Source organism: Sphingomonas larreae, from assembly GCF_051400595.1.
Lineage (GTDB): Bacteria > Pseudomonadota > Alphaproteobacteria > Sphingomonadales > Sphingomonadaceae > Sphingomonas.
This window is the reverse complement of sequence record NZ_JBLFFI010000004.1, coordinates 169381-226623: the sequence shown is the minus strand read 5'-3', so window position 1 is coordinate 226623 and position 57243 is coordinate 169381. Positions and strand designations below refer to the sequence as shown.

Here is a 57243-nt window from a genome sequence, read left to right as displayed (position 1 = left end):
CGAAAACGCTGAAGCTGCGGTGAGGAAACGGTGTCCTCACGGCGCGGCAGACCAACAGGATCGGGCGAGCCCAAGGCGTCAGCGCGGCGTTCAACGGGTTCGTGCCCGAGCTCAGGCGTGCCGGCCGGTATGAGGGGGGTACCCTGCCGCCAGAGTGAAACGGCTTGGCGCGTCCGGGGGGAACGCTATCGACCGTTACGGAGTAGGGGGTGCGAAAGGAGACGGCCGATGGACATGGTCGGTCCGCAACGGGCCAAGAGCCTACGGGTTCTCGACTTCCTCGACGACCATAGGCTGGCGCACAACCCGCTTAATTATAGCTTCGCGTACCACCTCCTTGTCGAAGCCGACCTTGACCTGTCTCGTGAGGTTGAGCGGATCACTGACGGCAGTCTCCGCATAGCGCCCGAGGAGATTGAAGGCCTCATGGCCAGGCTTCGCGATCGCCCCGCGCCAAAGGTCGACGTAGCGCCCGAGCTGGATCGCCTCACTGTCCAGGTACTCGACATCATCGGCGATGCGGCCAGCGCTACCGGCGATCTCAACCGCGATCTCGTGGGTGCCGCTAGTTCGCTGCTTTCGCCAGATGGGCAGGATATTCGCCGCATCATCGGCGCCATGATCGAGCGCACGTCGCGGGCAGAGGCCAATCTCGCGGCTGCTACGGGGCAGGCAGAGGCACTGCGAGACGAGCTCGCCACCGTTCGGGACGTAGCGAGCCGCGATCGACTGACCGGCCTACTGAACCGACAGGCGATGGAGGAGCGCTTGTCAGCCGCGATCGCAGGGCCGAACGGCTGCGCCCTGGCCTATGTGGATGTCGACCATTTCAAGACCATCAACGACACTCACGGGCATGCTGTCGGCGACCGGGTGCTGAAGGTGGTGGCGCACACACTGTCCGAGACGTGTGCTCCCCACGAGGTCGCACGCTGGGGCGGTGAGGAGTTCCTCGTGCTGATGGCTGGTGTCAGTGCCGAAGACGGCGCTGACATCATCGACACGGCACGGCGCCGGCTCGTGGACCGCCGGCTGAAGCTGCGGGAAACGGACACGCCACTAGGGATGATCAGCTTCTCTGCGGGTGTAGCGTCTTCCGAGGAACAAACGGCGCTCACCCTCGTCGAAATCGCCGATGCGCTTCTCTACGAAGCGAAGCGGGGCGGCCGTAACAAGGTCCTGGCGAGGAGAGGCAACGCGCCCTGATCAGCTTCGCCATGACGGAGTGGCGGCCTGGCTCAGCCGTGGCTCAGCGCGTCGACGTGCCGGTGAACTTGGCTCGCGAGAGCAAGCGTTTGATCACCAAAAGGGACGGCCGATGAGGGGAGGGCTCCTTCGCGATACGCGACGAGCGCTGCGGTCACCGCCAATGTACCGATCATAGCAGCTCGATAAGCGTTCACGCCGGCGAGCCAGCGGAATGCCACTGCCACCACGGACATCGTTGTGGCAATGGCGAGGGTTGCCCAGCCCCACACCAGCAGCCAGGCTGGTAAGCCGGCGAGGTGTGCAAAGCCCAGAGCAGCTACCGACATGGCGAGTGTTGATGATCCGTCGCGGCGCCAAACCGCATTCCACAACGACAAAGCGCAGCCGCCAGTCAGGAGCAGGAAAAAAGCAGGCGATCCGAAATCGAGGTCCATGAGTTACGCGATAACCTCGAAGCGGCATGAACGCCTGCCTAAGCTATGGTTAGCGCAATCTTAAAACGAGACAGCGAGCTGGATCACGTCATCTGCTATCGCTTCGTCCGCCACGGCTGCCTGCTTCACCGCACCGAAGATCCGGCGCGGCGATGCCGTCGAATACGTCACCTACAGAACAGGACAAGGATTGCAGCCCCAGGTTGCTCTACCAAAGCGCAGAGGAACAAGCATCTACAAGCAAGTCTAGGAGCTACTCACCAGTCGCTCCACGGACCGTGCCAGATGGCTTAGGTCATAGATGTCGAACATGCCGAGACGCGGCTTGGTATCAGCGACGCATAGCGCCCCCAGCGCGAACCCAGCCCGGTCAACCAGCGGAATGCCGGCATAGAACCGGATGCGCGGATCTCCCAGCACAGCTGGGTTGCGGGCGAACCGAGGGTCCTGGAGCGCGTCAGAAACGATCAGCGGCTCGCCGGGCCTTAGAATGGTGTGGGCGCAGAATGCGTCGCTGCGGGGGGCCTCATCCGCTTCCACGCCGATCCGGGCCGCGAACCATTGCCGAGCCTTATCGATGATGGTGACTGCTGCGATGGGCGCTTTCGTCAGCCGAGCCGCCTCTTCGACGATCGACTGCAACGCTAAGCTCCTCGGACGCGTCAGGATGCCAGATTGAACGACCGCGGCCTGCCGCCGCGCCTCGTTGAACGGAATAGGTGCGCACGCTGCCACAACCCTCTCCCTCCTCGCTAACTCACAAAAGCTAGTGGGATCATGGGGTTGCGTGAAGGGGCAATGTTTCTGACCTAGATGAAGACGCTGCCACTCGGGCGCGACTGAAACAGCAGCTTGTCCTCGACCCGCTGCGCGTAGCGCCGGATCTCCCGTGCCGCACTGATGTCGGTGACCGTCGACGCAACGCGGGTCGCTACGGCCAGTTCACTCTTAAGCTGACGAACATCGTCCATGGCGCTCTCCCAGCCGCTCGGACGGTTGATGATCTCTCGAAGTGGTTCGTTTGAGCGTCTCCGGCCGATTAGGCGGCGCGCCGGGTCCAGGAGCTTAGCAGGTCGCGAGCGACACGTTGTGCGGTCGCAATCTCGCGCGCTGTCATGTCCTCTGCGATTTCGGCGCGAGCCGCAGCGGCGTCCTCATGACCGCCGACTGCTGCGAGGTTGAACCACTTATGCGCCGTCGTCAGGTCAAGCGCAGCGCCGCAGGTCCCAGTCGAGTAGGCCACGCCCAGGTCATACGCAGCATTTGCGTCTCCGCGTGTCGCTTCCGCGGTGCGGTGCGCAAGTAGCGCGGTCTCGAAGTCGGTCAGCATCTCTCGTCTCGGTGCAAGTTGCTCGATCTGTGCAACTTTCTCCGATTCGCCTTCCGATATGGTTAATGGCGCTGGGGCGAGTGTGCCGGGGTGGAGAGGACGAAACGTCGGCGGGATCGAGATGCGGCTTGCGACCGATACGAGGAGATCACGCCGCCATGAGGGGTGCTGGTTGGACCACGGCAGCCGGCATGGAGACACGAACGACATAAGCCACGGCCTCGCGCCCAGCCCGCTCGACGCGGCGGATGAGGTAACGACCCTTCTGCAGATCGACGAAGCCGCCTGCGGCCGGCAGGCTGGCCTCGTCCTGGTCGCAGATGAAGCGCTTCGGCGCGTCCTGGCAGTACGTAATCTTCATGGGATACCTACCTGTCCGATCCGTGAGGATGGTAGCCCCCTTCTGCTTCAGCCCTGTGACAGCGTCCTCAGCCTGTGCCGCTGGTGGAGGGATGGCGCAGCACTTCGATGCGGCTGTGCCGGTGAGGCGAAGATGGGTTCGGATTGGTGCAAAGCTATCGCAGTTCGTGGCGCCCGCAATCCTTGCTGCGGCACCTGCGGAGGTGGTGCGATGGCTTCGTTCAGGGCGATTGAGGAAACGCAGGCGCGCGCTCGATCAACCCTATACCGAGCTTGTGGCAAGGCGTCAGAGCCACGACGTTGGTGAACTTGGCGAGGTGCACGGCCGCGCCGAGGAGGCGCTCGCCGGCGTACGCGGCCTGGTCCAGATGCTCGAGGATTGGTCGGTGATAAGAAGTCGTAGGTCCGAGCCGTCACAAAAAAGGGGTGGCGCCTTCGCGCCACCCCAGAAAAGAACCTCCCTCATGGAAGCCCTTCGGGTCGCCCTCGCGCTCTAGCAGGCGCGCCACTTTGCGCATTGGACGAATGCACCGGGTTGAACGGTCTTCTTTACAGCCGCCAGGCTCGCAAACTCAGCGCTTCGGAGTTGCCGCTCGGCTCAGCCCCACGATCGCGCCGACGCCAAGCGCCACCAACCCACCGGCGGCCCAAGGCAGCTTCTGCGCCTCCAGCATGAGGCTCGTCGACCTCGCATGCACCTTCTGCGAGCCGTGCGTGGTGCCATCGCTCCGTGCCTCGTAGAGGTTGTCACGACGAGCAGGGTCGCCCGGATCACTAGGCTTCTGCTGGATCCTGGTGCCGATCACTTCCATGGCGAGATCAGTCAGGCGCGGCGCGATCTGACCCACCAGCGAGGACAGGACGCCACCACCTCCCACGTACAGCTCGCGGCGCTGATTGGCACAGGCGAACAGGATCGCATCGGCGACCAGCGATGGATCGTAGAGCGGCGGGGGCAGCCGTGGTGCCTTGTCCATGAAGTTGCGCGCGTGCTCGGGATAGGGCGTGTCGACCGCGCCGGGCTTGATGAGGGTGACGGAAATGCCGGTGCGGTCACGCTCCAGTTCCATCCGCAGGGCGTCGGTCAGCGCCTGAACGGCATGCTTGGTGGCAGAGTATGGGCCCTGCTGGATGATGGCGCGATCGCCGAGGATGGAGCCGACGTTGATAATCGCGCCGCCTCCGCGGGTGCGTAGATGGCGCGCGGCGACGAGGCTGCCCTGAAGGGTGCCGAAGTAGTTCACGTCGAACGCCCTGCGATGATCGGCTACCGGCACCTGCTCCACGGTGCCGTAGGTCGCGGCCGCTGCGTTGTTTACCCAGCTGTCGAACCCGCCGAACGTCTCGATCGCGGTGTCCGCGATACGCTCGACATCGGCCTCGTTGGCCACGTCGCCGGCGACGACAGCCACCCGACCACCAGCGGTCCTCAGGTCGGCCGCGACGCGCTCGAGCGCCTCTTCGTTGCGCGCGGCAATCACGACAGCAGCGCCGCGGCGAACGGCCTCACGCGCGGTAGCAAGCCCGTTCCCGCTACTCGCACCGGTGATGACGATGATCTGGTCGGCAATAGGCTTCAGGCTCACGGCCATGGCACTCTCCGGTTTGATGCGCGGCCTAATCCCTTCGAGGAAAGGCCGCTCTCCGGTGTAACTCCTAGCTTTCGATGATGGGCTCAGCTCTCGAGCCCGATCGATCGACCTTACGCTCCCTCATGCCGCGAGCACTGGCCCGCTACGAAGAAGTCGACGTTCTCAGGCGGCGCAGCCGGTGCAATCCAAAGCTTAAAAACGTAGACGATTAGACCCACCACGACACCGCCGAGCGTGCTAAACAGCCGCAACCCGTCACGTAATCCGGGGCGTGCCGGCTCTTTACTGGATCGCGCCTTGAGGTAGGTCGCGTCGATCATCACCGTCTTCGGCTCAGCATCCTCCGCTGCCAAGCTGCCATCATTCGCGTGAACACGCCTGCCTCTCCCCAGCGCTTCCACCGGTCATAGAGCATCCTGGGTGGGCCGTAGGCAGCTGGCGCATCGCGCCTGCGCAGCCCGTTGCGATTGACTAACACGATGCCGCTCAACACCCAGCGGTCATCGACACGCGGCTTGCCGTGGCTCTTGGGAAAGAACGGACGCAGCCGCTCCATCTGCGCGTCCGTCTGCCAGAACAGGTCACTCATCACCAGGCTTCTTACGGACCTGAATCCGATCGCCGCCCTCCATCGATGGCTCCTGACCCTTGAGTGTCATTTCGCCCTCAGCCGGAACCGACCCCGGTATGTGCTGCGCCATCGGTTGACAAGGGCTTGGGACACAATCCGCTGATCAAGGAAGCGCATCCACTTGCCGCTTGATTTCATCCATCTCTGCATCTTCGAGCGGGAACCGTGTCTCTACCGCAATCTGTTGATAAAGCCGTAGAACAGCAGACTTTACAATGCTATCGTCAGCGTGCATTGCATTCTTACGCAACTGTTCCTTGTAATGCTTTATTCCTTTTGCCGGGATTTTATCTGCTTGGGAATGCAATATGTCCAGCTTGCCGGCGTAAGAATTTGAATTTGCCAGCGTTTCGGCGCGGCCATCCGCGCAAAGCTGTACGTAGCAATTTCTTAGCTGCTGGTAAGCGTTAAACATCCGGGCCTTATAGTTTAGTTCGACGTCTTTTCTTTGATATGAAAAAGATATAATACCCCGAGAAATATCCTTCACCTTATCTCGCAGCCCGTTTACCTCGAGAAAGCTGTCTGCCTCGTTGTAAATCTTTGGCAGGTAAGTGGTCTGAGACAACAGCTTTACCAGCAGCCGGTTGAGTTCCGTGCCCAGACCGCTCCCATGCGCAGCGAGGATAGTCTCTAGGTCTGAACCGCCGATCGCCGGTGAGGAGATGATCCAGTGGGCCGCCTGCTGTCCCGGACCAGCCTTCCCCGATTGGTAGACCGTCGTGGCGTCGGTGACAGCCTTTGCGTCGAGGATAGACCTAACCCTCAGTAGATACAGGAGACAGAACATGCGCGTCTGTTGAGCCAGCCTGTTCCGCGCGTGATTGCGAACGGTCATGGCATCAAGCATCGGTATGTCTATACCAATCTCCGAAGGATCGATTCGCTTAGTCTGAGGCACCCGGTGCTCCGCTTCTGGCGCGGCGCTGGCTTGCGCCGATGGGCGAATGTCGCGGAGCGCAGTGGCGAATACCTTTCAGCAGGGCGCGATAACGCTACAACGGTAGCGGGTACGAGCATATCGTTCGTTGAGAGAAGCTGGTCGAAATGAAGCACGTGACGCAGGTGATCGGTCGCGCGATCCACAGTTAGGTTGAACATCAAGGGATTGGCAGCAGCCTTCTCGACCATGTTCAAGCTACCGTCGCGATCGAAAACTTCCGCTTTCCATCACTTATTGCCGTTCGTTTTTCTCGGAATGCCCGCCGAAATCACGTTTCGAGGATCCGTTGGCGTTCTCGCAATGCGATCCTAATCGGGATGGTCGCTAAGCTTAGCGTACGATTGCGACCATCCTCTCACCGGCCCCTATTCGGCGGTGAGCAGGATATGCGCCGGGCCGAGCGGCGAGACATGGGCGAGCAGATTGCCGGGTGTGCCCATCCTTCGTCACGCCGGGCCTTGCACTGGATCGCGCGCGACCTTGGCCTTAACAAGAATTCCGCCACCGCGATCGTCGGTCGGGCGGGGGTGGAAACGGAACCCGTCATCGACGTGGTGGCCTGAGATGACGGAAAGCCAACGCTTTATCGATGTCATTTCGCCCCGAGCCGGAACCGACCCCCTTCTGCCTTGGCGGTCCCGCCGAGCGCATGAAGATGGGCTCGGAGAACATCGTCCCGCTAGTGCCTCCGACCGAGACTCTGCTGGCCTATATTGGCGACCTGAACCCGTTCGCTCGGGACGGCAATGAACGACTTGGCGAGTAGGTCGGCGCGGGGCAGCAGTGCCCGCGCAGCTTCTTTCGCGGCGCGGCCGCCCGGGTTGCAGCCGTCGCGTCAGCACCCTCCATCAGTCGCGACGTCCCGCCACCGGCTCCCGCGCTGTTCCTGGATGTGCCCGCCCGCGCGGCGAAAGAGCCGCTTCTTGAACATGACGCTGGAAACGCTGCAGCGACCTATCATAGCCCGGGCGATGCACGTGTGGCGGCTCGAAGCGCTAACGTTCTGCCAGCGTCCGCTGAAGGCTTGGCACATGGCATCATCGTTGTCGTTGCCGCTCCCGCGGAGGGCTTCGATGCGGGCGAGTTCGCGTCGGTTGGCCTGGGCAGAGTCGGCTGCCGCTCGCGCGCGCTCGGCGGCGAGCGCTGGAAGATCCTCGCTACCCGGCTTCAATCCGGCGAATGGCACAGTCAGTTTCGTCGGGCGCGCGGGACGAAGCGAGCCGTCGGCGGCTATGGGTCGGACGGGTACGGCGGGAACGGCTTTCCCACTCGCCGGCGGCCGGGCAATCCGCACCCATTCGGCATATACGCGCATCTGCTGACTGCCGCCCTGATCGGCAACCCGCGTTGCGAAGTCGCCGGGAGGCAGGGCAGGAACGCCGGTCTGGAGCCCAAGGTCGATCGCACCGCGGCTCCTGAGCAGGAAGACCGCCGCGGCGCCCTGCTGCGTAAAGCACAGCGCTGCGTGGCGGGCACCGTCGGCACCGACGTTGAACGCCTCGGGTGTCTGACGCGCGCGCTTGTCGAACTCCACACGCGAGCCTGCGATCTGGAGCAGGCGCCCGTCTGGCTGGAGCACGACGATAGCGAACTCGCTGCCGGGGTCCAAGTCCGGCACGGCGATATCGGCGGTCGCGCCGCCGACGCAGTTGCGACCGCCCGTTCCGAGCGGCAGGTCTAGCGCGGACAGCTCGAGCAACCCCGTGGCCTTTTCCAAGCCTGCGGTGCGGAAGGGGCGTAGCGCGTCCACGGTTCCGCATTGGGTGACGTTGACCCAGCGGAGTTCGGTCATGTCGACCCTGCCCGTAATGGTTGCACCCGCGTCGAGGCGGCGATGCACGGCGTCGAGACTGCCCGCGCCGCCCGACAGCGCGACCGGACCATCCTCCCGGGTAGGGCGGGCGCTGGCCCAGGTACAGGGCATGTCCTCCAGCATCGCCGCAACGCGGGAGGCGCGATCAGCGGCCGACAGGCTCGACGCTGCACCCCCGGTCGTCGCGACGGGCGGCCGGGCCGGCGCGGCGTGTGGCACGGGCGGAAGGGAAGGGGCGCGATGAAGCGCGTAGCCGATAACACCCAAGCCGCCAAGCATCGGCATGGCGATGTAGAGCCACTTACGCCGGCCGGGACGGGGACGAGCGATTTTCGTGGCAACGCAGGCGGGCTTGGTCGTGGCGGCGCGCTGCCGGGGCGGCGGGTCGGTGCGGTCACCGCGCCGCGACGGGGGGGGAGTGCTGTCGATGGTCGCGAGCTGCGTCGTCTCGGCGAGGACGGGCCGCGCCGACGGTGTCGTTACGAGCGGGGGTACGCTCGGGACGGCTGGGCCGGGCTTGTCCGGTGCCTTGCTTGCAGCGCGCAATGTCACGGGCGCATCATCGTCGAGGCGGATGGCGTCGAGCGCGACGATCACCTCGCGCATCGAGCGGATCCGCTGTGAGGGGTCGGGGGCGAGCATCCGCCGCAACAGCGGCTCGAGGCTCGGCGGTATGTCTGTGAGGTCGGCGCCGTCGCGGCGCCGTTCGACGGCCTCGGATAGGGTCGTGCCCATCGCCGGCGCTCGGCCGCGCGCATAGGCGAGCAGCACCAGCGCGGTGCTGTAGATATCGGTCCATGGTCCGATCTCGCGGCCGAAGGCGCCGAACTGCTCGGGCGCGACATAGCCGAGCTTGCCCGCGAACCCCTCGCCGACGACGGTTTCAGCGGCGAAATCGAGGCTCTTGGCGATGCCGAAGTCGATGATCTTGGCGCGCTCGATGCGGCCGTCGGGCAGGAGGACGTTGTCGGGCGACATGTCGCGGTGGATCGCGCCGTGATCGTGCGCCGCCTCGATCCCCGCGGCGAGCCGGTGCGCCAGTGTCACCACCGCTCGCACCGTCGGGCGCTCGCCGTCGAGGTGAAAAGTGATCGGCTCGCCGTTGATGAAGTCGGTAACGATGTAATGCAGGTCGAGCACGGGATCGCGCGCGAACACGCGATAGTGCACGATCGCGGGATGCGCGATCTGCGTCAGTACGCGGGCCTCCTTGCGGAACAGCGCGACAATCTTGGGGTCACTTGCGAGATGGCTGCGTATCGCCTTGATGGCGACACGCTCGTCGGACTCGACGTTCACGCCTTCGAACACTTCGCCCATGCCGCCGCGGGCGATGAAGCGCTCGACCTTGTAGATGCCGTTGAGCAGGTCGCCGGGTACCAGCGCGCCGTCGCGGCGCGGCGGCACGGTGCGCGCCTCCGGACCGGTGGCGACATCCGTGCGGTCGCTCATCTCGCGTTCTCCGGTGCAGCGCCCATCATGCCGCGGCGGCCGGAAGCGGGTCCGACGGCGGTGTCGTCGCCGCTGGCTCGGCCTCGGTGAAGGCGTAGGTGAAGCCCGTCTCGCCCGCGCCGACATGGATCGCGACGAGGCGGACGCCCGCGAGTTGGCGCTCGATCAGCGCGGCCGAGAGCTGGGGCAACATCGTGTTGGTCAGGACGGCGTCAATCATGCGACCGCCCGACGCTACGTCCTGGCAGCGCGACACGATCAGGTCGACCGCGGCGTCGTCATACTCGAGCGTCGCGCCATGGTTCTCCGCGACCCGGCGGACGATGCGGCCGAGCTGGAGCTCGATGATGCTGCGCAGCATGGCCGGTGACAGCGGCAGGTATGGCAGCACGACCAGGCGGCCGAGCAGCGCGGGCGGGAACACCTCCAGCAGCGGCGGGCGCAGCGCCGCGGCGAGCCCCTCGGCAGTAGGCTTCAGATCCTCGTCCTCGCACAGTGAGGTAATGAGGTCGGTGCCGACGTTGGAGGTGAGCAGGATCAGCGTGTTGCGGAAGTCGATGAAGCGACCCTCGGCATCCTCCATGTAGCCCTTGTCGAAGACCTGGAAGAACATCTCGTGGACGTCGGAGTGCGCCTTCTCGATCTCGTCGAGCAGCACCACCGAATAGGGCCGCCGCCGCACCGCCTCCGTCAGGACGCCGCCCTGGCCGAAGCCTACGTAGCCCGCGGGCGCGCCCTTCAGCGTCGAAACGGTATGCGCCTCCTGGAACTCGCTCATATTGATCGTGACGAGGCTGTCCTCGCCCGAGTAGAGCAGCTCCGCGAGCGCGTGCGCGGTCTCGGTCTTGCCGACACCCGACGGGCCGCACAGCAGGAACACGCCGACGGGCTTGGATGGATTGTCGAGCCGCGCGCGCGTCGTACGGATGCGCCTGGCGATCGCGTCCATCGCATGGTCCTGCCCCACCACGCGGCGCTTGAGCCGATCCTCGATGACGAGCGCGGCGGCGAGCTCGTCCTTGACCATCCGGCCGACCGGGATCCCGGTCCAATCCCCCACCACCGCCGCGACGATGTCGGCATCGACCTCGCCGAACACCATCGGCGTGTCGCCGCGTACGCGCGTCGCGCTGGCGACCGCATCATCAAGGGCGGCCGGATTGCCGCCCTCCTCTGCGCGCAGCATGGCCACGCGGCCGACCTCCTCGCGCTCAACGGCCCATTTTGCCTCCAGCCCGGCAAGCGCGGCGCCCGCCGCCCCCAGTGCCTCGTCGAGCGGCGCGAGCCGCTCCGCGCCGGTGTAGCGCGCCGCGTACTCGCGGAGGGCGATCTCGCGCTCCAGCCTCAGGAGCTCGATGCGGCGGCGCGCATCCTCGACCGGGGCAGGGGTGGCGTGCTGCGACACGGAGACGCGCGCAGCGGCGGTGTCGAGCAGGCTCACGGCCTTGTCGGGAAGCTGGCGCGCTGGGATGTAGCGCTGCGACAGCCGCACCGCCGCCTGAACCGCTTCGTCGAGCACCACGACATCGTGGTGGCGCTCGATCGCGTGTTTTAGCGAACGAAGCATGGCGGTGGCGCGATCCAGATCAGGCTCCTCCACCGCAATCGGCTGGAAGCGACGGGTGAGCGCGGGATCCTTCTCGAAATATTGACGGTATTCGGCCCAGGTGGTTGCCGCGATGGTGCGGAGCCGGCCGCGCGCCAGCGCCGGCTTCAGCAGGTTGGCGGCGTCGCCTGTGCCCGCCTGGCCGCCCGCGCCGATCAGCGTATGCGCCTCGTCGATGAACAGGACGATCGGACGAGTCGAGCGCTCGACCTGGTCGATAATCTGGCGCAGCCGTTTCTCGAACTCGCCCTTCACCCCCGCGCCCGCTTGCAGCAGTCCGATGTCGAGCGCGTAGAGCGTGACGTCGGCGATCGCGGGCGGCACGTCGCCGTCGGCGATGCGGCGCGCCAGCCCTTCGACGATCGCGGTCTTGCCCACCCCGGCCTCGCCGGTGAGGATCGGGTTGTTCTGGCGGCGGCGCAGCAGGATGTCGATCGCCTGGCGGATCTCGGCGTCGCGGCCAACGATCGGATCGATCTCGCCTGCCCGCGCGCGCGCTGTCAGGTCAATGGCGTAGCGCGCGAGCGCATCGGCGCCTTCGGTCGTCGCAGAGGCGACGCCCTCCGGCAACCCCGCCGGCGTGGCGGCGTCATCGCCGCGTTCGCCCGAGGCGGCGGTGATCGCCGCAAACTCGGCGCCGAGCCGGCCAACGGCGACCTTGCGCCACTCGGCGGAGGTCTGAAGCAGGATACCGCGCAGCGTCGGCGTCTTCAGCATCGCGAAGAGCAGGTGCCCCGAGCGGACCCGCGGTGCGCCGAACAGAAGCGAGGCGAACATCCAGCCTCTGTCGATCGCTTCCTCGATCTGCGGCGCGAAGTCGTTCACGGCGCTGGCGCCGCGCGGCAGCCGGTCAAGCGTGGCGACCAGATCGCCCGCGAGCCGCGCCTCGTCGATCGCGAAGGCGCCACGGATCGCGGCCACGTCGTTGTGCGCGTCCCGGACCAGCACGTGCAGCCAGTGGACGAGCTCGACATAGGGGTTGCCACGCATACGGCAGAGGCCGGTGGCAGTCTCGATCGCCTTCATGGCGGTGGGGCTGAGACGGCCGAACAGGGCCGACCGGCTGATATCGGTCACGCTGCGATCTCCTGTTTGATGCGGCGTGCCAGCCGCCGTGCGTTGACACCGAGGCGGGCGTCGGCGCGAACCCGGCCGGGCGCGACGGGCGCGCTCCAGCTCGACCAGCCGAGCTGGGCGGACCCGCCCAGGCGCGCGGGACGGATCGCCTCGGAGGCCACCGCCAACTCGAGCGCCCAATCGAGGTGCGGCGGCGCGAATGCGTCCGCCGCCTCAAGCAACAGGGCAAAGCGTGCGCCGCCGGGCAAGAGATCGCGATGTTCGCGCGCTGTGCGGACGTGGACGACGATTCTAAAGGCATCCTCCAGCGTAAAGACGCGCGTGCCGGCCAGGGCGTCCCGGCCCAGCGTAGCGAAGCCGCCGCCGAGCACTGTGCGATCGCCTGGCTCGACATCGCGCCACTGCGCGACATGCTCGACCACGCGCACAGGCAAGCGAAGTAGGTCCGACAGCGCGTCGGCGATCGCGGCGGGGCTGCGCGGCCCGGCGAAGAGCGCCGCGTAGCGCAGGCGTGCGGGCGCGGGAAACACGCTGTCGGCGCACGCGCCGTCCTGCGCGCCGCTGAGCGCGGCGATCATGCCGCCAAAGCGATCGTCATCCGAGCGATCGAGGCTGGCGGCGGGAACGGCCGACGCCCAGGCGCGATAGAAGAGCTGGAGCATGCGCCCCGCGAGCACATCGAGGAAGCGCCCATACGGGCGCTGGCGCGCGTGGCGCCGCTCGTCCGCCGCATATTCGGTGAGATGGAGTGGCAGTGGCCCCATCGGCCCGGTCAGACCGAGCCACTGACCTGCTACCGTAGCGCGCCCGGCGTCAACGGTGATGGCGTCGAGCGTTGCGGCGGGAAAGGTGAGGGTTGGGGTGTGGATCATCGCCACGACATCGTTGGCGGGTAGCTTCGACGTGCCGATCAGCGGCAGCGCGGGCGCGCGCGCCTCTGCGCCGCGCAGCAGCGCGAGCGGCGAGAGGCCGGCGACGCGCGCCGCGGCCCGCTCCAGATAGCTCAGATGGTCGGACGCTGGCCGAGGCGCGCGGGCCATTGCGCGAACATCCCTTGCTGGGAACCGTGGAAACTCGACTCGACGAAGCTGTTGATCGCGGCGAATTCGGCGAGGAAGCGCTCGACCACCGCGCCGAACAGGAACATTCGCCCGTTCTCGTAATTCGCCTCGTCGAGCTCAATCCGCAGATGCTGGCCGCGCACGAAGGCGGGGCGCGTGCAATCCGGCATGCGCCGCGACACCGGGGTGGCGCGGACCGAGCGCACACCGTCCACCTCGCGCCGCAGCGCCGGATCGTCGACCCGCCCATAGAGCGCGAGATGGCTGCGCAGGACCTCTGGACTGCCATCGGGATCGCGCGCGAAGCCGGTGTAGTTGGGCGTGAGATGGCCGATGACGCGCCATGCGGCATCGCCGATGCCGAGCGGCGGGCGCGGCTTCGTCGGCGCGCGCAGCAGCGTGATCGCGCGCACCGGCACGCCCTCCGCTACCAGCGGAGCGCCGCTGGTGCGGATCATGCCGGCGAGCTCGCGATTGGTGACGAGCGCGCGCAGCGACAGCTCGACGATCTCGTCCATTCGCTCGGGCCGGCCCGGGGCGGTGAGGCTGATCCAGGTCTCGGTGCCGACATAATCGTCGCGGCGGCGCACGCGCTGCTCGCGGGTCGAAAGACGGCGCGGGCGCATACGCGTGGCGAAGAACAGCGCCTCGCCCCATTCATAGAGCTGCCCGGCATAGTCGTAAAGCGGCGCCACCTGGCGCAGATCGGCCGCCTCGCGGCCATGCGCCTTCACGTCGAGCAGCCGGTAGATCTCGAAATCAAGCGGGCGCGCGCGATCGGCGATCACCTGCCGTTCGTGATCGAACGCGCCGATCTGGACGCGGTCCAGCTGCTTCTCGAAAAGGTTGATCGCCGGCGTCGCGAACAGGCGCACGTTGGCGGAGGAAAGCGCCCCCGCGAGCTCGGTCGCGGCACGGCGGCAGAGGATGACGAGATCGCACGCCTCGTCGTCCGTGTGCGCGGCAAAGGCGGCGGCGAGCCCGTCCAGCCGCACGAATTGGAATCGCTCCGGGCAGGCGAAATATTCGGCGAGGATGCGATAGCCGCGATGCGAGCGCCGCTCCGCCGTGAGCAGCGCCGCGGCATCCTCGAAGCCGTGTTGCGCGGGCAGCGGAAGGCGCACGCCCCTGCCTGCGCCTGCGCCCGCGGCGGACGGTGCCACCGCGACCACCGCCGCGGCGTCGCCGATCATCTGGCGGTACAGCTCGCCAGCGATCACGCCATCACCGTCGAGGTAGAGCGGCAGGCTGTCGGCGGCGATCGCGCCGAGCTTCGCGCCGCCGGTGGTGCGGAGGCGGATGCGGATCCCCGCCTCCACCGTATTGCCGGCCGGGGCGCCAGCGAGATAGGGCGCGACCGCGGCGCGCGTGGCGAGATACTCCACCTCCTCGACCTGCAGCGGCCACAGCATGACATCGTGGCCGGTGCGGAAGATCACCGGAGTGGAGTCCCGATCGTTGGCGGTCGCCTGCATTCGGGTATGGCGCGGTACCGCGATCCCGGCCGCCAGCGTGCCATCACCCATGCGCGGCTCGAACCCGACGACGCACATCGACGGGGTGGGCGCGAGATAGTGCGGCTGGATGACGTTCAGCAGGTGCTGGGTGAAATCGGGAAACTGATCCTGCAGCTTGAGCTGGACGCGCGCGCCGAGGAAGGCCACCCCCTCGAGCAGCCGCTCGACATGCGGATCGACATCGGCCGCCGCGCCCAGCCCGAGGCGGCCGGCGACGGTCGGAAACTCCTCGCCGAAGCGCCGCGCGCTCTCGCGCAGGTGCACCAGCTCGTCGTTATAGGCATGGAGCAGGCGCGGATCCATCACGCGTCCCGCACGCTCGCGACGCCGGTCTCCAGCTCGACATCGGTGCGAATCTCCACCGGCAGCGCGCGCACTGCCGTGGTGATATCGCCGCGGATCACGAAACTGACGCTGTTGAGCTTCGCGTCCTCGAGCATTGGCACCACCTCGAGGCTGCCGCGCTCGACGCGCGGCTCGTAGCGCAGGATCGCCTCGCGCATGTCGCCCGCGCGGGCGTTCACTCCGTCCTGCGTCAGCAGCGTGCCGCTGAGATCGCCGAGACCGTAGTTGAGCGTCGAGGTCGCGACCTCGGGCGTCGCGGAGAGATCCTGCACCGCGGCGAGATTGGTTGTATTGAGCAGCCAGCCGAGCTCTCGCAGCAGCGTCGAGCGCAGCCCCGCCTCGTTGAAGCGCTCGACTCGCGGCACCGACAGGTAGCCCAACCCATCCACCGCGATGCTGGCGCGCCCGCTATCGTCGCGCGCGGACTCCGGCCCGCTGTCGCCGATGAGCTTGTCGAAGAGAGTGGGATCGATACGCGGCGTCATGACGGCGGCGAGAAGCGGATCTGTCGAAACGAGAGAATGCCGACGTCGTCGCCGTTGCTAAGGGTCCACACGCGCTGGCCGGCGCCGCGCACGACGGTGTCGCCCTCGCGCCATTCGGTGCGCTGCGCGAGGCGCAGCTGAGCGTCCTCCTCGGCCGCGGCGCCGGGATAGCGCGCGGGCAGCAGCGCGGCGACTGAGCCGCCGTCGCGCAGCCGCACCTCGGCGGGCAGCCAGACGAGATCGCGCAGGTCAATCGGACCGTCGGTCTTGATCTCCTCGACTGCGCAGAACGGCAGCAGCCCCCAGCGGCCGCCGACGATCGCCTCGAACGCGGGGCCGAAGCGGCCGTCGCCATCGAAGATATAGTCGAACGGCTGACCGTCGACCTCCCCCGGAGTGTCGGGCGAGGCGTCGAAGGCGCGCGCGCGCATCTCGGCGGCCTCGTCGGCACCGGCCGCGAAGGCGTTCGCCAGGTCCACCGCCCAGATCGGCGACGCATGGAGCAGCTCGGCCGGGTCGACTCCGCCGCAGGCGAGGTCTCGCACAATCTCGCCATCGATCGTCTTGTTATACGCGACCGCGAGCATCTGCGCCTCGGGCGAGAGCTGCGCCAGCGCGCGCAGCTGCGCGCGCGCCTTGTCCCAAACGCCATTTATGCAATGGAGCTGGAACAGGAACATGCGGGCGCGCTGGTCGTCCGGCCGATCGCGGAGCCCTTCGCGCAACCGCTCGATGGCACCCGCGATATCGCCTGACCGCACCTGCAATCCGATCGTCGCCTCCAGATCCTTGGCGTTGCCAATCATGCCGGTTCCTCGTTGCGGAAGCCTTCAAAGTGCGCCCCGATCATGTTTGCCGTGGGCGCAGCTTCAGCGGGATTTCATGCCGGCATCACTTTGTTGCGATTGTCACTTGGGACGTGGAGGCGACAAGGGGAGCCCCCAGCCGGGCGGGGGCGGCCGCGTCGGCGCCCTCGGCGTGTCGCGGCTGGGCGTAACGGACGAACTTGGAGCCGTCGAATAACGCTTGCCGGAACCAACGACCGAGTTCGGAGGGTGCGGCACCGGACGGGTTGGGACTGGCGGCCGCACCGCGATGCGATGCGCGTACCGCGCTTCAAGCGCCCGGACGAGGTTGCTTTCCCGCGGGCGCGCCAGCGGAGGCGGTGCGGCGGCGATTTCCTCCGCATCTCCGATGATCTCGGCAAGCAGCTCCTTCGATCCGTCTGGGTTCGCGGTGACGACCCCGAGATCCTCGAGCAGGGAATGCGAATCCTTGAACAGGATCATGAACTGTCGGAAAATGCCGAGGCCGAGCGCCGCGCCGCCGTTCGCCGCCTGCGGCCCGTCGATGCGCAGTGCCTGGTTCACTTCGCCGGTCGTTCCTCCGGCCACAGCCAGCGACGCGTTGTATCCCGCGAGCGCGACTCCCAGGTTCAAGAGAAGGGTGATTACCCGGTCCGCGATCACGATGGCGCTGGCATGTTCCTCTTGCTCGTTGAGGGCGGCCAGTTTCATCTCGACATCTCGCAGCGCGTTAGTGCCCTTTTGACATCGCTCCCAGGCTTCCGAAATGGTCAGGGCGCCGCGAAAGCCGTGCCGCTTGCCCGATACGCCGCCCACCAGCAGCATATTTACCTTGTCCTGCAGCTGCGTGAGCTTGGGGAAAGACATGTCCGCGCCATGCCGCACGCCATGCTCAGCGCAATAATCATTGATGGTGTCGAGCAGCTTGGAAAGCTGCCCGCCAAGCCGTTCGGCATGCTCGTTCAGGTGCCCGAGCTTTCCCTTGTACGCGTTCATCTCGGTCTTGATGCGCGTGAAGCCGGGCGCCAGATCGGCGCCAAACACGTTCGCGATCTTTCCCACGGTCAGTGCGTGCGCCGCCGCACCGCCGAGCTGGGACAAACGACCGAGCCCCTTGCTGCGCTGATAGGCTTTCGCCAGCCGGTCGACTTCCTTGATGATCCGCGGCTTTCTTCTGCGGTGCGCCATGATTCAGCGAACTTCTTGGAGGCGTCCGCCACGCCGCGCACCAACGTCACGACGAGCAGCCCGATCGACAGGCCGCCGGTCACAGGTGCAACGGCCGCGGAGATGCCGGCCGCGGCGAGGGTCAGCGAAATTCGCGCGATTTCTTTGGTGCTGTCGACCTTATAGGCCTGCCAGGCGGCAGACCTTTTCATGCTGGCCGCGATCAAATCGACCACCATCTTCGTCAGATCCGGCGTAGCCTGCTGCAAGGCGAGGGTTACGCGGGTTCGGAAGGCATCATCCGCTCCGCTGTGGCTCACCTGAGGAAACTGTTGCCGAAGGATACGTTGGATCTCGCGCCCGAGCTTGAATTGAACTTCGTTATTCAGCACGATGGAGCTGGAGAACACCGTCCTCACCTTGTCCGGCATCGTAATGTTGAACCGGATGGGTATCCGGCCAAGGCAGCATTTTGACTTCCAAGAATGACACCAAGATTGCTGTCATAGAGAGGAAGGGTCAAATCGGCCGACATGTATCGTCTCCTGCAATAGTAAGGCAGTTCCGAACGGGCGATTTTCCATGTCGCGTTGCTCCGCTAGAAAGCCTTGCGCCAAGCCGGGGGGCACACAACCGGACGCTTGCGGTTGACCTTTCCCTCACGCTCGGCCGTCCACATCTGCTCGGTCCAGAGGATGGGCGACTTGCCGCGCAGATTCCCCGTCTCGGACGTGAACAGGCGCTCAGGCGAAGCGGCATCGCCAGCTGGGATATTCGGCACGACCTTTCCCGCGAAGCCCGGGCGCTTCGGCTGCGCCGTCAGCCGGCGCATCACGGTGTAAGGCAGATTGACGCTCTGGAACGTCGCGCGCTGGTTGCCGGACACGCCCTTGGTAACGGACCAGCCGTCATAGGCCTCTCTCGGATCACCGACGCGATTGGCTTGGCCGGGACCCTCGACGATCTTCCAGCCTTGCCAAGAGAGCAAGGTGCGCAGCTGATCGACGTTCGTCAGCGTGCCCGAGTGGATCTGGGCGACTACGTTCTGCGGTTTGGCGGCGGAGATGATCTGGAGATAGTTCGTCACCGCGCTCCAGTGCTCGCCGGCCACCAGTCCGTTCCAGGCGGCCGGGAGGAAATGAGATGGTGTGGTGCCAGGTGAACGTTAAGGATGGTTTCATCGAGAACTGCTTGCGGCCCTTCGGCTGTCCGCCGCGGACGAGATCCGTCAATAGTACCCTGCTGTTCAGCGCCATCCAGGTAATCCCGTGTGGAACCGCGCATGCCGCGTCCGCCGGGGACGCGGCATGCGACTTATGCGCGTCTCAGGCGGACTGGTTCTTGCGGATGTCCCACTTGAACGGGACTTCGCCAGCGCCCGCGCCCGTTGCATTCTGAGGCTTGTACGTAACGTCCACCTCGGCGAAATTGAACGTCACGCTCTCGACGGTCAGCTCATCGCCCGGACTTCCGCCGTGCTGCACGCCGCTCACGAACACCTGGCCCATGTCGATAACCAGATAAGGCACCGGCGCGCCGCCGCCGGCCTTGCGGCAGGTCAGCGTCGCGGTGTCAAAATGCTTGCCCGATGCGCAGTTGCTGAGGATCGTCGCGGTAGCTTTGTCGACGTACTTGGTGATGCTCAGATCATGGAAGTTCGCTTTTCCTGTGCCTGAGCCGCCGCCCATGCTGGAGCTGCCCATGTTGGTGAGCCCCCAATTCCAGCCCAGCAGCTCGATCTCGTTTGTGTGTCCGGTCGCGATCGACTCGCCGTCACAGCCTGCGAGCTTGAGGAACATTTCAACAGCCACAATGATCTCCTTCGAACGATGATGCTAACGGCGGGGGGAAACGCGGGTCAGTTCGCGCCCTTCGGCAGGCGCGAGACCATGCTAAGCGACACGTCCATGCCCTCGAGCTGATAATGCGGCACCATGTGGAAGACGCCGCGGTAATAGCCCGGGTTCTCGGGATCCGGACTCACTTCCACCTTCGCCTGCTTCAGCGGCTTGCGCGCCTTGGTCTTCTCGTCCGAGTGCGCGGGCTGGAGATCGACGTACTGCATGATCCAGCTCTGCAGCTCGCGCTCGAGCTGCTCGGATTCCCGGGTGCCGCCGATCCAGTCGCGCACCATGCACTTCAAATAGTGCGCGAAGCGGCAGCTCGCGAAGATGTAGGGCAGTCGCGCCGACAGGTTCGCGTTGGCGGTCGCATCCGCATCCTCATACGCCTTGGGCGCATGCAGCGTCTGTGCGCCGATGAAGGTCGCGTGGTCGGTGTTCTTGCGGTGCACCAGCGCCATCAGCCCGGCCTTGGAGAGCTCCGCCTCTCGCCGGTCCGAGATCGCGATCTCGGTCGGGCACTTGGCATCGAGGCCGCCCTCGTCCGTGGGGAACAGCGCGGTCGGCAGATCCTCGACCGTGCCGCCCGACTCAACGCCGCGGATGCGGGTGCACCAGCCGTAGGTCTTGAACGCCTCGGTGATGCGCACGCCGAGCGCGTAGGAGGCGTTGAGCCAGAGATACTTGTCGTGGTCGCCCTCGACCTCCTCCTCGAACGCGAAATCCTCGACCGGATCGCTCTCCGCGCCATAGGGCGGGCGCCCCAGGAAGCGCGGCAGCGTTAGCGCCATGTAGCGGCTGTCGTTGGAGGCGCGAAACGAGCGCCACGCCATATAGTCGGTCGCCTCGAACTGCCTGGCGAGATCGCGCGGGTTGGCGAGCTCGCCCCAGCTGTCCATGCCAATCAGCTTCGGGCCAGCGGCAGCGATGAACGGCGCGTGCGCGGCGGCGCCGATCTTCGACAGGCCCTTCATGATCTCGATGTCCGGGCCGCCGTGATCAAAGGTGTAATCGCACACGAGCGCGCCATAGGGCTGGCCGCCGAGCTGGCCGAACTCGGCTTCGTAGATCTTCTTGAACAGCGGGCTCTGATCCCACGCGGCGTCGCGGTATTGGCGGAACTGGCGGCGCGTCTCTTCCTTGGAGATGTTGAGCACGCGGATCTTCAGGTCCTTGCCGGTCGAGGTGTTGCCGACGAGGTACCAGAGGCCGCGCCACGCGGATTCAAGCGACTGGAACTCGGGGTGGTGCAGGATCGCGTTGACCTGCGCCGAAAGCTTGCGGTCGATCGCCGCCTTCAGCGCGTCCACTGTCATGTAGACGTCGTCGCCGATCACGGCGGCGTCCTCGAGCGCCTGCTGCGCCAGCGTCTTCACCGCCTGCTGGATGCGCTCCTGCTTCGCATCAGTGCCGGGACGGAACTCCTTCTGGAGAAGCTGCGCGAAATCATCGGCGAAGGCGGTCTCGGCCACGTCGGCCGGCGTGGCGTGCAGGGCCTGTTCAGCCATGGTCGTCTCCTGGAGAGAAAAAGAGGTGGTGCCGTGCGGCAGGCTCAGGCGTCGCCGCGATCGCCGTCGGGGGTCGGGGCGAGCGCGGTGTCGGCCGGCGTCGCGCCGTCCTCGACGGCAGGGCGCTCGGTCGCAAGCGTCGCCATCAGCGCCGGATTCTTCAGCACCTGGTCCAGCAGCGCCTGCGCGCCCGCCTTACCGTCCATGTAAACCATGAGATCGTTGAGCTGCTCGCGCGCCTCCAGCAGCTTCGCGAGCGCCGGCACGTTGCGGGCGATGCGGCCGGGGCTGAAGTCGTCGAGAGTCTTGAACGTGAGGTCGATGCCGACGCGGCCGTCGCCGGTCAGCCTGTTCTCGACCGCGAAGGCGACTCGGGGCGCGATCCGCTCCATGCGCTCGTCGAAATTGTCCATGTCGAACTCGACGAAATCGCGGTCAGCGTGCGGCTTCTTCTCGATCAGCGACTTGCCGGACAGGTCGGACATTACGCCCATGACAAACGGCAGCTCAATTTTCTGCCGGGCGCCGTAGGTCTCGACCTCGTATTCGATGTGAACGCGCGGCGCCCGATTCTCCTTGATGAAGCGCTGACCACCTTTTGCCGAAACCATATCCACCTCGCTTGGCTGTACGCAGCATGCGGCATCGGCGCTGCTGCCGCTTGACGGGGGGAAAGTGCAGGCCGGCGACCTTCAGCGTGGTTTCAAAGTCCGCGCCGGGCGTTGCTATTGTCACACGGCGGAAGGGGGCGGCCTGACAAGCATTGTCCGACGGCCAACTTGGTTACAGCCGCAACGCGACCGACACGCTATCGAAGCGCGGTGCGCTGCACACCGGACGTAACATCCTACGCCATGCAACGTCCCATCCCCCTCGCCGAACGCTCCTGTTGGCGCCGCGCTCCCGCGGCGCGGTCAGCCGTCGCTGCCGCGGAAGTTCAGGAGCAGCCGCGCTTCGCCGACGGCCTGCGGCACGATGTCCTGCAACAGCTCGATGAAGTCGCGGTTGACCCATTCGCGCGCGCGTCCGAGCAGCAGCGGCACCGGGCTCTGCGGTTCGCTGCGCGTGTAATAGTCGACGATCAGGTCGATCGCGCGGATCACGTCCTCGCGCGAGCGGATCGTGGCGGCGATCCGGCGTGCGTCGGTGGTCTCGGCTCCGTTGGTGGTCGCGTCCCCGTCCGCGTCGGCGGGCCCGGGACCGGGCAGGAAGGCGCAACCGGCGTCCCGGATCTCGGCGAGCGTCTGATAGACGGGCGCGAAGCTGACGCCCGCCCCGGAGCCGGCGCGCTCCGCAAGCGCGTCGTCGACCGCACGAAATCGTGCATCGATCGCGTCGAGCGTGGAAACGGCCGCCGCGAGCCGCTCGCTCGCGCCGGATTCGTCCAGGGCGGCGCGAAAGGCACCGTACCCTTGCTCGGTCTCGCCGCCGCGCTGGAAGCGATGCAGGTCGTGACCCGAGAAGGAGCCGTGCCGCGGGTGCGTGAGCAGCGTCATCGCCTTCAGCGGCGCCAGGAACTCGCGAAAGCTCGCCAGCGTGTCGCACGCGCCGGTGCGGCCCTCGACGCCATATTCGTCGAGCCGCGGATGAACTTCATTCCAGAAGCGCTCGATCAGCCCGGCCAGGTAGCCGGCGCCCGTTTCCACCACGTCCAGCTTTCCCCAGCGTGCGCCTGCGCGGCAGAGGTAGACGGCGAGCCAGACGTCCTTGGTACGCGTGCTCTGCTCCGCGATGGCGGCGACAATCCGGCGCCAGTCGACGTCGACCGCCTCCGGCGGGGCGCCGCTGGTGTCGATCGACACCGATGCCTCGAACGCCTGCTCGATCTCGTGCCTTTGCGGACTATAGGCGAGATCCGGACCGGCAGGGTCTGCGTCGCTCACGGGAGAAAGCAACGTGTCGAGATCGAATGTCATGGTGAGCTGAAATCCTCGTTGAGTGTGCGACGCGTGCGAAGTGGGAACGCGCTACGCACCGAGGTTTTCGCCAGCAACCGATCAAAGGACGACAATCGTAATGTTAACGAAAGGACGCTGCCATGAAGCGCCAAGCCGAGATCAAGCTAAACATCGATTGCGAGGCGAAGCTGATGCGCTTCGAGAGTCACGAACGGCTCGGCGAGTTGTTTGAGATTGATGCCAGGATCGTCGCCGCATCGAAAACCGACTTCCTGCCGCATCTCGGCAAGCCGGCGATGATCGAGCTGTTCGAACTGCAAAAGCCCGTCCGATTCTTCCATGCCCTGATCGCGGAGGCACACTTCGTTCAGGAGGACGATCAAGGTTACCACTACGACTTGAAGCTGCGTCCGTGGCTTTACGCGCTGACCCACAACAAGGCATATCGCGTTTTCGAGGACATGACCGGGCTCGACATCGTCAAGCAGGTGCTGACAGAGCATAGCCGTCATGTCGACTACGGCAAGGTGTCGGGTCGCTATCAATCGCGCAGATACAGCACCCAATACCGCGAGAGCGATTTCGACTTCCTGTCACGGATCATGGAACGGGAAGGCATCTACTATTATTTCGAGCATCAGCGCGACGACCACGTGCTCGTGTTGTGCGACGCACCGGCAGCGCACGTGCCGGTGCCGGGCTATGTCGCGGTTAAGCTGCGATCCGACATGGTGGGCGGCAATGGCGGGCTGACGGAAGCGCTGTGGCGCTGGCACGAGCATGTCCGCGTGAGCGGCGAGCGGTCGATCCTGCTGCAAAGTTTCGATTACGAGGCAACGACCGTCCGGCGCGGCGCTGCCGACGGCGGTGTGCGCAATCCGGCCGATCGGCAGGAGGTGCACGAATATCGCGGCGACTTCGTGCAGCCCGCGCTCGCCGATCACTGGGCGACGGTGGCGCTTGAGGCGGCGCGAGCGCGTCAGCGCGTCTACTCGGGCGAAGGCGATCCGATCGGGCTGTGCTGCGGCGCCCGCTTCCGGCTGGACTCGGCCGACGCCTTCGACCGCGGCAACGAGTTCGTCGTCACGGCGCTGGACATGGCGGTGGATGCGGAGCCCTATCGCAGCGGCGCTGAGGCCGCGCCGCGCCGGGTGACGCTTGAGGCGGTGAAGAGCGACACGCAGTGGCGCTCCCCGATCGTCACGCCGACTCCGCACGCTGGGCCGGAAACGGCGGTGGTGACGGCAGGCGGCGCGGACGACAGCAACGTCGATGCGATGGGTCGGGTGCGCATACGCTTCCTGTGGGGGAAACCTGCGGAGGCGCCGGAGCGATCGCGATCGTGCTGGCTGCGCGTCTCCCATCCGTCGGCAGGCGCCTCGTTCGGGCATGTCACGCTGCCGCGCCTGGAAGAGGAGGTGATCGTCGACTTTCTTGACGGCAATCCCGACCGGCCGATCGTGACGGGCCGCGTCTACAATTCGCGCCACCCGCACCCTTACTCGCTGCCCGAGAACCGCACGCGCTCGCTTTACCGCTCGCAGACGATCGGGCGGGGGGGCGCCTATCCGGGGGCGAAGTCCACGCCTCCCGCGCCCGGCTACAACGAGCTGATGTTCGACGATCGCGGCGGCGACGAGCAGGTCTATCTGCGGGCACAGCGGAACCGGCTGACCGAGGTCATGCTGGATGACGAGCACCGCGTGAATCGCGACCGCAGCAGCACCGTGTACCGAGACGACCACACGACTGTGGCCACGGGCGATTCTACGCTGGAGGTGACGCGTGGCAGCGTCACCATCGAGGCGGCGACCAGCATCACGCTGCGAGTCGGCGCGAACACGATCGTGATCGATCGAAAGGGCATCACCTGCTCCAGCGGGCCGAGTCAGATCAGCCTCGCTCCTGCGATGATCCGCGCTGGTGCGTTGATGATGCGCCTTGAGCCGCAGATGCTCATGACCGAGACGAAGCTGTCCTATATGAAGGGTGAGGCGATCGTGCTGCGAGGCAAGCCGACCCTCATCATGCCGCAGGCGCTCGGCCCCTTCATCCCGCTGCCAGCCTGACGCGAGCCGCCCGTGGACTGGATCAACACCGTTTGGACCGAGGCGAGGCAGGTGACCGCCTTCCTCGAATGGCCGCGCATGGAGGGCGACGATGCGCCCCCCGCGCGCTTCTTCGAACAGCTGCGCTCGGCGGGCCGTCATGAGGACGCGGCGGCGTTCCTGGCGCTCGCCCTCCCGCGCGACGCCGCGGTGCGCTGGCTGCGTGACGTCGCGCTAGCGACGTTTCTCGAGCCGGAGGCGCCGACCTGGCACGCGGTGGATAACTGGATGAGCCAACCCAGCGACGCCTCACGCCGTGCAGCGTTCGATGCCGCGCTCGCCAGCTCCGCGCGCGATTACGGCGCGGTGGCGGCGGGAGTGATGCTGTTGTGCGGCACCGCCGTGTTCTTCAGCGGCGGCTCGCTTGCGGGGCCGAACGCCGTCCCCGTGCCCGCGTCCAAGCAGGCGACCGGGCAGTTCGTTGCCGAAGGCATCCGGCTGTGCGCCGCCGCCGCGGTCGATCCCGTCGCGGCGCTCGACCGCGCGCTGCTGGCCGGAGCCGCGCTTGCCGCACATGGAATGGATATGCCCTGATGACCATGATCCTCACCATCGAGAGCCTCGACCTGCTGGATAACGGCGAGCCCGCCTCGATAACGCTTGACCGTCACGGCGCGACGATCGGCCGCTCGCCGCATGCCGATTGGAGTCTGCCAGATTCGCGCAATCGCATCTCCTCGCGCCATTGCGAGATTGCTTACCGCGACGGCGCCTACGTGCTGACCGACCTCAGCACCAACGGCACCTATCTGAACGGGGCGAGCGAGCGCTTGCAGGCACCGCATCCGATCGCGCATGGCGACCGCTTCGCAATCGGCCATTACGCGATCGTTGCCCATCATCATGGAACGGCGGTCACCCCCGCGTCCGCATCGCCCGCGGTGACGCACGAGGATCGTTGGGAGAGCTTCGCGCCCCCCGCTCCGCCGCCGGTTTCGGCCGATGCGGGGGAGGGCTGGGCTGAGCCGCCGGAGCCGCTGCTGCCCACCGCCGGCAACGGATGGCGCGCGGAAGCCGGGAGCGCCCCATCGCACGCCGCCGGCGCATGGGACTTGCCCGCGCCCGTTACCTCGCCCTCGGCCTGGTCGAGCGCGCCCAGCCGTGCGGTCGCGCCCCTCGCGAACGACGTGTGGGGCCGCCTGGCCGAGAAGAGCGACATCGACTGGCAGCGGGGCAACTTCATGGCCATCGCGCCTTCGACGGAGGACCGGGTGCTGCCCGGCGCCGCCCGGGCGGACGGAATCGCCCCGAACGAGGCAGAGTGGCGTCAGAGTGACGTGCCGCCAAAGAGAACGGCACAGGATGCTCCGGCGCACGCGGCGGCCGCTCTCGAGCGCGAGGCGGAGAGCGAGGACGCCTGGGCGTGCTTCGTCGCGGAAAGCGGCTTGCCGGCGGACCGGCTGAAGCGCTCGCCCGCGGAGGCGCTGGCTGCCGCCGGCACGATGGTGCGCCAGCTCGTCGGCGGTCTGATGCTTATGATGGAGGCACGCGCGCGGGCGAAGGCGCAGCTCGGCGTGCAGGCGACCGGGCTGGAGCTGGACGGCAACAACGTGTTCAAGTTCGTGCGCGCGCCCGAACGTGCGCTGCTGCAACTCCTCGACGCGCCAGAGCCCGGCTTCATGACCGCGGAGCGAGCGGTGGAGGACGCGTATCAGGACCTCCAGGCGCACCAGATGGCGACGCTGAACGCGATGCGTGGCGCGCTGCAGGGCACGCTGGCACGCTTCTCGCCGGCCGCGATACGGGAGCGGGTCGGCGAGCCGGACCGATCAGGGCGCTGGTTGCCCATGCTGCACAAGGCGCGCAAGTGGGAGGAGTACGAGCGCGGTTTCGAAGGGGTCGTGCGAGGCGCGGACGACGCCTTCATGGACCTGTTCGCTAAGGAGTTCCGCCTGCATTACGAGCGGCACATCGGCGAGATGAAGGCGCAGCGGCGAGCGGACCCGCCGGTCTGAGCGTCAGCCCAAGGCGACGTGGGTCGTCTCGTCGCAGCCGACCACGACAACCGTGACATTGTCCGCCGCCCCACGTCCGAGCGCCAGCTCAACCAGCGCCGCGGCGGCGCGGCGAGGCGCTTCATGCGCCACCAGCCCGAGGATCTCGCTGTCTTGCACCATCCGGGTGAGGCCGTCGCTGCACAGCAGGAACAGGTCTCCCGGCAGCACTTCGCCCGAGCGTCGGTCCAATGCCAACTCGGGTCGCGCCCCGACCGCGCGCGCCAGCAGGTGAGCCATCGGGTGGCCCTCCGCCTCCTTACGGGTCAGGAGGCCGGCCGCGACCATCTGCTCCACTTGCGAATGATCGGTGGTGAGGAGCCGCAGCGCGCCGTCGCGGAGGCGGTAGAGGCGGCTGTCGCCTGCCCAGAGCACGGCAAAGCGGCGCTCGCGCACCAGCAGCGCGGTGACAGTGGAGCCGATCACCACGCCCTTCGCGACACCGACACTGTAGATCTCGGCATTGGCATCGTCGAGCGCGGCGGCGACCGCGGCGACCGCGCCGTCGAAGTCGTCGGGCAGCACCGCCGCCTCCAGTTCGGCGGTGATGCGTGCCGATGCCCATTGCCCATGCGCATGCCCGCCCATGCCGTCCGCGACTGCCCACACCGCGTCCTGCTCGCGCGCGAGATAGGCATCCTCATTGACGTGGCGGACGCAGCCGACGTCCGTCCGGCTCCCCTGCTCAAAACGGAATGGCGCACGCATCATCACATCTCCAAGCCGTTCGCGGCATTCCGCACGAGCCGGAAGGGGGCGAGCGCAATCGTGCGCCGTTCGCCGGCCTCGTCGCTGGCCAGGCGTGCGGCGGTGGCGGCAAGCGCATCGAGGTCGACGCGCGCCGCCAAGGTCTCGCGGCTGCGGTCGGCGATGCGTTCCGTGATCGCCGTGCCGATGGCCTCGTCGATTGTGCCGGTACCGGCCACGCCCCAGACGAACGGGAAGGCTCGGCCGGTGCGGTCGACCGACGGCATCACGCAGCCGGCCTGCCACCCCGCGCCACCTGTCCGGAGCAGAAAGCGGCACGGCGGCAGCGTGCCATAATCTCGGTCGAAGGCGTCACCGAGGCGCTCCCGCGCGGCGACGAGCGACGCAACGCAACGATCGTCCCAGCGGGCACGCGCGTCGGCCGACAGGCCGCGTGTCACAAAGTCCCCGAACGCCGGCAGTTTGCCGAATAGGAAGCCGGTCATCACGTCAGAGCCGCGGGGGGCAGCGAAACGAGAACGGGCCGCCGCGCCCAAATGGGCTGTTGCCGGAGGGCAGATCGATCGTCAGCGCGACGCCTTCCGCCCCGCTGCTGAAGCGCGCGCGAACGCGGGCGGGGCCGGCATTTTCGAGCTCAGCCTTGTCGATCAGCCGGAACATGGCGAAGGATCCGCGTGTCTCCAGCCGACGCACCTCGCGGTCGCCCGAAAAGACGACCAGGGCCGCGGCCGGAAGTACCGACAGATTCCAAAGCACCGGCTTTGGCCCGCGGTTGCCGGCATCGAAGCGGTAGGTGGTGCCGCCGGTCGCGAACTCGACCGCGGTGACGCCGCTGCCGAGCATGTCGACGCCGACGTTGAGCGCGAGCCCGGCGGCGAGCAGGTCACGCAGCGCCGCCGCCTTCTGGAACTGGGCGGCGCTGGCAGGCACCAAGCCGCTGGCAACGGGATCGCCGCCGTCCCATCGCCAGATCCGCCCGCTCGTGTCCAGCAGCGGCGCCAGCCGATCGCGCGCGAAGGCGTCCAGCTCGCCGTTAGCGCCATAGACTCGCTGCAGGTCAGCCGGGCTCGCTTCCAGCCCGGCGCCGGCTGCGAAGGGATAACGGCCGGACGACGCCTGCGCGCACACCGGAAGGATGCGCGTGAGATACTCGCCTTCTATTGAGGCGCGGGCGCTACGCTGCGCCGCTCCGGCGCCACTGCGCGTTGCTTGGTCGACGAACGACTTGAGCTGTGGTGGGGCAGTAACGCCGGCGGTTGAGAGCTCCCCGATCGCGGTCGCGAGTTGCGCCTGGACCGCACCGCCGCCGCCGCTGAGCGCCGCGCCGGGCACACGGCTGGCGCTGTTCGCAACCGCAGCTTGGCGAATTGCCTTCAGCAGGGAGTCGATCGGCGCTTCGGACCCGGCATCCCTGCCGCCGAACTCGACGATCGGCCGGAAGTGCGCCGCAATCTCCCCCCCAGCATCGATCTGGCCCGCGGCCGCCCTACCGCCGTCATTGCCGAGCCATGTATTCCGCGCGGTTTCCAGCAGCAGTACTTTGAGTGGCGACGGTGTGCGTGTGATCGCGCCGAGAGCAGCGGTGTTCTGGAAATAGTCCGCCGGCTGTGGCGTCTTCAGCATGGCGTCCCACGCGGCGATATAGTCACGCGCATACTCCGCCGCGACCGCGCCGCGCATCGCTGGGAGCTGGTCGCGGATCGAGCGCTTGGCCGCGTCAGGTCCCAGCACCCAAAGGTCCCGGTCGAGCTCGGCCTGGACGTCGCGCAGGCCCGGCCGGTACGCCTGTGCATAGCCCGCATGGGTGAAGAACCACGGGATGGTGGCGGCGAGCACGGCATCGCCGTTGCGGAACGCTTGGCGGTCGCCGCTCGCGAGCACGCCGTCGGCCCGCCAATCCGGGCGACCGGCCGCGGCGGCGCGTTGGCGCAGGACGGCATAGGCGCGGTCGGCCAGCGGCAGCCTTTGTAGCGCCAGCCGCGTGCTGGCGATGAGCGTGCCGTCGAGCGGAGCGCGGCGCCCCTGCCAAACGCGCCCGAGGTCTGGGTCGGCCAGCATCGCGTCCAGATGCCGCGCGAGCTGCGTACGCACGTCCGCGCGGTCGGAGCCGGCGAGGGAGACGGTGCGCCAGTCATCGAGCACCCAGGCTCGAACCGCGCCGCGATCGAGCGGCCCCATGCCACCCAGCATCAGATAAGCCTTGAGCGGCGCGTATAGCGCGGCGGGCTGCTGCTGCTCGCGCATTGCCTGTTCCGCGTGGAGCAGGAGGCGGGGCAGCATGACCCGTTGCAGCATCTCGAGGTACGCATGACGCGCGGTGTCGGCGTGGCCCGACTGAAAGAGTCCGAGCCGCATCGTCCACGGCGGGCTGCCCGCGGCCTGATCCGAGAAGCCGCGGGGGAGGGCGCGCAGGCGGTTCAGGATCGGAAGCGCCTGTTCGAGGTCGGGATCGCTCTCGCGCACCTCGACCAGGTCGATGCCGGCGCGGCGCGCCTCCTCGCTCGCCGAACGCGCGGCGACGAGCAGGGCGTCCTGAAGACGGCGATTGTTGACAAAAGCGTTGGCCCACAGCCCGGTCGTGACAAGCGTCACTGCTCCGATAGCCGCTGTCGCGCCGACCATCGCGCTCCGCCAGCGCCAGCGCACCGCGGCGCTCGGACGGACCATGCCGGCTTCGGGGAAGATCACCTCGGTCAACAGTCGGTTTAGGAAATAGGCCCTGCCCTGACCAGGGCGGACAAGCGGATGCGGCGCATCGTAGACCGACGCCATCGCGCTCACCACGCCGTCGAACGGCGTGCCGCTCTGGGTGCCGCTGCCGAGGTAGAACCCGCGCAGCGTCGGCGAAGTCTCGCGATCCTGGCGGAATGCGCCCTCAACGAGATAGGCGAGCCGCGTCCGCAATGCGGTGACCTGGGCCGGAAAGGCGAGAATGAGGCCGCGGCCCCGCTGGTCGGGCTCCTCGTTCAACCGCTTGGGGCTGCGCGCCCACAGCGCCTCGACGATCCGGTCGAACGCCGCCATCAGCGCGGGTGCGTCCGCGCGTCCGGCGGGATCAAGCGTGCCGCCGAGCACCGCGCGGCGCCCCTCCGCCGACAGGTCGCCAAAGAACTCGGTAAAGCCTGCGACCAGATCGGCCTTTGTCAGCAGCAGGTACAGCGGGACGGAGACCTGCAGCAGTTCGGCCAATTCGGCCAGCCGGCGGCGGATAGCGGTGACGTGCGCGTCCAGCTCGGCTCGGTCGGCGCGAACCAGCTCGTCGAGCGGGAACGCGACGATCACCCCGTTGATCGGCTCCAGCGGGCGCGTGCGGCGCAGCAGGTGCAGGATCCGCTGCCACCCGGCGGCGTCCGCCACGTTGTCTGAGTCCTGAGTGGTGTAGCGGCCCGCGGTGTCGACCAGGATGGCTTCGTCGGCAAACCAGAAATCGATGTTCCGGGTGCCGCCGATGCCCTGAACGGCGGTGTCCGTCCAGGGAAAGCGAATGCCCGAATGCGTCAGCGCGGTCGTTTTGCCCGCGCCCGGCGGGCCAATGATGACGTACCACGGGCGCTGGTAAAGATAGTCGCGCCGCCCGCCCGCTTGGCTCTTCAGCCGCGCCAGCGCATCGCGCAACCGTGCGCCGAGCGCCTGCTCCTCGGCCTCCGCGGCGGTCGGCTCGGCGAGAGTCCCGGCCAGCTTGTCCGATGCGCGACGGTCCCGGAACCGTCCCCACAACGCGGCTCCGATCAGACAGAGCGCGACCAGCGCGATGAGCGCGAGGCGTACCCACGGCGCCCGCAGCGCAGGAAACAGCGTCGGCAGCCCGATCGCGGCGAGCAGCGCGAGTATCGCGGCGGCGGGGACCGCAAGCGCCCACCAACTGCGCATCAGCTTGTCCATCGTCTACTCGCTCCGCGGGATTACGATCTCGACGCGGCGATTGAGCGCCTTGCCCGCCGTCGTCGCATTGCTGGCGATCGGCTGGGCCGCGCCGAACCCGTCGGCCCCGACCCGCGCCGGATCGCTGAGCCGCGCGCGGAAGAGCGCGGCGACTCGCTCGGCGCGTGCGCGGGAGAGCGCGACATTGTCCGGGAAGGTGAGGCTGGTGACCGGATCGCTGTCGGCATGGCCCTCGATCCGCACGGTGCCGCGCTCGCGCTCGGTGGCGGCGGCGATGCGCTCGAACAGCGCCGTCCGACCGGGCGCGAGCTCGTCCGAGCCCGAGCGGAAGAGCGTGCCAATCGTCGTGCGCACGCGCAGGCTGCTGGCATCCTGCTCGACGACGACGAGCCCCCGCGCGACCTCGTCCGCCAGGAAGCCGCTGATGCGCTGCTGCTGAGCCCCGCTCGGCAACGGTAGCCGCGCCGCGATACGCGAGAGCCGCAGCGGGGTGCCCGGGCTCACCGTCAGCATTGCCGCCATCGAAGGTTGCCCCGTCTGCATCAATGCCAAGCGGAAGCCGAGCACGGCCAGCAGCAGGAAGCCAAGCGCCACGCTGGCGCATAGCGCGAGGGGCGCCCAGAAGCTGATGCGACCTCGCGGCGTCGGCATTCCGCGCCAATCCGGAACCAGCTCGGTGTCCGAGAACGAGCGGATGTGGGGCAGGGCGGCATAGGCGCTGCGCTGCGTCGCGCGCAGCTTGCCCGTGCTGTCGCCCAGCCGGTAGCGCCCCTCGAACCCGGCGGCGAGACAGGCGTGGTACAGCTCGATCAAGGCCGTATGTTCGGCCGGTCGACCAAGCATCTCGCCTAGCAGCTGCCAAAAGCGGTCGCCACCGATGTTCTCGCCGAAGCCGCGCACGACCATGCTGCGGCGCGCCCATTCGGCGCCGTCGCTGGCGCGACCGGGGAGGTTCTGCGCAACATCGTCCACGGTGGCAAAGACCGCGTAGCGCGCACGTCGCCGCGTCTCCTCGCCATAGCCGCCCGCGGCGAGCTCCGCGTCGAACCGCACCGCGGCAGCGGCCGCCTTGCGGTGCAGCGCTGGCAGATCGATGTCGATCCGCCCAGAACGCACCGAGGCGGTTAGAGCGAGCAGCGGCGCGGCCGCCTCCACCATCGCGTTATGGGCGCGCAGCCGCGGCGGGGCGTCGGGCAGTTCGTCGTTCACGGAGGGATCGGCGACGGCCGGCACGGCGCCGGGCGGCGGCGCCGGCGGCATCGCGGCGGCGCTGCGCGCCGGGTTGGGCTGGAACACGGTCCGCTCCACGCCGCTCGGCTCGCGATCGCGCGTGCTCACCGCGGCGCCTTCTTCACGCACCAGAGCTCGAGACGGAGTTCGGGCCAGTCGCCCGCGACATGGAGGCCGAGCGCCGGAGCGGTGGCGAACGCGGCCCAGTCCTCCGACGCGCGATCGAGCTCGAAGTAAACATATCCCGGGATCGGGCGGATCTGCGGCGGGGGCGTGGGGGCGTGGCGCAACGCGACGCCTGTCAGCGCCGAGTCAACGATCTGCCGCATCTTCTGCACCGGCCCGATCTTCGCGACCGAGGGAAAGCGCGCGCGGACGTCCTCCAGCGGGGCGCGGGCGTTCACCGCCAGGAAGAAATAACCGTTCTGGTACAGCGACGGATCGGTGATGCGCGAGGTGTAGGCGCCAGGCGCCGCCTCTACGAGCGGCAGCAGCACGGCGGCGCGATCGTACATGGCCGAGAGCGCGTTCTGAAGCGCGTCTACGAGCGGCTCGAAGCACGCTTGCAGCCGCTCGTGGTCATAGGTGGGAAAGGCGGGGGGGCGCCGTTCCGCGCTGGTGAGCGTTGCGAGCTCGCCGGCGAGGCCGAGCAGTGCCTCGTACAGCCGCTCTGGATGGAGCATCGGCAGCGCGGCCAGGTGCGCTAGCTGCGCGCGGCAGCGATTGAGCACCTGAAGTAGCAGAAAGTTCGCGATCGTCTCGGAGCCGCCATCGGTCGCCTCAACCGCCCGCAACGCCAACTCCTCAATGCGCTGGTCGGCACGGCCTATGATGTCGGCGAGGAAGCCTGTGAGGCGCACGCTCGCGGCGATGTCAAGCGCGGGCGGAACATGCCGCTCGTCGAGAACGAGTGCGCTGCCGTTGGTCTCGCGGATGCGCGCAAGGGCCAGCAACACCCGGCCATAGGTCTGATCGCGCGTGACGCCGAAGGCGAGGTTCGGCTGCGCCACTTCGATCGGTTCGCGCACGCGCTCCTCGGCGAAGACGTCCGCGGCCTCGATCGCGTTAACCAGAAAGCGAGTGCCCTCCGCGCCCGGCTCGCCTCGCGAGCGGAACTCGATGGCGCCTGACTGATGCGCGGGCAAGGTGAGATAAACCACGGCGTCGCGCGTGCCTGCGGGGATGTCGAGCGGCGGCGGTGGCGGGAAGTCGTCGGGGATCGAGAACGTGGTCCCGTCCGGCAGCACGCCCGACAGCCGCTCGACCGCGAATTTCCCGAGCGCCGCAAGATCGCGACTGATCGAGAGCTCAGTCACGCCCCAGGGGTGCGGCCGCAACGTTTGAGAACGGGCGCCGACAAGCTTGGTGAAGAAGCGGTCCTGCTGCTGGAGATGCTGCTGGCGGAGAAAGATGCCTTCGCGCCAGGCGACGCGCTCGGCACTCACGGAGCGCCGATCCTGTGTCTCACGAGTGACCGCACGTTCAAGCGCATCAAGGAAGTCCCGGCCGAGAAAGCATCGCCCAGATGCTCAACCGCGCATTTCACCGCCATGTCACTGTGGTGTGTCTGGGCTACGGGTGTAGCGGCGATCGGGCGATGAAGGTGGACGTGGGCAAGCCAGCGCCGCCTACACCGGACAGCCGCCTGGTTGGTATGCGCCGCCCTGTCGGGGGGGCGGCGGGTGAACGTGCGTGCGCTGTCGCGCAAGCGTGCTGCTGCGCAGCACTCGCGAGACCTCCCGCGTCGGCGCGGTGCTGGTGACCGTGAAGATCGCCGCTCTACGCGCGCTGGCGATCTGCACCTGGTGCTGCTTGGCGGCCGCTGAGCGCGAGCCGCTCAGGCGTTCTCTGCCATCACCATGGCGCCCTCGTGGAACTCTCCGGTCGGCAGGACGTGGCGCAGCGCCCGCAGGGCCTCCTGTGCATAATACGATATTCTTTGGGTAAGCCTCAGAAAAAAGCTCCGCATCCTCGGGTCGCCATAAACCGCCTAACCGAGAAAGCGAGGACAGCCGGCGATCGCGAGCGATCTTCGCCAGCAAGGTGCGGCTGCATCCGGTCGCATCCATGATCTCTCGCCAACTGCGGCCGTCGCTCAGCAGCGAAGAGATTGCGGCGTTGCGGGCCTTGTTCGCTGGACGGCCTCTATAAAGCCCGGCCACCTTCGCCTTGGCAGTGCCCTCGGCTTGGCAGCGACGCCGATCCTCATAGTCCTTGCGCGCGACCGCCGCGAGGACATCGAGCATCATGGCGTTGACTGCCGAGAACATCCGGGCAGTGAACTCGTCAGCCGGTGCCGTCAGACTCCACGATGTCGGGAGGTCGAGGGCAACGATGCGGATCTGTTTCCCGTCGATCAAGGCCCGCAACCGCTGCCAGTCTGTGGAGGTGAGGCGAGACAGCCGGTCAACCTGCTCCACCAGCAGCACGTCGCCGGGCTCACAGTCGGCCAGCAGGCGGAACAGCTCAGGCCGATGCAGCTTAGCCCCGCTCTCATTTTCAACGTAGCGCGCGGCGATCCTCAAACCTCGCTCCACGGCGAAGGCATCCAGAGCTCCGCGTGCGCGTGACGCGTCTTGTTCGGAGGTAGATGCGCGGAGGTAGGCTCGAACGAACATGCCCTGCTCTTTGATACGTGGTGCTTGTTTGTAGTGTCCTTTTTACGTCGCCTAACGGCCGATGAGTACCAGCCGTGTGCTGGTCTTCAAAAAGTACACCTAAAAAGGACCTGGTATAGTCGGCGATTCGCCACCGGCATGGTAGCCTCTCATGCAGGCCACCTAATGACACGCGGGCGGGGCAATGCCACGCCGGTCGGGTTGTTGCTGCATGCGATCACCGCGCCGACCAGGGAATGGCTGATATTCTCTCCCACGAACATGACGATCCAAATGATCGCCACGAAGCTGGCTAAGATCGCGATCACGCGGATCGCTCGCCGGCTCGGCATTTCGCATCATTCATGTTCTACTCCGTCGGCGAGAAGGTGGGTCACGTCTCAGAGGTTCGGCACCCCTCGGCGCCGGATCGCGCGCTCCGTCACCGGGTCCTTCGATCGGGTCCCCCGATGCTTGCCGCAGCCACTTTTTAGCGATCCACCTCGCCGAAGACGATGTCGATCGATCCCAAGATAGCGGTGATGTCAGGCAGCATATGGCCGCGCGACATGAAGTCCATCGCCTGCAGGTGGCTGAAGCCGGTTGGCCGGATCTTGCAACGATAGGCCTTGTTGCTGCCGTCGCTGACCAGATAGACGCCGAACTCGCCCTTGGGGCTCTCAGTGGCGACGTAGACCGCGCCCGCGGGCACCCGGAAGCCCTCGGTGTACAGCTTGAAGTGATGGATCAGCGCCTCCATCGAGTGTTTCATGTCGGCGCGATGCGGCGGCTTCACCTTGCGGTCGTCGCTCGCCACCGCTCCCGCGGGCATATCGCGCAGGCACTGGCGCATGATCCGCGCCGATTGTCGGACCTCCTCCACCCGCACCATGAAGCGGTCGTAGCAGTCGCCGCGCGTGCCCACCGGCACCTCAAAGTCGATCTCGGCGTAGACATCGTAGGGCTGCGATTTGCGCAGATCCCAAGGGATGCCCGAGGCGCGGATGCATGGGCCGGAAAAGCCCCAGGCGATCGCGTCGTCGCGCGAGACCACGCCGATGTCGACGTTGCGCTGCTTGAAGATCCGGTTATCGGCCACGAGGCTGATCGCATCCTCAAACAAGCGCGGCAGCCGCGTGTCGAGCCAGTCGGCCATGTCGGTGAGCAGCTTGAGTGGCACATCCTGGCGCACGCCGCCGGGGCGAAAATAGTTGGCGTGCATGCGAGCGCCGCTGGCGCGCTCGTAGAAGTTCATTGTGTCCTCGCGCAGCTCGAAGAGCCACAGGTTCGGCGTCATCGCGCCGACGTCCATGACGTGGCTGCCGAGATTAAGCAGATGGTTCATGATCCGCGTTAGTTCGGCAAACAGAACGCGCAGGTACTGGCCGCGGCGCGGCACCTCCAGATCCATCAGCTTCTCAATGGCAAGCACGTAGGTGTGCTCCATGCACATCGGCGAGCAGTAATCCAGCCGGTCAAAGTAGGGGATGGTCTGAAGGTACGGCTTGGTTTCGATGAACTTTTCGGTGCCGCGGTGGAGCAATCCGACATGCGGGTCGACGCGCTCGACCACCTCGCCGTTCAACTCGAGCACTAGGCGCAGCACGCCGTGCGCCGCGGGATGCTGGGGGCCGAAATTGACCGTGTAGTTGCGGATGTTGACGTCCTGCTCGGCGACGCCTTCCAGCGCCGGATCGAGTGTCTTCATCGCCTGCTCGGAGCGCGCGCGCATGTCGGCGGCGTCGATCGGCCGCTCGGTCCGGCGCTCACTTGGGGTGAAGACGTCATCAGTGCTGCTCACGATCATCTCCCGGCGGCGCGGACCCCTCTAGCCGGAGCGAGAAAACAAGGCTCTCAAGTGCCTTAACAACCGAGGTGGGTGAGGAGTGACAACGCGGGCAGCCGCACCGGATCCCTCGGCGAAAGTTTAACGCGGCGACGTGACATCTTGTCGTGCGGAAAAGGGGTCGGGACCAGCGGCGGCACAATCCGAGAGTATTTTCTATGTCGTTCTGAACTCCTGCGCCGCTCCCCTCGTTGTCGCATGAGCAATAGATAATCGTGCAAATACATGATGTTAAACGACATCAGGAGATTGATGTGGCGGCTCTCAAAGCCTTGGCCGAGCAGGTCATCGTCATCACCGGAGCGAGTAGTGGGATCGGGCTGACGACCGCTCGCATGGCCGCCAAGGCCGGCGCAGCGGTGGTCGCGGTGGCCCGCAACGAGGAGGCGCTGCGCGGCCTAGTCGAGGAGATCGAGGCCGCCGGTGGCCGTGCCGCTTACGTGGTCTGCGACGTAGGGCAGGAAGCGGACGTGGCGCGCGTCGCTGCGACCGCCGAACGCGTCTTCGGCGGCTTTGACACCTGGGTCAACAATGCCGGCATCTCGATCTTCGGCCGGCTCTGGGACGTGCCGCTGGCCGAGTGGCACCGCATGTTCGACACGGTCTATTGGGGCACCGTCCACGGCTCGCTCGCCGCGCTGCGCTATTATCGTGCCGCCAACAAGCCCGGCGCGATCGTCAACATCGGCAGCTTCTTCGGCGACAAGGCGCCGGCGGTACAGAGCAGCTATGCCTCCGCGAAATTTGCCGTCCACGGGCTCACCGGGGCGCTGCGGCAGGAGATTGAGCACGAGGGCTGGCCGATCTCGGTGTCACTGATCCACCCCGGCCGGATCGACACGCCGTACAACGAGCACGCGGGCAATTTCATGCCGATGCAGCCGGTGCATCGCGGGATGATCTATTCGCCCGAAGCGGTCGCCGAGGCGATCCTGTGGTGCGCTGCGCATCGCAAGCGCGACATGTTCGTCGGCAGCCAGGCGAAGCTCGCCGCCATGCTCGGCGCCATCGCCCCGCGTCTCACGGACAAGGTGATGGAGACGCTGATGTACACGTCGCAACAATCGCGAACTCGCGCATCCGACGACGATCATCGCCGCGCCTTGTTCAGCCCCGGCTATGGTGGCTACGAGCGTGGCACACACGAGCCGCACCTGCTCCGTGGATCGAGCCTCTACGTGAAGGCGACCAAGCGCCCGGCGCTGACGGCCGCGGCGCTTGTCGGCAGCGGTGTGCTGGCTTGGCGCTGGTGGCACCGTCGCGACGCCAGCGCGCCCGACATGCCGCCCCCCGAGGCGGGCGACATGGCACAACTCACCCCGGCGGCGACAACACAGGCGCCTGCGGCAATCCACGCCTGACGGACGGCGCGATCGCTCCTTTTCCGAACGGAGCGCACGAATGGAGATACTCAATGTTCGATGACGACGACGAGCCCGCCCGAGATTTCGAACGTGCGCTCGAGGTGGAGAACGATCCCCGGCGCGCCGGCGCAGATGATCCGGGCGAAGATGACGCCGACCGAGACATCTGCGGCAAGGCGCAGGATGAACTCACCGCGGACGAACTGCGGGGAGACACGCGCGAGCATCGGTGACGCGAGTGGCAGCGACGACGCCGGCGAGAAGCGGTGCAGATATGGAAATTAGATCATGGCTCAACCGACAAGCGAACCCTCCCGCCCCGGTCCCCGCGACAGGTCCGCCCCGCTGTTCAGCGCGGTGGCTGGTGCCATCGTTGGAATACTGCTCTATATCTTGAAGCTCGGCGTGGCGCCCGCGGCGGCACCGGAGAACGTGCTGGTCTTCGTGCTGGGCGGGGCGCTGGCCGGCTTCGTGGTGGCCATGATACGGGCCCGACGACATAGAGAGCGGCCGTAGCGGCTGGTCACAGGCCGCTACGTCAACGGCTCGGCGGATCCTGTCCGCGCGCGCGGTATTGCTCAGCCTGCGGCCGACCGGCGGGAGGCAACCGAGAAGAGCGCCTTCGCGCAGAACGGCGGCCTCGCCCGTGACGACGATCGGCTTGTCCACCGGGGGCGTATGACCACGATCCCCATAGCCGCCATCCGCTCGGCCGTCAGAGCCTCTAGAGTTGGAGTTGGCGGGTAGCTTAGCCTCTTCTGCGGAGTGCTAAGCGCGGCAGAAAGATGCTATGGTGCCCGTCGTAGCCAATGCGCCCCAAGTGCCAATGCTGCCAAAGCCAGCAGGCTGAACCCGTGCAACAGGTAATTGATCGGACGTCCCGCGCCGAAGGAGGCCAGCAGCGCCAGGTCACCGAGCGGGATGAGAACCGTCGCCCCAAGCACCACCGTCAGCGCACGGTGCTGCCGCGTCAATGTCAGTCCGATCAGATAGGCAGCGAGCGCAAGATCGCGGAAGCCAATTGCGCGAACGTAGAACAAGGCGGCCTCGTCAGTGGTTGGTAATCCGTAGGCAGCGCCAGCGGGCGCAGGCGCCGCTACGAACAGACCTCCGAGCAACAGGAACACGCCCGACAGAGCGCCAACGGACAGGGTGAGCAAGCCTCTCATCGCCACGTATTTGCTCCGTTGATGGTAACTCGCGTCGGCATAACAATGATATGCGGAACCTCCATGCTCCATCTTCGCTCGTTTGACGTGGACATGGGAAATGTCGGATGGCTCACAACGACAGGGACGCAGAGGCGCCGACTGAGGCTAGACTGGCGTCTGATGTTGGGGGTGGCTGCGGTGATGCTTCCCGCCTCCATCGCTGACGCTCCGCGCGCAATTATGTTGAGTGATGTGGAACTGGAGGGAGCGGCTGCCGCCGACTTCGTCCTGCTCGGTGAGGCAACGCACGGAACGAGCGAATTCTTTACGGAACGCGGACGGATCACCGGTCCCTTGGTTGAGGATGGTCGGCCCGCTGCCATCGTCATCGAGGCAGACCGGGCAGAAGTGGAACGGGCAAACCGATATGTTCGTGGCATCGGCACCGATCGCTCCGCTGCCGCCGCGCTGACCGACTTTCGCCGCTTCCCTCGCTGGATGTGGCGCAATGAAGAGTTTGGGAGCTTCGTTGAGCGGCTCCGGGCGATCAACTTGCAGCGGCCGGAGGGCGCACGGGTCGGCTTGTATGGCATGGATGTCTACGATCTCTTCGGTGCTCTGGATCGCGCCCGCGCCTTCGCACGTCGGGAAGGTGGGAAATTGGCGGAAACCGGCGAGGCCGCGGGCCGCTGCTTCGCTTCCTTTCGCCGCAGCACAGAGGCCTATGGAATCGCTGCACGCAAGGCTTCTCGGTCGTGCGCTGGGCCAGCCCAGTCGCTCCTGCAAGCGATCCAAGCCACTTCACCCGCCGCGGACGCAGTTCGAGAAGAGGAGCGGTTCGCAGCGGTACAGGCGGCGGCCGCGGTAGCTGACGGGGAGGCTTACTTCCGCGCGGCTTACGCCGGTGCCTACTCGTGGAATGTGCGCGAGCGGGCGATGACGGCAGCGATCGAGCGGGTTGCCGAGCATGTCGGGAGGGGACAAGGGGCGTCCGCTCGCGTGATCGTCTGGGCACACAACAGCCATGTCGCGGATGCCGCCAGTACCGCGATGATCGATCGGGGAGAGATCACCATCGCAGACCTGCTGCGAGCCGACGGGGCTCGGCAGGTGTTCAGCATCGGCTTCCTGACCCATGCCGGCACAGTGATGGCGGGGTCGGCCTGGGGGGCCCTAGGGCAGATCTTTCGGCTCGCGCCCGCGCCACGCAACAGTGTCGAAGGACTGCTGCGCCGCTTCGGCGGCTCGCGGCCGCATCTTCTCTTGAGCGCTGCGGGAATGTCCGCCGCCTTTGCCGAGTGGCGTTCCCAGCGAGGCGTTGGCGCGGTCTATCAATCCGGAGATCCGGCGTTGGCCTTTTCCCGTGTTCGGCTGAAAACAGAGTTTGATGCCACTTTCTTCGTGGCTGAGACCCACGCCCTCAGACCCCTCCCGTGACGGCGCTGGATTACAGTGTACCCGCCAATGAGTCACGACCGCGCGTGTTTTCAGCGCGCTGCGGGCGGCCTGCCGTCGCGGAACGAGCAGGCCTAGTTGGTCAGGGCCCCGCCGCCGCTGCGCGCTTTAGCCGTGATCTCTGTCGGGTCGAAGTGATTGCGCGTGCGGCTATTCGGACGACCCGGCATTCGGTTGCTCGCCGGTCCTCTGCTCACCATGCCGGCCAGCGCCACGATAGGCACGCTCGGTCTGGCCTCCCTGAAAATGGCCGCCCTCCTTACCGCTATACGGGTTCGGATAACAGCCTTTGCTCTCGCCCGCGCTGTGACGGCGGCTCGCCACCTCACCTTCTCGTCTCGCATGTGCGGCTCGGTGCCCCTCCCGTCAGCCTGCATTGGCTGCTTAAGGGCCATGTGGATCCCCCTCTCGCAGCGCCGTCCTGAGTGAGGCGAGGTCCACCCGTCAGTAGCTCCAACGATGGCCGGGCGAGGAAAGTTCGGCCGCAGCGCGGCCGTGACGGTCAGTCGCGAAAAGCCTTTACAAACAGCGGCCTAGATCCAATCTGCGTGGCGCCGCCATGGCTTTCCCAGGAGTTTGCCCGTGTTTCGTCCGGTTCGGCGGAGCGTGCTAGGCGCCTTGCTGTCGCTCGCCGCGTTGCTGTCCTCTTGCCTCGCTCCCGCGCTCGCCTCGGTGCCTCACGAGCCGGGACCGCGACCGGGCAGCCTGGAGTCACGCTTAAGCTGGGGCGTGCAAGCGTCCGGCATCGGCAGTGCCTATCGAAAAGGGGCGACCGGACGCGGCGTCATCGTCGCGATGATCGACACGGGCATCGATCCGGCGGCCACGGCGCTATTCGGCCATCTCTCCTCTCAGTCGATCGACCTCGTACCGGGCCGCCGCTACGACACCGGCGATCGCCGTCACGGCGCGCAGGTCGCGACCCTGCTGGCGGCGCGGGTGGATGGCGCCGGAACCTTCGGCATCGCCTATGGCGCGACGCTGCTGTCGATCCGCGCCGACCGGGACGGTTCCTGCCTGCGGACTTGCGCCTTCGATGCCGATGTGTTGGCCCGGGCGATTGACTATGCCGTCGCGCAAAACGCCCAGGTGATCGGTCTCCCGCTCGCCTCGGGCCGAGCGATCCCCGCGCTCGAGGCAGCGTTGGCACGGGCCGTAGCGCGCGGGGTCGTGGTGGTCGCGGCGGCGGGGAACAACGGCGCTGACGAACCGGTCTGGCCAGCGCGCTATGCCGCCGAACCGCGTTTCGCCCCGCTGATGCTGGTGGCGGGCGCGAGTTCGCCCCGCGGTACGCTCGCGCCCTGGTCGAACCGCGCCGGAACGACCGCGGATCGCTACGTCATGGCACCTGGCCAGCATGTGATCGTCGGCTGTGGTCGGCGTACCTGCGACCTGACCTCCGGCACATCCTATTCGGTCGCTTATGTCGCAGGTGCGGTCGCGTTGCTGCTCAGTCGTACACCCGCGCCCGACGGCGTAACCGCTGCGGGAGCGCTGCTGTCCCATGCCGATGCGCGTCGGCGCGCTGTGTCCGACCCGGTCGTGGGCCGTGGACGGCTGGATGTTGCGGCCGCGCTGCGATCGCTCGGGTAGGGTCTGGCCGACGTACCGGCGCCGACCTGCGCGACGTCCTACGAGTGACCGCCGTGACCCGCGTTCTGCCCACCCGTGCGGCTGTGATCCTTCGCATTGCGGGCGTTATCCTGCTTCTTATTGCCGCCCTCGTCGTCCTTGCCGTTCTTCGCAAAGTCGCCCTTTTTCTTGTGATCGGTCATCCGGGATCTCCTGTTCAAGCCAATTGCACCAATGGCGCGTGGTCCTGCATCTTCCGACACGCTTCGCTTGTAAGTGTGGTCAGCGGAAGTTGTCCGCATAGCTCTGCAGCAGCAACCTACGTGGCGGCGCATCCTGAAGCGTGTAGCTGAGCCCCTCGCGCGAACAATATGCGACGGCTTCCCCCGACGTAGGGAAGATGAGGCTGACTTGTGCCTGCGTTTCGGCACCACCGGCCCATCCCGTCAAGGCATCGGCCCGCTGTGGTGCATCTGACAGAAATTCGAGCGTCCACCCGAAGCGCTCCTTCTGGAGCACCGGGCTGCCAAGTCCCTGGTGACGGTAGATGCGGACATGAGCCACTGTTTTACTCCGCGGATGAGCGCGTGACGGGGGGAATGCGTGAGCGGCGGCGCAGTTCGCCAGGCCGAAAGCCACCGGCTCCGTGTTCATGCTCTTTAGACGATGCCGGGTAGCAGGACACGTTTGTGCGGGGGGAGGCGAACCCCGGAGCGCCCAGCGGGCGCTCCGGCGCTCGCTCTAACTCCGGTCAGCGCGGTTGTGGCGAGCTGGTCGACGAACCCTGCTGACTGCCGGTCCTCGAATGACCGGAGCGATGCTTGCCACGCGAGCTTGCAGAGCTGTGGCCGGACTGGCGTGAGCCCGACGAGGCCGCCGTTCCACCTTGACCGCTTGTGGAAGATCCGGCTGATGTGCCGTCGGTGCCGCCGCCATTCTGACCCGTGCTCGAACTGCCGGCACTTCCGCCTGTGGTCGATCCCGTAGAGCCGCCGGAGGTGCTCGATCCTCCGCTTGTCTGCGCTGACGCGCTCATTGCCAGGCCTGCCGCCGCAGCGGCGGCTACTATCGTTGTCCAACGCATGATCGTTCCTCTCGCTAGGTCCGGTATAAACGATCCACGTCGGTGAGCTGTCCAACTTAGAGACGTGAAATCAGGCTAAAACAGGTGTTTAGCTAGTGTTGTCTCCTCTCCCACAAGGCGCCTGTTGAGGCTTGCTCCCGGGTGCCCCGGCCCGAACATCGAAACGAACGGTAAGGAGGAGAACCCGGTTGCCGGCTCTCGCAGCGATAGGCCTTGTTGCCGCAATCGCTGACCAGATTGGTGCCGGGCACACCCTTAAAGCTCTCGGTGGCGACGTAGGCCGCGCCAGCGCAAACCTTAGTTTCCGTCAGAGAGAATCCTCTTTTACAAGCATAGTAAGAATTAAGCTTGACGCAGGTCAAAACTACGACAATCATCTCAAATGGCTTGAAAGTTTGCGGCTGCACCGATTATGTTGTGTTCAGCTGCTCATGCTACGTTTCTCACTCCGCTATCTCGATAAGACGGATCGCCTGATCGAAGATCGCCGGCTCCGGGCGCCTGATGTCTGGTACGCGATGGCCTGCGCCAATCGCCGACTTCATCGCTCTTTCGCCGGCTCCCGTCAGCCGGGACTCGATCCTCAAGGCAGGGTCGATGTGCTCGACCAGAGCGGTGCCATCGTCGCGCGCATCTATTGTGCGGAAGCGATCGCCGCGATGTCGTGACGATGATGTGCGCCAGCAGTGCCGGTGGCGAGCCAGCAGCGTTCCATATTCCCGAGCCATCAGATCGGCCGTACGAACACCCGCTCACACTCGACGTCGACGCGAGCGACCGCTGGCGTGGCATTCTGCGGGTACGAGAGCGCGTCCGGGTCAACGGCGCAGGCGAGCTGATCCTGCTCTATCCAAAGTGGCTGCCCGGCTTCCACGCGCCCGTTGCACCGATCGAGCTGCTCTCGGGCCTGCACTTCGAGGCGGACGGCCGATCGCTCGAGTGGCGGCGCCATCCGACGATGATCCATGCCTTCGCCGTGTCCGTGCCCGATGGGGTGGAAGCGATCGCGGCCGAGTTCCAATTCCTCTCGCCGACCGATCCGGCCCAAGGGCGCGTCATCAGTTCGCCCGAGCTGCTGCTTCTGCCGTGGAACGCCGCCATCCTCTATCCCGCCGAGCACGCCGCGAACGCGATCCTGGTGGACGCCAGTCTCACGTTGCCGGAGGGATGGACCGCCGCATGCGCGATCGCATCGGCTCAGTGCAAAGAAGAGCGCCTCGTCTACGAGCGCAGCGCGCTCGACACGTTGATCGACTCGCCCGTGCTCACTGGACGCCATCTGAGAAGCTATCCGCTCGACGAGCATGTCAGCCTGCACATCGCCGCCGACGAGCCGCACCAGCTTGCCGCCAGTGACGAGCAGATCTCCCTTCATCGCGCCGTGGTGGCAGAGACGATCCAGCTGTTCGGCTCGCGGTCGTTCGACCGATTCGAGATGCTGCTCGCGCTCAGCGACACGCTCACCGCAGCGGGCGTGGAGCATCACCGCTCGTTCGAGGCGGTCAGCGTGCCGGACTATCTCGCCGACTGGGGCGAGAATGTCACCCGGCGCGACACCATCCCGCACGAGTTCGTCCACAGCTGGAACGGCAAGCATCGCCGCGGCGCGGACTCCTGCACGGCCTCGTTCGACCGCCCGATCCGGAACGACCTGCTGTGGGTCTACGAGGGGCAGACGCAATATTGGACCAACGTGCTGTGCGCGCGGTCCGGTCTGTGGTCGCAGGAGCAGACGCTGGGTGCGCTGGCGCTAACCGCGGCGCGCTACGAGGCGCGCCCCGGCAGCCGATGGCGCTCGCTGCTCGACACGACGCGTGATCCGATCATCGCGGGCCGCAGCCCGCTGCCCGCTGCCCTGGCCAAGCTGGCAGCGTAGCGAGGATTATTACTCCGAGGGCGCGCTGCTGTGGCTCGAGGTAGATACGCGCCTGCGCGAACTCTCGAGTGACACCCGCTCGCTCGATGACTTCGCACGATCGTTCTTCGGAGGCGCGGAAGGCGACTGGTCGACACGGCCGTATGACCTTGAGGAGGTGGTCGATAAGCTCCACGCAATCGCGCCATTCGACTGGGCCGCCTTCCTCCTGAACGCTGTCTGCGACACGCGCGAGGGGACGTTGCTCGGCGGTCTGACGCGCGGCGGGTACCGGCTCGACTATGCGGATACGCCCAACGCCTATCAGCGCTGCCAGGAGAGCGAGACCCGCATCGCCGACCTGACCCATACGATCGGTCTGAGCGTCGGTGGCGATGGTCGCGTCACGGACGTGCTCTGGGGCGGAAGCGCCTTTGACGCCGGCGTGACGATCGGCACCGTCATCGCCGCGGTGGAGGGGCGACCCTTCTCGGCGGAGCGGTTGCGTACGGCACTGAGTTGTCAGGCCGATCGCGGTGTGGAGCTGGTGCTGCGCCGTGGCGTGACGGTGCGCTCGGTTGCGGTACGCACGCCCGGGAAGCTTCGCTATCCAAGACTGGTGCGTACGTTCGACCAGCCCGACCGGCTCGGTGCCATCCTTCAGGCGAGGCGCATAACGCAGGTGTAGAAGCGGAACGATCGTCGCCCAGTCTCTTTCCGCATCGAGTCGACGCGACGACCCACTCGGCCGCCTCGTCGATCCGAGAGCGAGAGCTGAGAGTAAGTTGATCGAACGTCATTTTGCGAAACTACGCGCGCGCGGCCCCGTGTCGCTTGAGGAGGAGCAGGCCGTCCGTGCCAGCGTTGCCGAGATCCGCACCGTTTCCGCGGACACGTTGGTCGTGCGGGCCTACGAGGTGCAGGACCACAGCACCCTGCTACTCGACGGCATCCTGTGCCGCTACAAGGACCTGCGCAACGGTCAACGCCAGATCACCGAGCTACATGTCGCCGGCGACTTCGCCGACCTGCACAGCTTCACGCTGAAGTATCTGGACCATGACGTGATGAGCCTGACGCCGTGCCGCGTCGCGATCGTGCCGCATCGCGCGCTGCTCGCGCTGACCGAGCGCTTCCCGTCGCTCGCGCGCAGCTACTGGTTCAGTACCAACCTCGACGCGTCGATCCACCGCGAGTGGGAGGTGTCGCTCGGACGCCGCAGCGCGGCGGCCCGTGTCGCAATGCTGCTGAGTGAGCTCCACCAGCGCCTGCTGATCGTCGGGCTTGCCGACGCGCGCGGCTATGACTTGCGGCTGACTCAGACCGACATCGCGGAATGCACCGGGCTCACCAACGTGTCGGTCAATCGCGTCCTGCGCGACCTGCGCGAGGCAGGCGCGGCCTCGGTCGGCACTGGGCGGGTCACCATCCTCGACCGCGACGCGCTGTGGCGCGCCGCAGAGTTCGACCCGCGCTACCTGTACCTCGGCCGCCAGACCGATACTGGTCGCGTAGCGGCAGGTTAGGCGTCAGCGATCCTTCTCGTCAACGAAAAGGCCAAGCGAGTTGAGGCGCAAGCATCGAAGCTCAGTCCATGAGGCGGCGATTGCCAAGTCATTTGAAGGTATACCCTCGTGGAACACCGCAGCTGTGGCAGTTTTCGTGTTCAATCAGGGTCGAATGCATCTGGATCGTACAGGCTGGGTAGGGACTCTAGATCCTGATTGAACAGAAAGGATCGCCTCAACGCCTTCGCCTAAGCAGCAGGCCGGCGACTAATGCTCGCGTTTTTGCTCACTTTTGAATAGGTTGCTGGCGGCCAGTGCTGGACGTGGGGTGATCGGCTCACCCAAGTTTCGCACAACAACGCCCTGTCGCAACCCCGCTGACGGGCGCCTTGCGGGGGCTAGAGACACAAGCGTGCTAGCCAGTGGCAGCCACGCATGCGGCTTGGGTCAAGTGGAGACCGCGCATTCCCTGTCGATCAAAGGTGTTTCTTTTGCTAGGCGGCATAACCATTGCAAATTTCAACGATGGCGGTAAGCTACTTGATGATCTCGTGCGATTTGTTGAGTTCGGGCGTGGAAGTCCCGGGAGGTCAGCTTTTTTATGAGCCGGCTCGTCTGATCAATTGCGGGTCGCAACTCTTCAAGTCGTCGGTGTAGATCTCGTCGAAGCCTGAGAAGCGGGCATCATCGAGGCTCTGCTTTGTGTCACTTCCGCGCCGCTCTGATGCTGGCGGTCGGCTTCGTCGAGGCGCCCCGCATGAGGTTCCGGTGACCACCATCGGTCTGAGCCCCGCGGGCGGGGCCACACGAAAGGCCGCCAATTGAGCAAATAGAAACGTTCGCGACGCGGCCGTTCCCACGCCGCGGGCGCGAGTGAGCGCGGAACGAGCCCGTAGAGAGCTTGTTGTGATTACCGGGAAGCCAAGGCAGATCAATAGCTTGGCTGGAAGCCGTCGCCATGCATACCTTTGAGTTACTCCTTCTTCTCATCGCAGCGTCGATCGGACTGGCCTATGTGGCGCAACGGCTGCATGTGCCGCTTGCCGTCGCGCTGATCTGCGGTGGTATGGCCCTGGCGTTCGTGCCGGGGATCGGCGTGGTGGAACTCGAGCCTGAACTGGCGCTCGCGCTGTTCCTGCCTCCGCTCCTGCAGGCAAGCGCCTATCGAACCGACTGGCCCGCGTTCCGTTTCAACCTTCGCTCGATTCTTCTTCTCGCCGTCGGGGCGGTCTTCTTCACGGCGGCTGCAGTGGCGCTGGTGGCGAAGCTGCTCGTGCCAGAGCTGCCCTGGTGGGCGGCCGTCACCTTGGGAGCGATCGTTGCGCCCCCTGACGCGGTGGCGGCCGCCGCCGTATTGAAGCAGGTCAAGCTTCCCAAGCGCATCGTGACCGTGCTCGAGGGCGAGAGCCTGATCAACGATGCTTCGTCGTTGGTTCTCTACCGACTGGCGGTCGCAGCCACGCTCGCGGGTAGCTTCAGCCTGGGCGATGGCGTTCTTCAATTCTTCCTTGCCTCGGTCGGCGGGGCGCTCGTCGGCTGGTTGTCGGCCAGGGTGGCGATGTGGGTGTTCGCCCACGTCGAGGATTCGCTGCTCGACGTCGCCGTCTCGCTGCTCGTCGGCTTTGTTGCCTACCTGCTGGCCGAGCAGATCCACGTCTCGGGCGTGCTCGCGGCGGTAACCTGCGGGCTGCTCCTCGGTCGCCAGCAGCATGCCGAATTCACGGCGCAGACGCGCCTCGCGGTCGCGAACATCTGGACGTTCGTGGAATTCCTGCTCACCGCGCTGGTCTTCATCCTCATCGGCCTCCAGCTGCGTGGCATCGTCGAGCGCCTGGAGGGGTATGATGCAGCCATGTTGGCGTTGCTTGGCCTGGCGGTCTCGGCGACCTTGATCGTCAGTCGCTTCGTGTGGGTGTTCCCGAGTATCTGGCTCCCCCGCTTGCTCTCGCGATCGCTGCGCGACCGCGACCCGCTGCCGCCGTGGAGCTACCCGACGATCCTGTCCTGGGCAGGCATGCGCGGCGTGGTCAGCCTTGCCGCCGCGCTCGCTCTACCAGCGCGTTTTCCGGCCCGCGATATCATCGTGTTTCTGGCGTTCTGCGCGATCTTCGCCACCTTGGTGATCCAAGGAACGACGCTTGGCTGGCTTATCCGTCGCATGGGCCTGGCTGAGGAGAATGATGACGTCCTCCCCGAACCCGATACCGCTCAGGCGAGAGCCGAACTGGCCACCGCGTCGCTCGAAGCCATTCAGACTCACCACGATAACGAATCCGAACACAGCGAAGCGGCGAAGGAGCTAGTGGACGAATATGAATCGCGCGCCGAGCGGGCGCGTGTCGAAGGCCAGGACCCCGCGACCAAAGCCCAGCAGCTGGAAGGGCAGCAGCGTCTTCGGCTCGTCGCCATCGAAGCGGCGCGGGAAAAGCTCAAGGACCAAACCGATCAGATCGACGCGGATGTGCACAGAGCGCTCGGTGAGGAGTTGGACCTGGAGGAGCAGCAGATCCGGCGCGCCCTAGGGGAGACGATGTAACGATGAGCAGCCCGACCCTTCCTCCACCGGCTTCGCGGGGCCTCAACGAGGCGCTCACGCGAAACATCGAGGCATTGGAAGCGCGGCGCAAGGCGGACGATGCCGCTGCGTCGCGACAGGATCGGATCGCGCAGGCGATCACGAACTTCACCGGCAGCATGACATTCGTCTACCTGCATCTCGCCGCCTACGGTGCCTGGGTGATCGTCAACGCCGGCCTCGTTCCCGGAGTCACGCCGTTCGACCCCAGCTTCGTGATCCTCGCCTCCGAAGCCTCCGTTGAGGCGATCTTCCTGTCGACCTTCGTGTTGATCAGCCAGAACCGCATGGCCGAACGAGCTGACAAGCGAGCCGATCTGGATCTGCACATCAACCTCCTAGCCGAGCACGAGTTGACCCGCCTGGCCGCGCTCGTGGAAGCGATCGCTGACCACCTCGGCGTCACAGCTCAAGTTCCGCACGATTTGGAGGAGGTCAAACGAGACGTGGCGCCGGAGGCCGTGCTGGACGAGATCGCTCGCCGCCAAGCGGACAGATAGACGACCGGACGCCGTGTAAGCATCTGGGCTATGGCTTAGCCGCGGATGCTTCGACGCTCCGAGCTGGACGACCCTCGGACCGATGAGCGTCTGTGGTGCAGGCGTGACCAGGCGCTTTCTCATCGGCCACGGTACGGGAGCCGATCTGGACAAGCGCGGGGCTCCGGAGCCGCAAGATGATCCATCTCGTCTGAACCGCCAGCGTGCTCCGGCGAAGGCCGGAGCCCGGTGCCAACAACGTTGCCGGCTGTGGTTCTGGGCACCCGCAGGCGCGGGAGCACGGTTCAGCTTGGGTGGATCAGGCGCCGGGAGAAATGGCTCCCGAGGCGGACCTCGGGAGCCAGGGCAAGGCCAGGGGGAAGTGGCCTAGAGGCTGAGGCGGAGGCCGAGCCGGAAGGTGCGGCCGAGCACGTCGTACAACACCGGATTGAACCCGTAGGTCACGCCGTTTTGCGGCGAAGGCTCGGGCGCCTTGTTGAAGAGATTGTCCACCTTGGCATAAGCGGAAATGCTCTTGCTGATGTTGAACGAGCCGCCGAGATCGACGTAGAGCGCGCCCGGCATCGTGTTGTCATTAATCGTGGTGATGTTGCCGGTCGGATCGGGCGCCGGGCAGCTGCCCGGATCGCACTGGACATATTCGTTCGAGTAGACACCGTCGGAGAACCAGCGCTCGGTCACCGACAGCGAGAAGTCGTCCGTGTCCCAGCTCTGGATCGCGAACACCTTCCAGTCGGGCACGTTGCCACGGTTGACGCCGGCCTGCTCGGTCGGGATCGTGCCGGGCAGACCCGACGTCTCGGTGAAATGCAGCGTGCGCGTGGCGAGACCGCGGATGGTGAAGGCGCCCGGCAGGCCGACGCCGCTGAGCGGTCGGCGGTAGCTCGCCTCGATGTCGAAGCCGTTGGTGCGCACGCGCGCGAAGTTGAACAGCTGCTCGTTGACGAACAGCGGCCCGGCGGCGGTATCAAGATTGAAGGAGGAGCAGAACTGCGCGATGTTCTGCAGGAAGCATTGGTTGATCGCCGACTGGCCGGTGAACGGCGTGATGATGCCCTCCACCTTGATGTTGTAATAGTCGAACGAGGCACTGAAGCCCGGCAGGAACCCGGCGGTGGTGCCGTCGAAGACGATGCCGCCGGTGGTGTTGCGCGAGGTCTCCGGCTTGAGCGCGGTGTTGCCGATCGTGTTCGAGGGCGCCTGGACGAACTGCCCCGCGGTCGGCGAGCTGCCGGGCGCGCGCGGGTCGAGGAAGGTGGCGTTGGCGAAGGTCGGCGTGCGGAACAGCTCCGAGAGGTTGGGCGCGCGCACGTCGCGCGAGGTCACGCCGCGCAGCTTGATGCCGGTGAGCGGCGTGTCCCAGGTGCCGCCGACCTTCCAGCTCGTGATCCAGCCGGACGTGCTGTACCGCGTCTGGCGGACGCCCGCGTTGATATTGGCGCGGCCGATCTGATCCTCGTTCGAGATCGGGATGTCGAGCTCGAGGAAGCCCTCGTGCACGTTGTACCGGCCGGTGCCGTTCTTGTAGTTGCCGGCGTACCAATTGCCGCCGGTCAGCGTGTTCTGCGTCGGATCGGCGGGATAGTCGGTGGTGTTCGGGTTCGCCGCGGTGACGCCGTTGCCGTACGGATCGGCCTTGGTGCGATACCATTCGCGGCGATATTCGTAGCCGAAGGCGACCGACAGCGGGCCCGCCCAGGTCGACACCGGCTGGCCGTTGAAGCTGATCGCGCCCGCGTTCTGCGTCGACCAGGTGTGCTGATAGGGACCGATCGCGGGCTTGACGTAGTTGAGCGCGGCCTCGGTGACGCCGCCGTCGCCGATGATGTTGAGCGGGACGCAGCCGGCGGCGCGCGCCGCCGCATTGGCGCAGCCGATCGTGCCGTTCGGCAGCCGCACCGCTTGGTAGGCGGCGCGGAAGCGCGCGACATTGAGCATGTTGTCGACGTGCAGATCGGTGTAGTTGCGCCCGTATTCGTAATAGGCGTCGTAGCTCCACTCGGTACCGAGGCCGCGGAACTTGCCGTTGGCACCGACGACGTAGCGCAGGTTGGTGCGCACCGGCTTGACCTCGATGAAGTCGCCGAGCTGCGCCAGCGCCGAGCCGTACTGGAACTGGGTGATGCCGGCGTTGGTGCAGGCCTGCTGGATCGACTGCGGCACGAACGGATTGGCGTTGGCGTTGTTGAGGCCGCACTGGATGGTGAGATTGGCCTGCTGCGCGTAGCCCGGATTGGGCGAGTTCTCCGAGCTGACGCGCGAGCCGTTAAAGGTGAAGTAGATTTCGTTGTTGGGCGCAAAGTCGAAGCCGACGCGCGAGTAGTAATTGTAGCGCTCCAGCTTGGAGGCGAGGCTGGTGCCCGCACCGACGACGCCACTGGTGTCGCCGCCCGAGCAGAAGGAGGGCGTGCAGCCGGTCACCGCGCCGGTGCCGGTGGGCACGCCGTTCGAGCCATATTGGAATTGGTAAGGCTGACCGTTGGCGCCAAAGGCGGTGCCCTGCAACGGCCCCGAGGTGATCAGGCCGAACTTCGAATATTGATATTGCTGCGCGTTCTGGATGTAGAAGATGCGCGGTTGCCCCGCGGGCGTGTTGGTCACGCCGGTCTGGACGAAGGCGGGCGAATTGTACCAGTCGCGGCCGTTTGCGCCGACGATGCCGAAGCCGGGGTTGGGCACGCCGCCCTGTCGGCCATATTCGGCGCTGACCACGACGTGGAGCCGGTCCTCGTAATAGCTGTTGCCCCACGCCGCCTGCGCGGTGACGCCGGCGTCGTCGCCATAGGTGGTGATGCTGCCCTGGACGTTCGCCCTGAAGCCCTTGAAGCGTTTGTCGGTGATGAAGTTGACCACGCCGCCGACCGCGTCCGATCCGTAGGAGGCCGAGGCGCCGCCGTTGACCACGTCGACGCGCTGAACGAGCAGCTGCGGGAACTGGCTGACGTCCGGCACGCCCGAGTAATTGGCGCCGACGAAGCGCTGCCCGTCGAGCAGCGTCAGCGTGCGGATCGCGCCGAGCCCGCGCAGCGAGAAGGAACTCAGCCCCTGTATGCCGCTCGAGGTGCTGCCCACCGAGGTGGCGCGCCCGGTCGACCCCTGCAGCGACGGCAATTGCGTGACCGCGTTGAAGATGTTGGGCTGCGCCAGCCGCTGCAGGTCGGCTGCGCCGATCACCTGGGTCGGAGTCGGCGCGTTGAAGCCACTCGAGGTGATGCGCGAGCCCGTGACGATGATGTCGCTGCCGGGCTCGGCGGCGGGATCGGGCTGGTCGACCGTCGCCGCACTGTCGGCGGTGGCGGGGTCGGCGCCCGACGGCGTCGCCGCGGCCGAGCCGGGCTGGACTGTCGGGGAGGGGGCGGTCTGCGCCGCCGGCTCGGTCTGCGCCTGCGCCGGCATCGCCAATGCCACCGCGAGCGCCGCCCCGCTTGCCGCCACCAGGGCGCCGCGGCGCCATGCCGCCATGCCATGCCTCAGCTCCGTCTCGAACTCCATCATGTCCAGACCCCTCCTCCCAAGATGAAGAGGCAAGTCGACGCTCGCGCGGCGCATCGGCGACCCGATGTGTCCGGCGGTTGTTCCGCTCGGACATGCGCTGCCGGTCGAGCGTTGCCGACCTGGTCCTCTCCTGTGACCGAGTTGTCCGACAGATCTGCCAGATTGTCGACAAAAAATTTGTGATGTGTGCACCGGCGTTTTTTACAACCTGGCTTGCCGGGCCGATCTGCGGCGCGACGTCGAACGCATGCGCTGCGCTGGCACGATCCTGCTTGGGCACACGGGCGCGGATCGTCGGTTGCGGTCGGCGTCGGTGCGGGGGGTGGCGGCGAGCAGCGCGGCACGCACGGCGAGAAAGGTTATTGCTGCTCCGGCAACCCGAAGACATAGACCGCATAGCCGGTGATCGGGCGATGTACCTCGGTCAGCATCGTCCCCGGCTTGAGCTGCGGGCTGCCGCCGCCCAGCGCGGTGGTGACCGCGACATATTGCCGGCCGTCGACCGCGAAGGAGACGGGGAAGCCCTGCACCGTGGTGCCCAGCCGCGTCTGCCACAATGTCTCGCCGGTGCGCACGTCGACCGCGCGGAAGACGCGGTCGAAATCGCCGACGAAGGCGAGATTGCCCGCGGTCGACACCACCGAGGTGAGGAAAGGCGCGCGCTGCTGGACGGTCCACAATGGCGCGCGGTCGCGCGCGCGATAGGCGGAGAGCCGGCCGAGCTGCCCGCCGGTGCCGGGCATCTCGTAATAGACCTGGCTGCCGTTGCCGAGCATCAGCACGCAGCTCTGGCTGAGCGGGATCACCAAGGCATCGCTCGGCTGGTGATAGCTCATCGCCTGCCAATTGTGCCCGCCCTCCGGGCCGGGGCAGGAGGCGAGCCACTGGTCGGACTGCTGCTTGACCACGTCGTCGCGGTAGCTCGGCCGGCCGGTCACCGGGTCGATCCGCGTGAAGACGTTCTGGAACACCGTCTCGGTGGCGCCGAGGAATTTGCCGTCGCGTCGGTCGAGCTGCCACAGGATCCCGGCCTTGCCGATCGTGAAGAGCGACTTGCGGTCGCCGTGATCGACCAGCACGCGCTCGAACACCTCGTCCAGGTCGAAGGTTTCGCCCGGCGCGTGGTTGAACCACCAGCGCAACTTGCCCGTGCCGGGGTCGAGCGCGAGTGTCGAGTTGGCGTAATCGGTCGCGCCGGTGGCGGAGCCGCGCTCGTCGCGCCGCCACGGCTTGCCCTGTGCGGTGCCCCAATAGGTGGTGTCGAGCGCGGGATCGTAGGTGCCCGCGATCCAGGTTTCCGATCCCTTGCGCTCGTCGTCGGGCAGCGCCCCCCAGCTGTCGCCGCCGGGTTGGCCGGTCAGCGCGACAGTGGTGAAGGTCCAGTCGCGCTTCCCCGTCGCGGCGTCATAGGCGCTGATATAGCAATGGTCGGGCGTGCCCTTGCGCCCGCAATTGGTCATGCCGACGATCACCTTGCCCTTGATGATGATCAGCCCGCCGGTGGAGCGGCCGACGCCGGGCTTCTCGTCGGTGATGTGCGTCTTCCACACTTCCTCGCCGCTGCGCGCGTCGAGCGCATAGACCCAGCCCTCGGGCGTGTTGACGTAGAGGTTGGTGCCCCACAGCCCCATTGCGCGCGTCTCCACCGAGGAGGGGCCTGGCCCGGCGCTGGTGGGGAAGGGGCCGAGGCGGTTCTCCCACAAGAGCTCGCCGTCACGCGCGTCGAGCGCCTGGATGACGTTGCCGACGCCCCACATGTACATGATGCCGTCGTGGACGATGGGGGTGTCCTCCATCGTGCCGTTCTCGGGCATGGACCACATCCACTTGAGCTGGAGCCGCGCGACATTGCCCGTGTCGATCTGCGCCAGCGGGCTGTAGCTCCACCCCTGGTAGTTGCGGCGGAACATCAGCCAGTCGCCCGGCGGCGGGTCGCGCAGCATTGCGTCGGTGACGGGGCGATAGCCGGCGATCGCACCCTTGAGGCTCAGCCCGGGCTTGCTCGGCAGCACGAAGCGGCCGGGATCGGCATATTTCACCTTCTGCCCCGGCGCGGCGAAGCCCGCCGAGGTCGCGGGCGCGGCGGCGCCGCCGGGGCCGTTGGCGGGAGCGGATTCTTTGGCGCCGCCGATCTGTGCCTCTTGCGAGGCGGTGCTGCCGGCGGGCGCGCCGGTCGCGGCGGTGGCCGGCGCGGCGGGGTCGGCGAAGGCGTCGGCCGGCGGCGTGCCGCTCGCCACCCCGCCGAGCAGGGTTGTCGCCTGCCGGTCGAGCGGGGTGTCGCCCGCGGGCGCGCCGTTGGCGTAGAGGATGTAGGCGACGATCGCGTCATAGGTCGCGTCGTCGAGGCTGGCGCCGCGGCCGTACGGCATCGAGGCGTGGATCTTGCTGTAGAGCGCCGCGACGGCGCGCTTGCCCCACACCGCGTTGAACGAGGCGCCGGTCAGCGCGGGCGCGTCGGTGGCGCCGGCGAGGTCGCTCTGGTGGCAGGCGGCGCATTGCTCGGCATAGGCGCTGCGCCCGGCGGCGACCTGCGCGCGGGTGAAGAGCCCGCCGGGCTGCTGCGCGACCGCGATCGTGCCCGCGAGCGCGGCACCGGCGGCGGCGAGCAGGAGCGCGGCGCGGGGGCGGAGGGCGACGTGTGGCATGGTCAGCGCCGCGGCGTGTCGAGCTGGGGCAGGAACCAGGCGCCGCGTTGCGGGACGCCGGGGCTGGCGCGCGCGTGCGCGGGGAGCAGCCAGCCCCACAAAGTCCCCTTCGGCCCCCAGCTATAGCCCGGCGGCGCCTGCTCGCTGTCGATCTGGACGTACAGCCGCCCGGTGCGCAGCGCCGCGGCCTGCGCCTTGCTCAGCCGATAGCGGCCCGCGATCGTCCCGTCGGTATCGCCGCTCACCGCCAGCGCCAGTGCCTTGCTGCCCGGCACGCCGATCGCGGGCCCGATCAGCAGGTGCGCCGCGGTGGCGCGCGAGGGCAGCCCGCGGAACCGGCCGCTGACGGTCAGCCGCGCGCCGTCGAGCCGCGCTTCCGCCTCGCCGCGGCCGGCGATCACCGCCTTGGTTTCGTCGTCGAGCGGCATCGGGCCGAGATCGGCTTGATAGTCGGCGGTGTCGCCAGCGGCGCGGAGTGGCGCGGCGAGGCACGCGATCACCAACAGCCACGCCAGCGTCCAGCGCATCCCGATCCTCCCCGCCGCCCTGGCACCCGACGACGATGATCTCGTCAGTGTGCTTGACGCGGTTTCAGATCG

General features: G+C 66.8%; 49 protein-coding genes and 1 pseudogene. 15 read left to right on the top strand and 35 right to left on the bottom strand.

Annotated elements, in window-relative coordinates; all coding sequences use genetic code 11:
• The first annotated feature begins 228 nt into the window (after window positions 1-228).
• Window positions 229-1206, top strand: a complete 978-nt coding sequence (locus ACMGDM_RS15605; protein WP_436805032.1) for a GGDEF domain-containing protein — start codon at window positions 229-231, stop codon at window positions 1204-1206.
• A 32-nt stretch (window positions 1207-1238) separates the two neighbouring features.
• On the opposite strand, the gene ACMGDM_RS15600 is transcribed toward ACMGDM_RS15605, so the two are convergent.
• From ACMGDM_RS15600 to ACMGDM_RS15565, 8 genes and pseudogenes are all read right to left on the bottom strand, one after another.
• On the bottom strand, window positions 1239-1643 hold the full coding sequence (locus ACMGDM_RS15600; RefSeq protein WP_436805031.1) for a hypothetical protein: 405 nt from the start codon (window positions 1641-1643) through the stop codon (window positions 1239-1241).
• A 246-nt stretch (window positions 1644-1889) separates the two neighbouring features.
• Window positions 1890-2285, bottom strand: a complete 396-nt coding sequence (locus ACMGDM_RS15595) for a GAF domain-containing protein (RefSeq protein WP_436805030.1) — start codon at window positions 2283-2285, stop codon at window positions 1890-1892.
• A gap of 167 nt (window positions 2286-2452) precedes the next feature.
• Window positions 2453-2614 carry a hypothetical protein gene (locus ACMGDM_RS15590; RefSeq protein ID WP_436805029.1) on the bottom strand — a complete coding sequence of 54 codons (162 nt, stop codon included), beginning with the start codon at window positions 2612-2614 and terminating at the stop codon, window positions 2453-2455.
• A 68-nt stretch (window positions 2615-2682) separates the two neighbouring features.
• Entirely contained in the window at window positions 2683-2973 is a 291-nt protein-coding gene (locus ACMGDM_RS15585) for a hypothetical protein (RefSeq protein ID WP_436805028.1), read from the bottom strand.
• Window positions 2974-3121: 148 nt separating this feature from the next.
• Window positions 3122-3334 (bottom strand): hypothetical protein, encoded by a 213-nt coding sequence (locus tag ACMGDM_RS15580; RefSeq protein WP_436805027.1) that lies wholly within the window; start codon window positions 3332-3334, stop codon window positions 3122-3124.
• A 571-nt stretch (window positions 3335-3905) separates the two neighbouring features.
• Complete coding sequence (locus ACMGDM_RS15575) at window positions 3906-4925, bottom strand: SDR family oxidoreductase (RefSeq protein WP_436805026.1); 1020 nt, start codon at window positions 4923-4925, stop codon at window positions 3906-3908.
• Window positions 4926-5215: 290 nt separating this feature from the next.
• Window positions 5216-5514, bottom strand: a pseudogene (locus ACMGDM_RS15570) (transposase); the annotation flags it as partial.
• Window positions 5515-5659: 145 nt separating this feature from the next.
• On the bottom strand, window positions 5660-6406 hold the full coding sequence (locus ACMGDM_RS15565) for a hypothetical protein (RefSeq protein ID WP_436805025.1): 747 nt from the start codon (window positions 6404-6406) through the stop codon (window positions 5660-5662).
• A gap of 503 nt (window positions 6407-6909) precedes the next feature.
• On the opposite strand from ACMGDM_RS15565, the gene ACMGDM_RS15560 reads away from it, so the two are divergent.
• Entirely contained in the window at window positions 6910-7062 is a 153-nt protein-coding gene (locus ACMGDM_RS15560) for a hypothetical protein (protein ID WP_436805024.1), read from the top strand.
• A 272-nt stretch (window positions 7063-7334) separates the two neighbouring features.
• Here ACMGDM_RS15560 and ACMGDM_RS15555 read toward each other — a convergent pair whose 3' ends face one another.
• From ACMGDM_RS15555 to tssA, 12 genes are all read right to left on the bottom strand, one after another.
• Entirely contained in the window at window positions 7335-9719 is a 2385-nt protein-coding gene (locus tag ACMGDM_RS15555) for a serine/threonine-protein kinase (protein WP_436805023.1), read from the bottom strand.
• Window positions 9720-9789: 70 nt separating this feature from the next.
• Window positions 9790-12447 carry a type VI secretion system ATPase TssH gene (gene tssH / locus ACMGDM_RS15550; RefSeq protein WP_436805022.1) on the bottom strand — a complete coding sequence of 886 codons (2658 nt, stop codon included), beginning with the start codon at window positions 12445-12447 and terminating at the stop codon, window positions 9790-9792.
• Window positions 12444-13487, bottom strand: a complete 1044-nt coding sequence (tssG, locus tag ACMGDM_RS15545; protein WP_436805021.1) for a type VI secretion system baseplate subunit TssG — start codon at window positions 13485-13487, stop codon at window positions 12444-12446. The genes tssH and tssG overlap by 4 nt, the downstream gene beginning before the upstream one ends.
• The gene (tssF, locus tag ACMGDM_RS15540; RefSeq protein WP_436805176.1) at window positions 13451-15328 is read right to left on the bottom strand and encodes a type VI secretion system baseplate subunit TssF; all 1878 of its coding nucleotides are present in this window, start codon (window positions 15326-15328) and stop codon (window positions 13451-13453) included. Before tssF ends, tssG begins: the two co-directional genes overlap by 37 nt.
• The gene (locus ACMGDM_RS15535; RefSeq protein ID WP_436805020.1) at window positions 15328-15855 is read right to left on the bottom strand and encodes a type VI secretion system baseplate subunit TssE; all 528 of its coding nucleotides are present in this window, start codon (window positions 15853-15855) and stop codon (window positions 15328-15330) included. The genes tssF and ACMGDM_RS15535 overlap by 1 nt, the downstream gene beginning before the upstream one ends.
• The gene (locus ACMGDM_RS15530; protein WP_436805019.1) at window positions 15852-16661 is read right to left on the bottom strand and encodes a type VI secretion system accessory protein TagJ; all 810 of its coding nucleotides are present in this window, start codon (window positions 16659-16661) and stop codon (window positions 15852-15854) included. The genes ACMGDM_RS15535 and ACMGDM_RS15530 overlap by 4 nt, the downstream gene beginning before the upstream one ends.
• A 102-nt stretch (window positions 16662-16763) precedes the next feature.
• Entirely contained in the window at window positions 16764-17849 is a 1086-nt protein-coding gene (locus tag ACMGDM_RS15525) for a hypothetical protein (protein WP_436805018.1), read from the bottom strand.
• A gap of 577 nt (window positions 17850-18426) precedes the next feature.
• Window positions 18427-18939, bottom strand: a complete 513-nt coding sequence (locus ACMGDM_RS15520) for a hypothetical protein (protein ID WP_436805017.1) — start codon at window positions 18937-18939, stop codon at window positions 18427-18429.
• A 214-nt stretch (window positions 18940-19153) separates the two neighbouring features.
• On the bottom strand, window positions 19154-19639 hold the full coding sequence (locus tag ACMGDM_RS15515) for an Hcp family type VI secretion system effector (protein ID WP_436805016.1): 486 nt from the start codon (window positions 19637-19639) through the stop codon (window positions 19154-19156).
• Between the two features lie 47 nt (window positions 19640-19686).
• On the bottom strand, window positions 19687-21177 hold the full coding sequence (gene tssC, locus ACMGDM_RS15510; protein WP_436805015.1) for a type VI secretion system contractile sheath large subunit: 1491 nt from the start codon (window positions 21175-21177) through the stop codon (window positions 19687-19689).
• A 44-nt stretch (window positions 21178-21221) separates the two neighbouring features.
• On the bottom strand, window positions 21222-21788 hold the full coding sequence (tssB, locus tag ACMGDM_RS15505; protein WP_436805175.1) for a type VI secretion system contractile sheath small subunit: 567 nt from the start codon (window positions 21786-21788) through the stop codon (window positions 21222-21224).
• Window positions 21789-22091: 303 nt separating this feature from the next.
• Window positions 22092-23093, bottom strand: a complete 1002-nt coding sequence (gene tssA / locus ACMGDM_RS15500) for a type VI secretion system protein TssA (protein ID WP_436805014.1) — start codon at window positions 23091-23093, stop codon at window positions 22092-22094.
• A 122-nt stretch (window positions 23094-23215) separates the two neighbouring features.
• On the opposite strand from tssA, the gene ACMGDM_RS15495 reads away from it, so the two are divergent.
• Genes ACMGDM_RS15495 through tagH form a run of 3 tightly spaced genes read left to right on the top strand, consistent with a single transcriptional unit; the run spans window position 23216 to window position 27138 of the window.
• A complete protein-coding gene (locus ACMGDM_RS15495) occupies window positions 23216-25144 on the top strand; it encodes a type VI secretion system Vgr family protein (RefSeq protein ID WP_436805013.1) in 1929 nt (642 codons plus the stop codon).
• Window positions 25145-25156: 12 nt separating this feature from the next.
• Window positions 25157-25717: a DUF6931 family protein gene (locus ACMGDM_RS15490; RefSeq protein WP_436805012.1), complete on the top strand. Its 561-nt coding sequence runs from the start codon at window positions 25157-25159 to the stop codon at window positions 25715-25717.
• A complete protein-coding gene (tagH, locus tag ACMGDM_RS15485) occupies window positions 25717-27138 on the top strand; it encodes a type VI secretion system-associated FHA domain protein TagH (RefSeq protein WP_436805011.1) in 1422 nt (473 codons plus the stop codon). The genes ACMGDM_RS15490 and tagH overlap by 1 nt, the downstream gene beginning before the upstream one ends.
• A gap of 3 nt (window positions 27139-27141) precedes the next feature.
• Here tagH and ACMGDM_RS15480 read toward each other — a convergent pair whose 3' ends face one another.
• From ACMGDM_RS15480 to ACMGDM_RS15445, 8 genes are all read right to left on the bottom strand, one after another.
• Window positions 27142-27888 carry a PP2C family protein-serine/threonine phosphatase gene (locus tag ACMGDM_RS15480; RefSeq protein ID WP_436805010.1) on the bottom strand — a complete coding sequence of 249 codons (747 nt, stop codon included), beginning with the start codon at window positions 27886-27888 and terminating at the stop codon, window positions 27142-27144.
• Entirely contained in the window at window positions 27888-28370 is a 483-nt protein-coding gene (gene tagF / locus ACMGDM_RS15475; RefSeq protein ID WP_436805174.1) for a type VI secretion system-associated protein TagF, read from the bottom strand. Before tagF ends, ACMGDM_RS15480 begins: the two co-directional genes overlap by 1 nt.
• A gap of 4 nt (window positions 28371-28374) precedes the next feature.
• Window positions 28375-31767 (bottom strand): type VI secretion system membrane subunit TssM, encoded by a 3393-nt coding sequence (tssM, locus tag ACMGDM_RS15470; RefSeq protein ID WP_436805009.1) that lies wholly within the window; start codon window positions 31765-31767, stop codon window positions 28375-28377.
• Between the two features lie 3 nt (window positions 31768-31770).
• Entirely contained in the window at window positions 31771-33126 is a 1356-nt protein-coding gene (icmH, locus tag ACMGDM_RS15465) for a type IVB secretion system protein IcmH/DotU (protein ID WP_436805008.1), read from the bottom strand.
• On the bottom strand, window positions 33102-34442 hold the full coding sequence (tssK, locus tag ACMGDM_RS15460; RefSeq protein WP_436805007.1) for a type VI secretion system baseplate subunit TssK: 1341 nt from the start codon (window positions 34440-34442) through the stop codon (window positions 33102-33104). Before tssK ends, icmH begins: the two co-directional genes overlap by 25 nt.
• A 183-nt stretch (window positions 34443-34625) precedes the next feature.
• Window positions 34626-35615 (bottom strand): recombinase family protein, encoded by a 990-nt coding sequence (locus ACMGDM_RS15455; protein WP_436805006.1) that lies wholly within the window; start codon window positions 35613-35615, stop codon window positions 34626-34628.
• Window positions 35616-35764: 149 nt separating this feature from the next.
• Window positions 35765-35923, bottom strand: a complete 159-nt coding sequence (locus ACMGDM_RS15450; RefSeq protein ID WP_436805005.1) for a hypothetical protein — start codon at window positions 35921-35923, stop codon at window positions 35765-35767.
• 161 nt (window positions 35924-36084) lie between these two features.
• A complete protein-coding gene (locus tag ACMGDM_RS15445; RefSeq protein WP_436805173.1) occupies window positions 36085-37302 on the bottom strand; it encodes an NADH-quinone oxidoreductase subunit D in 1218 nt (405 codons plus the stop codon).
• A 392-nt stretch (window positions 37303-37694) separates the two neighbouring features.
• Between ACMGDM_RS15445 and ACMGDM_RS15440 the strand changes: the two genes are divergently transcribed.
• Together ACMGDM_RS15440 and ACMGDM_RS15435 are read left to right on the top strand one after the other, a co-directional pair.
• On the top strand, window positions 37695-38801 hold the full coding sequence (locus ACMGDM_RS15440; protein WP_436805004.1) for an SDR family oxidoreductase: 1107 nt from the start codon (window positions 37695-37697) through the stop codon (window positions 38799-38801).
• A 53-nt stretch (window positions 38802-38854) separates the two neighbouring features.
• Window positions 38855-39037, top strand: a complete 183-nt coding sequence (locus ACMGDM_RS15435) for a hypothetical protein (RefSeq protein ID WP_436805003.1) — start codon at window positions 38855-38857, stop codon at window positions 39035-39037.
• Window positions 39038-39592: 555 nt separating this feature from the next.
• On the opposite strand, the gene ACMGDM_RS15430 is transcribed toward ACMGDM_RS15435, so the two are convergent.
• Window positions 39593-39973, bottom strand: a complete 381-nt coding sequence (locus tag ACMGDM_RS15430; RefSeq protein WP_436805172.1) for a DUF4267 domain-containing protein — start codon at window positions 39971-39973, stop codon at window positions 39593-39595.
• A 183-nt stretch (window positions 39974-40156) separates the two neighbouring features.
• Between ACMGDM_RS15430 and ACMGDM_RS15425 the strand changes: the two genes are divergently transcribed.
• Both ACMGDM_RS15425 and ACMGDM_RS15420 read left to right on the top strand, forming a co-directional pair.
• The gene (locus ACMGDM_RS15425; RefSeq protein ID WP_436805171.1) at window positions 40157-41392 is read left to right on the top strand and encodes an erythromycin esterase family protein; all 1236 of its coding nucleotides are present in this window, start codon (window positions 40157-40159) and stop codon (window positions 41390-41392) included.
• Between the two features lie 636 nt (window positions 41393-42028).
• Window positions 42029-43003, top strand: coding sequence for a S8 family serine peptidase (locus ACMGDM_RS15420; RefSeq protein WP_436805002.1), 975 nt, complete (start codon window positions 42029-42031; stop codon window positions 43001-43003).
• A gap of 38 nt (window positions 43004-43041) precedes the next feature.
• Here the strand turns inward: ACMGDM_RS15420 and ACMGDM_RS15415 are convergent, their stop codons facing one another.
• The 3 genes from ACMGDM_RS15415 to ACMGDM_RS15405 form a co-directional block, all read right to left on the bottom strand.
• The gene (locus ACMGDM_RS15415; RefSeq protein ID WP_436805001.1) at window positions 43042-43185 is read right to left on the bottom strand and encodes a hypothetical protein; all 144 of its coding nucleotides are present in this window, start codon (window positions 43183-43185) and stop codon (window positions 43042-43044) included.
• 79 nt (window positions 43186-43264) lie between these two features.
• Window positions 43265-43546 carry an NADH dehydrogenase ubiquinone Fe-S protein 4 gene (locus ACMGDM_RS15410; RefSeq protein ID WP_436805000.1) on the bottom strand — a complete coding sequence of 94 codons (282 nt, stop codon included), beginning with the start codon at window positions 43544-43546 and terminating at the stop codon, window positions 43265-43267.
• A 612-nt stretch (window positions 43547-44158) separates the two neighbouring features.
• Window positions 44159-44443 carry an NADH-quinone oxidoreductase subunit D-related protein gene (locus ACMGDM_RS15405; RefSeq protein ID WP_436805170.1) on the bottom strand — a complete coding sequence of 95 codons (285 nt, stop codon included), beginning with the start codon at window positions 44441-44443 and terminating at the stop codon, window positions 44159-44161.
• A gap of 54 nt (window positions 44444-44497) precedes the next feature.
• Here ACMGDM_RS15405 and ACMGDM_RS15400 point away from each other — a divergent pair, with 54 nt between their 5' ends.
• The 6 genes from ACMGDM_RS15400 (at window position 44498) to ACMGDM_RS15375 (ending at window position 50504) form a co-directional block, all read left to right on the top strand.
• Complete coding sequence (locus ACMGDM_RS15400) at window positions 44498-44734, top strand: hypothetical protein (RefSeq protein ID WP_436804999.1); 237 nt, start codon at window positions 44498-44500, stop codon at window positions 44732-44734.
• A 2-nt stretch (window positions 44735-44736) separates the two neighbouring features.
• A complete protein-coding gene (locus tag ACMGDM_RS15395) occupies window positions 44737-45942 on the top strand; it encodes a M61 family metallopeptidase (RefSeq protein ID WP_436804998.1) in 1206 nt (401 codons plus the stop codon).
• A complete protein-coding gene (locus ACMGDM_RS15390; protein WP_436804997.1) occupies window positions 45881-46609 on the top strand; it encodes a M61 metallopeptidase family protein in 729 nt (242 codons plus the stop codon). Before ACMGDM_RS15395 ends, ACMGDM_RS15390 begins: the two co-directional genes overlap by 62 nt.
• A gap of 97 nt (window positions 46610-46706) precedes the next feature.
• Entirely contained in the window at window positions 46707-47447 is a 741-nt protein-coding gene (locus ACMGDM_RS15385) for a Crp/Fnr family transcriptional regulator (RefSeq protein WP_436804996.1), read from the top strand.
• A 940-nt stretch (window positions 47448-48387) separates the two neighbouring features.
• Window positions 48388-49965, top strand: a complete 1578-nt coding sequence (locus ACMGDM_RS15380; RefSeq protein WP_436804995.1) for a Na+/H+ antiporter — start codon at window positions 48388-48390, stop codon at window positions 49963-49965.
• A 2-nt stretch (window positions 49966-49967) separates the two neighbouring features.
• Window positions 49968-50504, top strand: coding sequence for a DUF1003 domain-containing protein (locus ACMGDM_RS15375; RefSeq protein WP_436804994.1), 537 nt, complete (start codon window positions 49968-49970; stop codon window positions 50502-50504).
• Between the two features lie 366 nt (window positions 50505-50870).
• Here ACMGDM_RS15375 and ACMGDM_RS15370 read toward each other — a convergent pair whose 3' ends face one another.
• From ACMGDM_RS15370 to ACMGDM_RS15360, 3 genes are all read right to left on the bottom strand, one after another.
• A complete protein-coding gene (locus ACMGDM_RS15370) occupies window positions 50871-53999 on the bottom strand; it encodes a TonB-dependent receptor plug domain-containing protein (RefSeq protein WP_436804993.1) in 3129 nt (1042 codons plus the stop codon).
• Between the two features lie 359 nt (window positions 54000-54358).
• Complete coding sequence (locus tag ACMGDM_RS15365) at window positions 54359-56644, bottom strand: outer membrane protein assembly factor BamB family protein (RefSeq protein ID WP_436804992.1); 2286 nt, start codon at window positions 56642-56644, stop codon at window positions 54359-54361.
• Window positions 56645-56646: 2 nt separating this feature from the next.
• Entirely contained in the window at window positions 56647-57171 is a 525-nt protein-coding gene (locus ACMGDM_RS15360; RefSeq protein ID WP_436804991.1) for a CHRD domain-containing protein, read from the bottom strand.
• Window positions 57172-57243 lie beyond the last annotated feature (72 nt).

What these genes read in the sequence shown, in the direction of transcription:
- ACMGDM_RS15605 (WP_436805032.1), top strand. Translation starts at nt 229, where the DNA reads ATGGACATGGTCGGTCCGCAACGGGCCAAGAGCCTACGGGTTCTCGAC.
- ACMGDM_RS15600 (WP_436805031.1), bottom strand. Translation starts at nt 1,643, where the DNA reads ATGGACCTCGATTTCGGATCGCCTGCTTTTTTCCTGCTCCTGACTGGC.
- ACMGDM_RS15590 (WP_436805029.1), bottom strand. Translation starts at nt 2,614, where the DNA reads ATGGACGATGTTCGTCAGCTTAAGAGTGAACTGGCCGTAGCGACCCGC.
- ACMGDM_RS15585 (WP_436805028.1), bottom strand. Translation starts at nt 2,973, where the DNA reads ATGCTGACCGACTTCGAGACCGCGCTACTTGCGCACCGCACCGCGGAA.
- ACMGDM_RS15580 (WP_436805027.1), bottom strand. Translation starts at nt 3,334, where the DNA reads ATGAAGATTACGTACTGCCAGGACGCGCCGAAGCGCTTCATCTGCGAC.
- ACMGDM_RS15575 (WP_436805026.1), bottom strand. Translation starts at nt 4,925, where the DNA reads ATGGCCGTGAGCCTGAAGCCTATTGCCGACCAGATCATCGTCATCACC.
- ACMGDM_RS15565 (WP_436805025.1), bottom strand. Translation starts at nt 6,406, where the DNA reads ATGCTTGATGCCATGACCGTTCGCAATCACGCGCGGAACAGGCTGGCT.
- ACMGDM_RS15560 (WP_436805024.1), top strand. Translation starts at nt 6,910, where the DNA reads ATGGGCGAGCAGATTGCCGGGTGTGCCCATCCTTCGTCACGCCGGGCC.
- tssG (WP_436805021.1), bottom strand. Translation starts at nt 13,487, where the DNA reads ATGGCCCGCGCGCCTCGGCCAGCGTCCGACCATCTGAGCTATCTGGAG.
- tssF (WP_436805176.1), bottom strand. Translation starts at nt 15,328, where the DNA reads ATGGATCCGCGCCTGCTCCATGCCTATAACGACGAGCTGGTGCACCTG.
- ACMGDM_RS15535 (WP_436805020.1), bottom strand. Translation starts at nt 15,855, where the DNA reads ATGACGCCGCGTATCGATCCCACTCTCTTCGACAAGCTCATCGGCGAC.
- ACMGDM_RS15530 (WP_436805019.1), bottom strand. Translation starts at nt 16,661, where the DNA reads ATGATTGGCAACGCCAAGGATCTGGAGGCGACGATCGGATTGCAGGTG.
- ACMGDM_RS15525 (WP_436805018.1), bottom strand. Translation starts at nt 17,849, where the DNA reads ATGGCGCACCGCAGAAGAAAGCCGCGGATCATCAAGGAAGTCGACCGG.
- tssC (WP_436805015.1), bottom strand. Translation starts at nt 21,177, where the DNA reads ATGGCTGAACAGGCCCTGCACGCCACGCCGGCCGACGTGGCCGAGACC.
- tssB (WP_436805175.1), bottom strand. Translation starts at nt 21,788, where the DNA reads ATGGTTTCGGCAAAAGGTGGTCAGCGCTTCATCAAGGAGAATCGGGCG.
- tssA (WP_436805014.1), bottom strand. Translation starts at nt 23,093, where the DNA reads ATGACATTCGATCTCGACACGTTGCTTTCTCCCGTGAGCGACGCAGAC.
- ACMGDM_RS15495 (WP_436805013.1), top strand. Translation starts at nt 23,216, where the DNA reads ATGAAGCGCCAAGCCGAGATCAAGCTAAACATCGATTGCGAGGCGAAG.
- tagH (WP_436805011.1), top strand. Translation starts at nt 25,717, where the DNA reads ATGACCATGATCCTCACCATCGAGAGCCTCGACCTGCTGGATAACGGC.
- ACMGDM_RS15480 (WP_436805010.1), bottom strand. Translation starts at nt 27,888, where the DNA reads ATGATGCGTGCGCCATTCCGTTTTGAGCAGGGGAGCCGGACGGACGTC.
- tagF (WP_436805174.1), bottom strand. Translation starts at nt 28,370, where the DNA reads ATGACCGGCTTCCTATTCGGCAAACTGCCGGCGTTCGGGGACTTTGTG.
- tssM (WP_436805009.1), bottom strand. Translation starts at nt 31,767, where the DNA reads ATGGACAAGCTGATGCGCAGTTGGTGGGCGCTTGCGGTCCCCGCCGCC.
- ACMGDM_RS15455 (WP_436805006.1), bottom strand. Translation starts at nt 35,615, where the DNA reads ATGTTCGTTCGAGCCTACCTCCGCGCATCTACCTCCGAACAAGACGCG.
- ACMGDM_RS15445 (WP_436805173.1), bottom strand. Translation starts at nt 37,302, where the DNA reads ATGAAGACACTCGATCCGGCGCTGGAAGGCGTCGCCGAGCAGGACGTC.
- ACMGDM_RS15435 (WP_436805003.1), top strand. Translation starts at nt 38,855, where the DNA reads ATGTTCGATGACGACGACGAGCCCGCCCGAGATTTCGAACGTGCGCTC.
- ACMGDM_RS15430 (WP_436805172.1), bottom strand. Translation starts at nt 39,973, where the DNA reads ATGAGAGGCTTGCTCACCCTGTCCGTTGGCGCTCTGTCGGGCGTGTTC.
- ACMGDM_RS15425 (WP_436805171.1), top strand. Translation starts at nt 40,157, where the DNA reads ATGCTTCCCGCCTCCATCGCTGACGCTCCGCGCGCAATTATGTTGAGT.
- ACMGDM_RS15415 (WP_436805001.1), bottom strand. Translation starts at nt 43,185, where the DNA reads ATGACCGATCACAAGAAAAAGGGCGACTTTGCGAAGAACGGCAAGGAC.
- ACMGDM_RS15405 (WP_436805170.1), bottom strand. Translation starts at nt 44,443, where the DNA reads ATGATTGTCGTAGTTTTGACCTGCGTCAAGCTTAATTCTTACTATGCT.
- ACMGDM_RS15400 (WP_436804999.1), top strand. Translation starts at nt 44,498, where the DNA reads ATGCTACGTTTCTCACTCCGCTATCTCGATAAGACGGATCGCCTGATC.
- ACMGDM_RS15395 (WP_436804998.1), top strand. Translation starts at nt 44,737, where the DNA reads ATGATGTGCGCCAGCAGTGCCGGTGGCGAGCCAGCAGCGTTCCATATT.
- ACMGDM_RS15380 (WP_436804995.1), top strand. Translation starts at nt 48,388, where the DNA reads ATGCATACCTTTGAGTTACTCCTTCTTCTCATCGCAGCGTCGATCGGA.
- ACMGDM_RS15375 (WP_436804994.1), top strand. Translation starts at nt 49,968, where the DNA reads ATGAGCAGCCCGACCCTTCCTCCACCGGCTTCGCGGGGCCTCAACGAG.
- ACMGDM_RS15370 (WP_436804993.1), bottom strand. Translation starts at nt 53,999, where the DNA reads ATGATGGAGTTCGAGACGGAGCTGAGGCATGGCATGGCGGCATGGCGC.
- ACMGDM_RS15365 (WP_436804992.1), bottom strand. Translation starts at nt 56,644, where the DNA reads ATGCCACACGTCGCCCTCCGCCCCCGCGCCGCGCTCCTGCTCGCCGCC.
- ACMGDM_RS15360 (WP_436804991.1), bottom strand. Translation starts at nt 57,171, where the DNA reads ATGCGCTGGACGCTGGCGTGGCTGTTGGTGATCGCGTGCCTCGCCGCG.